The organism is Halorientalis sp. (assembly GCF_028275115.1).
GTDB lineage: Archaea > Halobacteriota > Halobacteria > Halobacteriales > Haloarculaceae > Halorientalis.
Genome location: NZ_JAQCNH010000093.1, coordinates 1 through 55,402 on the forward strand (window position 1 = coordinate 1; position 55,402 = coordinate 55,402).

General features: G+C 63.9%; 51 protein-coding genes, 2 tRNA genes and 3 pseudogenes. 27 read left to right on the forward strand and 29 right to left on the reverse strand.

Annotated features, from left to right (window positions below):
- Positions 1–147 precede the first annotated feature (147 nt).
- On the reverse strand, positions 148–690 hold the full coding sequence (locus Q0964_RS12820; RefSeq protein ID WP_299268203.1) for a CBS domain-containing protein: 543 nt from the start codon (positions 688–690) through the stop codon (positions 148–150).
- A 43-nt stretch (positions 691–733) separates the two neighbouring features.
- Positions 734–1,108 carry a DUF555 domain-containing protein gene (locus Q0964_RS12825; protein WP_299268206.1) on the reverse strand — a complete coding sequence of 125 codons (375 nt, stop codon included), beginning with the start codon at positions 1,106–1,108 and terminating at the stop codon, positions 734–736.
- Positions 1,109–1,393: 285 nt separating this feature from the next.
- Between Q0964_RS12825 and Q0964_RS12830 the strand changes: the two genes are divergently transcribed.
- Positions 1,394–1,570, forward strand: a complete 177-nt coding sequence (locus tag Q0964_RS12830) for a hypothetical protein (RefSeq protein ID WP_299268209.1) — start codon at positions 1,394–1,396, stop codon at positions 1,568–1,570.
- 50 nt (positions 1,571–1,620) lie between these two features.
- On the opposite strand, the gene Q0964_RS12835 is transcribed toward Q0964_RS12830, so the two are convergent.
- Entirely contained in the window at positions 1,621–1,845 is a 225-nt protein-coding gene (locus Q0964_RS12835) for a hypothetical protein (protein WP_299268338.1), read from the reverse strand.
- On the opposite strand from Q0964_RS12835, the pseudogene Q0964_RS12840 reads away from it, so the two are divergent.
- Positions 1,747–2,669, forward strand: a pseudogene (locus Q0964_RS12840) (ATP dependent DNA ligase). The gene Q0964_RS12835 and the pseudogene Q0964_RS12840 sit on opposite strands and share 99 nt — an antisense overlap.
- 39 nt (positions 2,670–2,708) lie before the next feature.
- On the forward strand, positions 2,709–3,461 hold the full coding sequence (locus Q0964_RS12845; protein WP_299268212.1) for an MBL fold metallo-hydrolase: 753 nt from the start codon (positions 2,709–2,711) through the stop codon (positions 3,459–3,461).
- 18 nt (positions 3,462–3,479) lie between these two features.
- Here the strand turns inward: Q0964_RS12845 and Q0964_RS12850 are convergent, their stop codons facing one another.
- The 3 genes from Q0964_RS12850 to Q0964_RS12860 all read right to left on the reverse strand — a co-directional run bounded on the left by Q0964_RS12850 (position 3,480) and on the right by Q0964_RS12860 (position 7,252).
- The gene (locus tag Q0964_RS12850; protein ID WP_299268215.1) at positions 3,480–3,680 is read right to left on the reverse strand and encodes a hypothetical protein; all 201 of its coding nucleotides are present in this window, start codon (positions 3,678–3,680) and stop codon (positions 3,480–3,482) included.
- Positions 3,681–3,759: 79 nt separating this feature from the next.
- Positions 3,760–4,863 carry a DNA topoisomerase IV subunit A gene (locus Q0964_RS12855; protein WP_299268219.1) on the reverse strand — a complete coding sequence of 368 codons (1,104 nt, stop codon included), beginning with the start codon at positions 4,861–4,863 and terminating at the stop codon, positions 3,760–3,762.
- 1 nt (position 4,864) lies between these two features.
- A complete protein-coding gene (locus Q0964_RS12860; RefSeq protein WP_299268222.1) occupies positions 4,865–7,252 on the reverse strand; it encodes a DNA topoisomerase VI subunit B in 2,388 nt (795 codons plus the stop codon).
- A gap of 271 nt (positions 7,253–7,523) precedes the next feature.
- On the opposite strand from Q0964_RS12860, the gene gyrB reads away from it, so the two are divergent.
- Both gyrB and gyrA read left to right on the forward strand, forming a co-directional pair.
- The gene (gyrB, locus tag Q0964_RS12865; RefSeq protein ID WP_299268226.1) at positions 7,524–9,449 is read left to right on the forward strand and encodes a DNA topoisomerase (ATP-hydrolyzing) subunit B; all 1,926 of its coding nucleotides are present in this window, start codon (positions 7,524–7,526) and stop codon (positions 9,447–9,449) included.
- 1 nt (position 9,450) lies between these two features.
- A complete protein-coding gene (gene gyrA / locus Q0964_RS12870; protein ID WP_299268228.1) occupies positions 9,451–11,985 on the forward strand; it encodes a DNA gyrase subunit A in 2,535 nt (844 codons plus the stop codon).
- A gap of 181 nt (positions 11,986–12,166) precedes the next feature.
- Here gyrA and Q0964_RS12875 read toward each other — a convergent pair whose 3' ends face one another.
- Positions 12,167–14,044: an acyl-CoA dehydrogenase family protein gene (locus Q0964_RS12875; protein ID WP_299268232.1), complete on the reverse strand. Its 1,878-nt coding sequence runs from the start codon at positions 14,042–14,044 to the stop codon at positions 12,167–12,169.
- 160 nt (positions 14,045–14,204) lie between these two features.
- Between Q0964_RS12875 and Q0964_RS12880 the strand changes: the two genes are divergently transcribed.
- The 3 genes and pseudogenes from Q0964_RS12880 to Q0964_RS12890 all read left to right on the forward strand — a co-directional run.
- Complete coding sequence (locus Q0964_RS12880) at positions 14,205–15,014, forward strand: enoyl-CoA hydratase/isomerase family protein (RefSeq protein ID WP_299268235.1); 810 nt, start codon at positions 14,205–14,207, stop codon at positions 15,012–15,014.
- Positions 15,011–15,895 carry a beta-keto acid cleavage family enzyme gene (locus tag Q0964_RS12885; RefSeq protein ID WP_299268238.1) on the forward strand — a complete coding sequence of 295 codons (885 nt, stop codon included), beginning with the start codon at positions 15,011–15,013 and terminating at the stop codon, positions 15,893–15,895. The genes Q0964_RS12880 and Q0964_RS12885 overlap by 4 nt, the downstream gene beginning before the upstream one ends.
- Before the next feature lie 401 nt (positions 15,896–16,296).
- A pseudogene (locus Q0964_RS12890) lies at positions 16,297–16,530 on the forward strand (CNNM domain-containing protein); the annotation flags it as partial.
- Positions 16,531–16,796: 266 nt separating this feature from the next.
- On the opposite strand, the gene Q0964_RS12895 reads toward Q0964_RS12890, so the two are convergent.
- Positions 16,797–18,497, reverse strand: coding sequence for an acyl-CoA carboxylase subunit beta (locus tag Q0964_RS12895; RefSeq protein ID WP_299268240.1), 1,701 nt, complete (start codon positions 18,495–18,497; stop codon positions 16,797–16,799).
- A 223-nt stretch (positions 18,498–18,720) separates the two neighbouring features.
- Between Q0964_RS12895 and Q0964_RS12900 the strand changes: the two genes are divergently transcribed.
- Positions 18,721–18,972, forward strand: a complete 252-nt coding sequence (locus Q0964_RS12900; RefSeq protein ID WP_299268242.1) for an MTH865 family protein — start codon at positions 18,721–18,723, stop codon at positions 18,970–18,972.
- Between the two features lie 28 nt (positions 18,973–19,000).
- On the opposite strand, the gene Q0964_RS12905 is transcribed toward Q0964_RS12900, so the two are convergent.
- Positions 19,001–19,489 (reverse strand): metal-dependent hydrolase, encoded by a 489-nt coding sequence (locus Q0964_RS12905; protein WP_299268245.1) that lies wholly within the window; start codon positions 19,487–19,489, stop codon positions 19,001–19,003.
- Between the two features lie 80 nt (positions 19,490–19,569).
- Here Q0964_RS12905 and Q0964_RS12910 point away from each other — a divergent pair, with 80 nt between their 5' ends.
- The gene (locus Q0964_RS12910) at positions 19,570–19,731 is read left to right on the forward strand and encodes a hypothetical protein (RefSeq protein ID WP_299268248.1); all 162 of its coding nucleotides are present in this window, start codon (positions 19,570–19,572) and stop codon (positions 19,729–19,731) included.
- 43 nt (positions 19,732–19,774) lie between these two features.
- Positions 19,775–20,356, forward strand: coding sequence for a peroxidase-related enzyme (locus tag Q0964_RS12915; RefSeq protein WP_299268250.1), 582 nt, complete (start codon positions 19,775–19,777; stop codon positions 20,354–20,356).
- Positions 20,357–20,508: 152 nt separating this feature from the next.
- On the opposite strand, the gene Q0964_RS12920 is transcribed toward Q0964_RS12915, so the two are convergent.
- Positions 20,509–21,180, reverse strand: coding sequence for a glycerophosphodiester phosphodiesterase (locus Q0964_RS12920; RefSeq protein ID WP_299268253.1), 672 nt, complete (start codon positions 21,178–21,180; stop codon positions 20,509–20,511).
- A 251-nt stretch (positions 21,181–21,431) separates the two neighbouring features.
- Positions 21,432–21,827 (reverse strand): DUF7522 family protein, encoded by a 396-nt coding sequence (locus tag Q0964_RS12925; protein WP_299268256.1) that lies wholly within the window; start codon positions 21,825–21,827, stop codon positions 21,432–21,434.
- 135 nt (positions 21,828–21,962) lie between these two features.
- Between Q0964_RS12925 and Q0964_RS12930 the strand changes: the two genes are divergently transcribed.
- From Q0964_RS12930 to Q0964_RS12940, 3 genes are all read left to right on the forward strand, one after another.
- Positions 21,963–22,559, forward strand: coding sequence for a winged helix-turn-helix transcriptional regulator (locus Q0964_RS12930; RefSeq protein WP_299268259.1), 597 nt, complete (start codon positions 21,963–21,965; stop codon positions 22,557–22,559).
- Between the two features lie 119 nt (positions 22,560–22,678).
- Positions 22,679–25,279, forward strand: coding sequence for a heavy metal translocating P-type ATPase (locus Q0964_RS12935; protein ID WP_299268262.1), 2,601 nt, complete (start codon positions 22,679–22,681; stop codon positions 25,277–25,279).
- 266 nt (positions 25,280–25,545) lie between these two features.
- The gene (locus Q0964_RS12940; protein ID WP_299268265.1) at positions 25,546–26,529 is read left to right on the forward strand and encodes a halocyanin domain-containing protein; all 984 of its coding nucleotides are present in this window, start codon (positions 25,546–25,548) and stop codon (positions 26,527–26,529) included.
- Here Q0964_RS12940 and Q0964_RS12945 read toward each other — a convergent pair.
- Complete coding sequence (locus Q0964_RS12945; RefSeq protein ID WP_349254469.1) at positions 26,526–27,491, reverse strand: haloalkane dehalogenase; 966 nt, start codon at positions 27,489–27,491, stop codon at positions 26,526–26,528. The two genes, Q0964_RS12940 and Q0964_RS12945, sit on opposite strands and share 4 nt — an antisense overlap.
- A gap of 95 nt (positions 27,492–27,586) precedes the next feature.
- Here Q0964_RS12945 and Q0964_RS12950 point away from each other — a divergent pair, with 95 nt between their 5' ends.
- On the forward strand, positions 27,587–27,874 hold the full coding sequence (locus Q0964_RS12950) for a ubiquitin-like small modifier protein 1 (protein ID WP_299268271.1): 288 nt from the start codon (positions 27,587–27,589) through the stop codon (positions 27,872–27,874).
- A 309-nt stretch (positions 27,875–28,183) separates the two neighbouring features.
- On the opposite strand, the gene Q0964_RS12955 is transcribed toward Q0964_RS12950, so the two are convergent.
- The 3 genes from Q0964_RS12955 to Q0964_RS12965 all read right to left on the reverse strand — a co-directional run bounded on the left by Q0964_RS12955 (position 28,184) and on the right by Q0964_RS12965 (position 31,125).
- Positions 28,184–29,035: a DUF4399 domain-containing protein gene (locus Q0964_RS12955; protein WP_299268274.1), complete on the reverse strand. Its 852-nt coding sequence runs from the start codon at positions 29,033–29,035 to the stop codon at positions 28,184–28,186.
- 170 nt (positions 29,036–29,205) lie between these two features.
- Positions 29,206–30,549 (reverse strand): RNA-guided endonuclease InsQ/TnpB family protein, encoded by a 1,344-nt coding sequence (locus tag Q0964_RS12960; RefSeq protein ID WP_299268277.1) that lies wholly within the window; start codon positions 30,547–30,549, stop codon positions 29,206–29,208.
- Between the two features lie 503 nt (positions 30,550–31,052).
- Positions 31,053–31,125: transfer RNA gene (locus Q0964_RS12965), tRNA-Arg, on the reverse strand.
- An 80-nt stretch (positions 31,126–31,205) separates the two neighbouring features.
- Here Q0964_RS12965 and Q0964_RS12970 point away from each other — a divergent pair.
- Positions 31,206–31,682: a cupin domain-containing protein gene (locus tag Q0964_RS12970; protein ID WP_299268280.1), complete on the forward strand. Its 477-nt coding sequence runs from the start codon at positions 31,206–31,208 to the stop codon at positions 31,680–31,682.
- 102 nt (positions 31,683–31,784) lie between these two features.
- Here the strand turns inward: Q0964_RS12970 and tatA are convergent, their stop codons facing one another.
- The gene (gene tatA / locus Q0964_RS12975) at positions 31,785–32,072 is read right to left on the reverse strand and encodes a twin-arginine translocase TatA/TatE family subunit (protein WP_299268282.1); all 288 of its coding nucleotides are present in this window, start codon (positions 32,070–32,072) and stop codon (positions 31,785–31,787) included.
- 629 nt (positions 32,073–32,701) lie between these two features.
- Between tatA and Q0964_RS12980 the strand changes: the two genes are divergently transcribed.
- Positions 32,702–33,175 (forward strand): redoxin domain-containing protein, encoded by a 474-nt coding sequence (locus tag Q0964_RS12980; protein WP_299268285.1) that lies wholly within the window; start codon positions 32,702–32,704, stop codon positions 33,173–33,175.
- Positions 33,176–33,221: 46 nt separating this feature from the next.
- Positions 33,222–34,047, forward strand: a pseudogene (locus Q0964_RS12985) (HD domain-containing protein).
- 7 nt (positions 34,048–34,054) lie between these two features.
- Here the strand turns inward: Q0964_RS12985 and Q0964_RS12990 are convergent.
- Complete coding sequence (locus Q0964_RS12990; RefSeq protein ID WP_299268287.1) at positions 34,055–34,333, reverse strand: hypothetical protein; 279 nt, start codon at positions 34,331–34,333, stop codon at positions 34,055–34,057.
- A 101-nt stretch (positions 34,334–34,434) separates the two neighbouring features.
- On the opposite strand from Q0964_RS12990, the gene Q0964_RS12995 reads away from it, so the two are divergent.
- Positions 34,435–35,730 (forward strand): MFS transporter, encoded by a 1,296-nt coding sequence (locus Q0964_RS12995; RefSeq protein WP_299268290.1) that lies wholly within the window; start codon positions 34,435–34,437, stop codon positions 35,728–35,730.
- Position 35,731: 1 nt separating this feature from the next.
- Here Q0964_RS12995 and pdhA read toward each other — a convergent pair whose 3' ends face one another.
- Positions 35,732–36,847: a pyruvate dehydrogenase (acetyl-transferring) E1 component subunit alpha gene (gene pdhA, locus Q0964_RS13000; RefSeq protein ID WP_299268293.1), complete on the reverse strand. Its 1,116-nt coding sequence runs from the start codon at positions 36,845–36,847 to the stop codon at positions 35,732–35,734.
- A gap of 100 nt (positions 36,848–36,947) precedes the next feature.
- On the opposite strand from pdhA, the gene Q0964_RS13005 reads away from it, so the two are divergent.
- The gene (locus Q0964_RS13005) at positions 36,948–37,379 is read left to right on the forward strand and encodes a hypothetical protein (protein ID WP_299268295.1); all 432 of its coding nucleotides are present in this window, start codon (positions 36,948–36,950) and stop codon (positions 37,377–37,379) included.
- 83 nt (positions 37,380–37,462) lie between these two features.
- Complete coding sequence (locus Q0964_RS13010; RefSeq protein ID WP_299268297.1) at positions 37,463–38,149, forward strand: phosphoribosyltransferase; 687 nt, start codon at positions 37,463–37,465, stop codon at positions 38,147–38,149.
- Between the two features lie 65 nt (positions 38,150–38,214).
- Here the strand turns inward: Q0964_RS13010 and Q0964_RS13015 are convergent, their stop codons facing one another.
- Positions 38,215–38,907, reverse strand: a complete 693-nt coding sequence (locus tag Q0964_RS13015) for a PH domain-containing protein (RefSeq protein WP_299268300.1) — start codon at positions 38,905–38,907, stop codon at positions 38,215–38,217.
- Between the two features lie 365 nt (positions 38,908–39,272).
- On the opposite strand from Q0964_RS13015, the gene Q0964_RS13020 reads away from it, so the two are divergent.
- Positions 39,273–39,728 (forward strand): FxLYD domain-containing protein, encoded by a 456-nt coding sequence (locus Q0964_RS13020; RefSeq protein WP_299268303.1) that lies wholly within the window; start codon positions 39,273–39,275, stop codon positions 39,726–39,728.
- Here Q0964_RS13020 and Q0964_RS13025 read toward each other — a convergent pair.
- The 6 genes from Q0964_RS13025 to Q0964_RS13050 form a co-directional block, all read right to left on the reverse strand.
- Positions 39,706–39,906, reverse strand: coding sequence for a hypothetical protein (locus tag Q0964_RS13025; protein WP_299268305.1), 201 nt, complete (start codon positions 39,904–39,906; stop codon positions 39,706–39,708). The two genes, Q0964_RS13020 and Q0964_RS13025, sit on opposite strands and share 23 nt — an antisense overlap.
- Before the next feature lie 147 nt (positions 39,907–40,053).
- Positions 40,054–40,124: transfer RNA gene (locus Q0964_RS13030), tRNA-Gly, on the reverse strand.
- A 152-nt stretch (positions 40,125–40,276) separates the two neighbouring features.
- Entirely contained in the window at positions 40,277–40,939 is a 663-nt protein-coding gene (locus Q0964_RS13035; protein WP_299268307.1) for a class I SAM-dependent methyltransferase, read from the reverse strand.
- Positions 40,940–40,975: 36 nt separating this feature from the next.
- Positions 40,976–43,390: a type II secretion system F family protein gene (locus tag Q0964_RS13040; RefSeq protein ID WP_299268309.1), complete on the reverse strand. Its 2,415-nt coding sequence runs from the start codon at positions 43,388–43,390 to the stop codon at positions 40,976–40,978.
- A 1-nt stretch (position 43,391) separates the two neighbouring features.
- On the reverse strand, positions 43,392–45,023 hold the full coding sequence (locus Q0964_RS13045; RefSeq protein WP_299268311.1) for a type II/IV secretion system ATPase subunit: 1,632 nt from the start codon (positions 45,021–45,023) through the stop codon (positions 43,392–43,394).
- A gap of 123 nt (positions 45,024–45,146) precedes the next feature.
- Positions 45,147–45,737, reverse strand: coding sequence for a DUF7549 family protein (locus Q0964_RS13050; RefSeq protein ID WP_299268314.1), 591 nt, complete (start codon positions 45,735–45,737; stop codon positions 45,147–45,149).
- Between the two features lie 287 nt (positions 45,738–46,024).
- Between Q0964_RS13050 and Q0964_RS13055 the strand changes: the two genes are divergently transcribed.
- The gene (locus tag Q0964_RS13055) at positions 46,025–46,465 is read left to right on the forward strand and encodes a DUF5793 family protein (RefSeq protein WP_299268315.1); all 441 of its coding nucleotides are present in this window, start codon (positions 46,025–46,027) and stop codon (positions 46,463–46,465) included.
- A gap of 50 nt (positions 46,466–46,515) precedes the next feature.
- Complete coding sequence (locus Q0964_RS13060; RefSeq protein WP_299268318.1) at positions 46,516–47,862, forward strand: phosphohexomutase domain-containing protein; 1,347 nt, start codon at positions 46,516–46,518, stop codon at positions 47,860–47,862.
- Here Q0964_RS13060 and Q0964_RS13065 read toward each other — a convergent pair.
- Positions 47,859–48,656: a hypothetical protein gene (locus tag Q0964_RS13065; protein ID WP_299268321.1), complete on the reverse strand. Its 798-nt coding sequence runs from the start codon at positions 48,654–48,656 to the stop codon at positions 47,859–47,861. The genes Q0964_RS13060 and Q0964_RS13065 overlap by 4 nt on opposite strands.
- 97 nt (positions 48,657–48,753) lie before the next feature.
- Between Q0964_RS13065 and cdd the strand changes: the two genes are divergently transcribed.
- Entirely contained in the window at positions 48,754–49,143 is a 390-nt protein-coding gene (cdd, locus tag Q0964_RS13070) for a cytidine deaminase (RefSeq protein WP_299268322.1), read from the forward strand.
- A gap of 2 nt (positions 49,144–49,145) precedes the next feature.
- Complete coding sequence (locus Q0964_RS13075; protein ID WP_349254470.1) at positions 49,146–49,961, forward strand: nucleoside phosphorylase; 816 nt, start codon at positions 49,146–49,148, stop codon at positions 49,959–49,961.
- Positions 49,962–50,022: 61 nt separating this feature from the next.
- Here the strand turns inward: Q0964_RS13075 and Q0964_RS13080 are convergent, their stop codons facing one another.
- From Q0964_RS13080 to Q0964_RS13090, 3 genes are all read right to left on the reverse strand, one after another.
- Positions 50,023–52,248, reverse strand: coding sequence for an alkaline phosphatase D family protein (locus Q0964_RS13080; protein ID WP_299268327.1), 2,226 nt, complete (start codon positions 52,246–52,248; stop codon positions 50,023–50,025).
- Between the two features lie 206 nt (positions 52,249–52,454).
- The gene (locus Q0964_RS13085; protein WP_299268329.1) at positions 52,455–53,618 is read right to left on the reverse strand and encodes an NAD(P)/FAD-dependent oxidoreductase; all 1,164 of its coding nucleotides are present in this window, start codon (positions 53,616–53,618) and stop codon (positions 52,455–52,457) included.
- Between the two features lie 180 nt (positions 53,619–53,798).
- On the reverse strand, positions 53,799–54,332 hold the full coding sequence (locus Q0964_RS13090; RefSeq protein WP_299268332.1) for an Rrf2 family transcriptional regulator: 534 nt from the start codon (positions 54,330–54,332) through the stop codon (positions 53,799–53,801).
- Between the two features lie 152 nt (positions 54,333–54,484).
- On the opposite strand from Q0964_RS13090, the gene Q0964_RS13095 reads away from it, so the two are divergent.
- On the forward strand, positions 54,485–55,402 hold the full coding sequence (locus tag Q0964_RS13095; RefSeq protein WP_299268335.1) for an NAD-dependent epimerase/dehydratase family protein: 918 nt from the start codon (positions 54,485–54,487) through the stop codon (positions 55,400–55,402).

Here is a 55,402-nt window from a genome sequence, read left to right on the forward strand (position 1 = left end):
GGAAGTGAAACGATGACGGCGTGGACGAATCGCTCCGCGATTCGTTCGCACACCAGAAATCGGAGATTTCTGGGGACGCTGTATCCCCTCCCTACTCGCTCCCTCCGGTCGCTCCTTGAGGACGGGGGCTTAGCGCCTGCAAAACAGCTAACTGATATGAGCGGCCACGTCCGCGTCGGTGATGATGCCGACCATCTCGGCGTCCGCGATGACGATGACGGCCTCGTGGTGGTCGAGGTGTGTGTCGACCTCGCCCACGGTGGCGTCTCTGATGACGGTCGTGATCGACTCGCGCATCACGTCGGCCACGGGGAGTTCGCCGGGGTCGTCCTCGTCGGAGTGGCGGATGTCGCTGTGTGCGACGATTCCGACGGGGTAGTTGTCTCGGACCACCGGGAGCTGGGAGTACCCCTCCTGGTCCATCACTTCGATAGCCGTCATGACGCTGTCGTCGGGCTCGACGCCGTAAACCGGACTGTGCATCAGGTCGCCAGCACGCAGAATACCGCCCTCGGCTTCCTCCAGGGCGTTGACGATCCGCCGAAGCGTCGAGAGCCGCGGGTCTACGTCCCCACCCTCGATCCGAGCGATCAGCGGCTGGGACACGTCCGCACGCTCGGCCAACTCGCTCTGTGTCAACTCCAGCGCGTTCCGACGCTCCCGGAGATCCTCAGGGGTCGGTAGCTCCATGCGGACAGATTACCAGAGGTAATACAAAAAGGTTCCCCAGTCGTCAGGCGCCGGCGGAGGCGTCGGCTTCTTCGTCTTCGTCGAACTCGATGGTCTCGACGACCGAGAGGGGCACGTCGCGGAGGGTACCGCCGACCTCGCTCTTTGCGATGCGCTGGGCGTGTTCGGTGCTCTCTGCGTTGAATACCTTCATTTCCAGCACCAACCCCACGAGCGCGGTGTCGGCGGCGATGAACGCCGAGTCGAAGGGTTCGCCACAGGCGGGACAACCCGTGGCACCCACGTCGACTTCGACGTAGTCCATGTCCTGGTCGTTGAGCCGCTTGCCCGCTTCGCTGACCGCGACACCGATCGCGTCGTCGATGTCCTCGACGTCCCGAACCAACCAGGCTGCTTCCATCGCCACGAGATAGTTCATATCCGCCTCTCTGTCCCCCACCTCCACTTGTCTTATGATTCGCTCGCGCGACGACGTCGACTGCGCACGTCACTCCGATAATAGGCATAACTTATGAGATCGACCGGTGTCGATTATCTCCGCGTTATCATTCGCGGCCACTGTGAGCCCTCTCTACTTGTTCTTTCCCCAACCGAAACAAAACCACCGGAGGGGAGTCTCGTCGGACGTGGCGAAAGACCGTTATGAAATCCAGATGTACGGAACAGTTATATACTCTGCTTGGCCCAAATCCAGTCGAGGACAATGGAAACCCGCCTGCACAGTGGTCTGCTGTTCGCGCTGTATCAGCTGAGCCTGATGCTCGGTATCGCGCTCATGCCCGTGGCGTTCGTCACCAGTCGGTTCGGATTCACACTGCCCGTTCACCGGGTGATCGACCGCCTCGGGGCGGCCTACGAGCGAACCAGCACTGGAGAGTAGGTCACTGCGACACGGCCTCCGTCTCCGCCAGCACGCACCGCCGAGACCGCCTAGGCTTCGACGTACTGCGTTCGGCGAGTCCGCGAGTTTTGACACTCGGTCACGGTCACCCCGTAGAGACGGAATTCGCCGCGTTCGCCGGGCGTGCTAACGAGGTCGAGTTTACTGCAGCCAACCTGGAGACCGTCCCCCTCGTTCGGGGCCTGTTTTCGGTCGCCGCGGACGGCCTCGACACTGTCGCCCAGTTCGTTCAGAGCCGGGTCTTCCCGGCGCACGAGTCGGCGACGCCTGACATCGGTCCGAATCTCTGTTATGCCGCCACCGCGCGCGCAGCAGGCCACAACGTGTCGGCCGACGACGTCGAGCCCAAATCGCCGCCGTCGGTGACGTGGGTGACGTGGCCGCGGCGTGCGACTTCGGCGGCCAGCAGGGCCGCGGCGCGTTCGGTGCCGGCGGCGGGTCGGAGCGCCTGACCGTCGACGGACTCAAGACCGAGTTACACGACCTCGCGGCGGCGACCGGCTCTGGCAGCCAGGACCGCAGGCTCGACCGCCTGTTCGGCCTGTTCAATCGCTGTGCGCCGGCCGAAGCCCGCTATCTCCCGCGGATCGTTCTCTCGGAGTGCGTATCTGCGTCGGTGACGGAACCGTCAGAGGCGCAATCACCGAGACTGTTGAGTGCGCACTGCAGGTGACCAACAATTACGGATTGGTCGCGACCGTCGCCTGCGAGGCCAGCGAGACCGGCCTCGGCGACGTACATCTGGACGTAGGGCGGCCGGTCCAGGCGATGCTGGCACAGGCCGGGACGGTCGCCGACGGTCGAGACCATCGGGAAAGTCGCGACCGGGCTCACCGACGAGGAACTGGCCGACAGCACCGAGTTGCTCGGGCCACACGTTCGCTCCACGGACAGCAAGGTCGTCGAGATCGAACCGGCGGTGGTGTTCGAGGTCGGTTGCGAGGAGATCTAGTCCTCGCCGACGTACTCCTCGGATTACGCCCTCCGGTTCCCCCGCTACCGCGGCGTCTGCGACGACAAGGACTGCGAGAGCGCGGACACGCTGGAGCGGGTCGAGCGACTGGCGGGCGGCGAGTGAACCGACACGGGTTTTCGACCGCCGACCGAACACTCCGATATGACCGTCCAGTTCGACGACCTCCGCCTCGACTGGCTGGGGTACGCGACCGTCCGTCTCGAGGCACCCGACGGACCTGTCGTCTACCTCGACCCGGGCCGGTACGGGGTGTTCGACGAATACGACCCTCGGGACGGGGGCCACACGAGCGAGGCGAGTGGAGACTCGTCGGAGCCGTGGTCTGACGGTGACATAATCTGTGTTAGTCACGTCCACCACTACGATACCGACGGAATCGAGCGAGTGGCCCGCGAGAACGCGACCGTCATCGTCCACGAGGCGGTCCACCACAGCGAGACGGACCGCGACGTGACGCCCGTCCGGGACCTGCCGTACGACACCCATCGGGTCGACGACGAGTTCGACGACCTGATAGGCGACGTTATTCTGCGGACGACAGCGGCGTACAACCACGCCGACGGCCCGCACACCCGACCGGACGGAACGCCGTTCCATCCCGAGGGTACCGGCTGTGGCTTCCTCCTGGACGTCGACGGCACCACCGTGTTCTGGACCGGCGACACCGACGTGCTGGACGGTCACGCCGCACTCGACGTGGACCTCCTCCTCGTGCCCATCGGCGGCACGTTCACGATGGACCGCGAGGCTGCGGCCGGACTGGCCGAAGCGATGGACCCTGGGCTCGTCGTCCCGGTCCACTACGACACGTTCGAGGCAATCACGGCCGACGCAGAGGCGTTCGTCGCGGACCTCGACGCCCGGAGTGTCCCGGTCACGCTGGACGGCGAGTAACCTGCGCTACGCTTCGAGTCACTCGTCGTTCCGGACCTCGTCGACCGTGGCCGGAAGTTCGACCGCGCCGAGGTCCGTCTCGAAAAACGCGAGTCCCGGCGGATCGACGGGCGGTTCGGGCTCGTCCCGCCGTTCCAGTTCCGCTGTGATAGCGCGTTCACACGACCGTCGGTCGGCGGCCGGGGATTGGTTGTCCCGCCCGTTGTTGTTATTTACCATCGTCAAAAGCACGCCGCCCACGGAAATAACGTTGTGGCGGGCGGATGGGAGTTCAGCAGGAACCAGGCGGACGGGTCGATTAGATGACGTTCATCTCGGTCAGTCGCTCGGGCAGATACGTATCCGTCACGAAGTCGAGCCCGCGCGCTGCCAGGCTCTGCTGTTCCGCCTTCTTTTCGATGTCGAGTTGCAGTTCGATCTGTTCCTCCCAGTAGTCGGTCATGAAGCGTGGGTCCTCCAGTTCCGACTCCAGAGCGTTCACGTCCGAGTCCGAGAGCGGGTCCGTCGGGAGGTCGTACTCCACGATGTCGGCCGGCTGGATGCCGATGAACTGCGCGTCGGGCGTCGCCAGATACTCCGACAGGTGTGCGGACTTGATCGACCCGTACGCGACGGAGCCGTAGATGCGGTACGACCAGGGGTCGCCGTCGGTAAAGACCGTCACCGGCAGTCCGAGTTCGTCGTGGAGTCGCTTGGTCAGTCGCCGGGTTGCCCGCGCGGGCTGGCCCTTCAGGTGGACGACGATGCAGTTGTGTTGTTCGTCGAACCCGTTCTCGACGAGCCGGTCGCGCATCCCGCCGGTCTCTACACACAGCGCGAAGTCCGCGTCGTTGTCGAGGAACTCGATGGTGTCGGGGTTGTTCGGGATCTGATACCCCCCCTCGCCGACGTCCTCCTGACAGTGGATCTCGCGTTCGCCCCGCCGGGTCTGCTCGCGAATGAGCAGGGGTCCCATCACCGTGGCCCCGGACTCCTCGGGGCGCATGTGGAACTCCTCGCGGCGAACGTCTGAGACGATTTCCAGGTCCTCGATCAGCTGGTTGGACTCGTCCTGGCTGGTGAACTGAGCCTCCTCGTGGTCGAAGGACTCGCTCAGGTAGTACAGCTCACGCAGAGTCGACGAGCGGTCTTCTTCGAGTTGCTGAGCCAGGAACTCGATGACGTAGGTGGCTTTCAGTAGCTTCTGTGCGCCGCTGACGGTCTTTGCACTACGGGTGCTCTCGCGGTCGCCGTACACCCAGACGTCCATGTCCTCGTCGTACTCGATGTTCGATTTCGTCCGGGTCGGAAGGGACATAGTCGGAACCTCGCCGCCGGCGAACTGGTCGTAGAACTCCGCAGCTAGGTCGATCAACTGCTCGCGTGCGTCTGCCTCGCTCTGTGTGTCGCTGTCGGTACTCATGTTAGGCGTTGATACTCAGTTTCTCGTCTTCGATGCCCTCGACCTGCACGTCAAAGGTAGCGTCGCCGTCGACGCTGTACTCGATGCTCGCCTCCTGACCGGCCGTGACCGTCGTGGTCCACTTGACGAAGTACTCGCCGTCCATCTCGACGACGCTGGCGTCTTCGACCTCACCGGGGTCCTCGCTCACGATGTCCGTAAGCTCCAGTGAAACGTCGGTGTCGTCGTTGTTCTCGACGATCAGCCGGACCGTCTCACCGTCGCGTTCGCGGTCGACGAGCACGTTGTTCATGATGCGGGCCAGCGAGTCGTCGATGTGCAACTCCCCTTCGCCGGTCACCTCTTCGAGCTTCTCGGCCATCGCCGGCAGAATCGTCGCCAGTTTGTCCTGCTTGCGGCGGCGTTTCTCCATCGAGCGGCGCTTCTTGAGGTACGATTTCAGGTCACGGGCCGCCTCGCGGATAACCCGCTCGACCTCGTCTTCGATCTCGGGAACGTTCGCCACCGCGTCCTTCGACTCGCTGGTGAACGGGACGTTCGTGGAGGCGACGTGGACCATGATGACTGCCGGGCCGTTCGGGATGCCGCTCCCACCGGGCTGGTCGAGCTTGTAGTTGCGCCAGTTGATCCGCTTGACTACGTCGGTGATCGAACAGGCTCCCCGCTGATAGACCAGCGGGACGCGATTGGCAAACCGCATCACCTCGGCACTAGACCCCTCCTCCATATCGCCACCGTAGGCGATGCCTGCCTCGACGATGAACGGGTCGCCGCCGTGAACCGAGGCGTCCCGTGTCGACGCGGCGTAGAAGTCCGCGTCGAACTCCTTTTGCAGTCCCGCCAGCACCAACTCGTCGGAGATTGGAGAGAGGCAGTCAGTCGGCGGTGCGATGATGTCCGCCTCGCGCATCGCCTCGTGGAGTTCGCTGGCGGTGTCGCGGTCGTCGTCGATGGCCCCGATGTTCGGCGGCTCGTCGGGCACCGTCGCCATGCGCTCCCAGACCGCGTCGAGGACCTTCTCGCGCGCAGTCTCGCCGAACGTGGCCCCGTCGTACTCCTCGGTCGCGTCGGCAGCCCGGTCGACGTAGTCGTCGACCTGATCGTGCGTGAGCCGGTCGTGGGAATGCTCGTCGTCCTCGAACTTGGCGGCGACCCGCTCGGCCAGCCCCTGCACGTGAGCGTCGTCTTTCCGGTCCGTGGTCGCTTCGTTCACGAGGGCGTAGACGTCGGCGGTTCGCTCGTCGGTAACGACCTCCCAGGCGGCTTCGACGGCCTTTTGCCGGACGGTCGAACCGAATGTCGTGTCGTACGCGTCCGCGACGTTCTCGGCGGCCGTCTCGGCGATGCCCTGTATTTGCGAATGGGTGACAGCGCTGGCGTCCGCGACCGCTGTGGCGACCGACTCGGCGAACTCGGCCGTGGCCTCCGCGCCCTTGTTCGCGACGGCCTCGGAGACGGCGGCTTCGACGTCCGCCTCCTCGTGTGCCGCGGGGGCGTTCCAGGCCATCTCGCGCCCGAAGTGCCGGTCGCGGAAGTTGTCGATCACCTTCTGTGCGGTCTTGCCACCGACGCGTGTGAACTCCCCCTGCAGGAAGCCCGACACGGAGTAGGAGTCGGTCGCGTCGAGCATCTTCTGCAGGGTTCCCAGTTCGACGCCGTGTGGATGGGGACGAATCTCTTCGGTCTCCTCGGGGAGCTGGTCGGTCGCGCGCTCGAACTTGAACTGGTCCTGCGGTTCCCGGAGCTCCAGCCGAGCGTGGGGGTTGACGACTGCAGTGTGCTTGACGTAGTCGTGGAGCTGGGTGCGAGCACGCATGTTCGCCTCCATCTCCAGTTCGATCCGCGTCCCGTGTGGGCGGTCCCACGAGGTGGTGTCCTCGCCTTCGATCTCCGGCTCGTTCGAGTCGGTGTCGATAGTCAGCTCGAAGTACTTCGCGTCGGCGCTCCCCTTGGTGCGACTGGTGATTTTGGCTGGTTTGCCGCTGGTGAGTTGTGCGTAGAGAACGGCCGCTGAGATTCCGATCCCCTGCTGACCGCGATTCTGCTCACGAGCGTGAAAACGAGACCCGTAGAGTAGCTTCCCGAATATCTTGGGAATCTGCTCTTTAGTGATACCTGGGCCGTTGTCCTCGACGATAAGACGGTAGTAGTCGTCGTTCTCCTGAATCTCGACGTAGATGTCGGGGAGGATGCCCGATTCCTCGGTCGCGTCGAGTGCGTTGTCGACGGCCTCCTTGACGGCCGTCACGAGCGCCCGCGCGCCAGAGTCGAACCCGAGCATCTGACGGTTCTTCTCGAAGAACTCGGCGATGGAGATGGATCGCTGAGCTTCTGCTAGCTCCTCTGCGATCCCCTCCTCCTCGGCGAGCGTCGACTGGTACGAGGTCATTCTCTGCACAACCCTACCCCCGGAGGGGTTAAATGTTACACGACAGTCCAGTGAAAGTGGAGGCGTGATTGTGTCTCTCTAACAACCTGCAGCGCGGTGGTCCACGAATCGGTCTGCCAGGTGGGCGGGGACGGTTTCGAGAGCGGGGCGAGCGGACAAAAGTCGCTATCGTTGGAAACGGCAGAAGGTGCCCCTACTGAACGAGTTCGCACGCGAGCGTGCGCGTGCGGGGGTTTTATCAGCCCTCGAACCGTACAGATGAATAGATTTCATGTCTAACGAGTCTGAGTACGGAGCCAGGCAGATACAGGTCCTGGAAGGGTTGGAGGCCGTACGAAAACGGCCTGCGATGTATATCGGGTCGACGGACTCCCGTGGACTACACCATCTCGTCTACGAGGTAGTCGACAACTCCATCGACGAGGCCTTAGCAGGGTACTGTGACACCATCGAGGTCACGGTCCACGAGGATAACTCCGTCAGCGTCAGTGACGACGGACGGGGAATTCCGGTCGACACACACGACGAACACGACAGTCCCGCATTGGAGGTCATCATGACCGTACTCCACGCGGGGGGAAAGTTCGACAACAAGTCCTATCAGGTGTCCGGCGGGCTCCATGGGGTCGGTGTATCGGTCGTAAACGGGCTCTCGAAGTGGCTCGAAGCAGAGGTCAGGCGCGACGACGCCGTCTGGAAACAACGGTTCGACCACGGCGAACCCGAGTACGAACTGAAAGAGGTCCGCGACCTCGAATCGGACGAGGACACTGGGACCACGATCACGTTCTGGCCCGACGAGGAGATTTTCGAGACGACGCAGTTCGAGTTTTCGACGCTGGAGGCGCGTCTGCGCGAACTCGCATTCCTCAACTCCGGCGTCGAAATCGCGCTGTACGACGAACGCGACGGTACCGAGTCTAGCTTCTGTTACGAGGGCGGTATCAAGGAGTTCGTCACCTTCCTCAACGAAACCAAAGAACCGCTCCACGAGGAGGTCATCTACTTCGACGACCGGGAGCTGATCGACGAGGGCAGCGTCCAGCTAGAGGTCGCGATGCAGGCCACGGACGAACTGCAGGGGTCGATCCACGCCTTCGCCAACAACATCAATACCCGCGAGGGCGGGACGCACCTCACCGGGTTCAAAACGTCACTCACACGGGTCATCAACGACTACGGCGACGAGCACGGCCTGATCAACGACTTGGACGAGAATCTGAAAGGTGACGACATCCGCGAGGGACTGACCGCGGTCGTCTCGGTCAAGCACCCTGACCCGCAGTTCGAGGGCCAGACCAAGACCAAGCTCGGTAACTCCGAGGTGCGGGGGATCGTCGAGAGCGCAGTTCACGAGCAGCTCAGGACGTACTTCGAGGAACACCCGGACACCGCACGGTCGATCATCCGGAAGGCCGTCGAGGCCGCGAAGGCTCGCAAAGCCGCAAAGAAGGCAGAGGAACTGACACGGCGGAAAAACGCTCTGGATTCGACGGCGCTGCCGGGTAAGCTCGCCGACTGCCAGACGAAAGACCCGACCGAGTCCGAACTGTTCATCGTCGAGGGAGACTCGGCTGGCGGTTCCGCGAAGCAGGGCCGTAATCCCGAGTTCCAGGCGATTCTGCCGCTCGGCGGGAAGATTCTCAACGTCGAGAAACACCGGCTCGACCGCATCCTGGAGAACAACGAGATCCGGAACATGATCACGGCAATCGGGACCGGTATCGGCGACGAGTTCGACCTCGACGACGCCCGGTACCAGCGGATCATCTTCATGTGTGACGCGGACGTAGACGGCGCGCACATCCGGACTTTGCTGTTGACGCTGTTCTACCGACACATGCGGCCGCTGATCGAGGCGGGCTACGTCTACGCCGCACAGCCCCCGCTGTATCGGGTCCGCTACCGCGGCGAGACGTACGACGCCATGACCGAACAGGAGCGTGACCGCATCGTCGAAGAGAAATGCGACGGTAATCCCACACAGGTCCAGCGGTTCAAGGGGCTCGGGGAGATGAATCCCGAGCAACTGTGGGAGACGACGATGAACCCGGAGAATCGATACCTCAAGCAGATTACTATCGAGGACGCAGCAAAGGCGGATAAGATGTTTTCGGTCCTGATGGGCGACGCCGTGGAGCCGCGCAAACAGTTTATTAAGGAACACGCGCCAGAAGCCGAGTGGGTCGACATCTGACATGAGTTCGGAACTGCCGGACGCCCCCGACGACGCGACAGCGGCTCCCGCAGCGAACGTCGAGCGCGTGCGGGTCGAAGACGAGATGGAGCAGAGTTACATCGACTACGCGATGAGCGTCATCGCCGGTCGTGCTCTCCCGGACGTGCGGGACGGCCTCAAGCCTGTCCACAGACGAATCCTCTACGCGATGCACTCCATGGGTGTGACGAGTGGCTCCGGCCACCGCAAGTCCTCGTCGGTCGTCGGGGAGACGATGGGTGACTACCACCCACACGGAGACCAGGCCATCTACGACACCCTCGTGAATATGGCGCAGACGTTCACGATGCGAGAGCCGCTGGTCGACGGGCAGGGAAACTTCGGTTCGATGGACGGGGACCCGGCCGCGGCCATGCGGTACACTGAAGCCCGGATGAGCCCCATCTCGGAGGAGTTGCTGGAGGACATCGACAAGGACACCGTTGACTTTCAGTCCAACTACGACGACCGCCTCGAGGAGCCGACGGTCCTTCCTGCGGCCTACCCGAACCTGCTCGTCAACGGCTCGACCGGTATCGCGGTCGGGATGTCGACCAAGATTCCACCGCACAATCTGAACGAAGTAATCGACGCGACGATACACCTAATCGACAACCCCGACTGCGACGTGGAAGACCTGATTCACCTTGAAGAGAGTCCGGGGCCAATCAAGGGACCGGACTTCCCGACGGGTGCGAATATCGTCGGCCGCAACGACGTTCACAAGGCGTACACGTCCGGCCGCGGCAGATTGACCGTCCGCGCGGAGTACGAGGTCGACCGCGAGGAGGGGCGAATCGTCATCAGCGAACTCCCGTATCAGGAGAACAAGGCTCGCGTGGTCGAGCGGATCGCGGAGAACGTCAATCAGGGGAAGATCGAAGGCATCAGCGACCTCCGCGACGAGTCCGACCGGGACGGTGTCCGGGTCGTGGTTGACCTCAAACGCGGTGCCAACGCGGACGTGGTGGAGAATCAGCTCCTGGAACACCACCTCGAATCGACGTTCGGCGTCATCAACCTCGCCTTGGTCGACGGCCAGCCCCGCGTACTGACGCTCAAGGAGACGCTGACGGAGTACGTCGACCACCGGAGAGAGGTCGTCCGGCGACGGAGCCAGTTCGAACTCGACGAGGCGGAGGACCGTGCCCACATCCTCGAAGGGCGGCTCACGGCGGTCAAAAATGCAGACGACGTGATAGATATCGTCCGGGACGCGGACACTCGGGACGACGCCAAAGCGGCGCTGAAAGACGAGTACGACTTTTCGACCGAGCAGGCCGACCACATCGTTCGTATTCAGATCGGGAGCCTGACTTCGGAGGAGGTCGGTGAGATAGAGACCGAGTACGAGGAGGTTCAGAGTCGGATCGACAGGCTGGAAGAGATTCTGGGCGACCAGCAGGAACTGCTGGACGTCATCAAAGACGAACTCGGAGAGATTCGCGAGCAGTACGGGGACGAACGCCGGACTCGTGTCGTCGAGGACGACGGGGAGGTCACACACGAGGACCTCATCCCCGAGCAGGACTGTGTGGTCGTCATCACCGAAGACGACTACATCAAGCGGATGCCCGTCGAGCAGTTCGAGCCACAGGGTCGTGGCGGCAAGGGCATCATCGGTGCGGACCCCAAGGAGGGCGACCGCGTCAACGAGGTGTTCCGCGCCAACAGCCACGACTACCTGCTCTGTTTCACCAACCAAGGGAAGGTCTATCGGCTGAAGACGTACCAGGTGCCCGAGATGAGCCGGACGGCTCGTGGCAACCACATCCGGAACGTAATCGGCGGAATCGGCAACGGTGAGGAGATTACGGCCGTCGTCGACACGGAGGCGTTCAGCGAGGACCGTTGTCTCACGATGGTCACCCGGAACGGCTACGTCAAGCGGACCTGCACGACCGACTTCCAGAACATCCGGTCGACGGGGATTATCGCGGCCTCGCTCGAAGACGGCGACGAACTCGCCGACGTGGAAGTAACCGACGGCAAGCAGGACCTCGTCATCGCCACTGCCAGCGGCATGACGATTCGATTCGCCGAGACCGAGGCGCGACAGATGGGGCGCAACGCCCGCGGCGTCGGAGCGATCAAACTCAAAGACGACGACCACGTCGTCGGACTGGTCGCGACAGGCGGCGGTCCCGCGAGTGACGCGAGCGGACCCCCGTCGGCGGACGCCTCCGACGGTGCCGACGACCGGTCGCTGCTGACCGTCACCGAGAACGGCTACGGGAAGCGGACCCTGCTCGATGAGTACCGCCAGCAGTCCCGCTACGGAAAAGGCCTCATCGACATCAAGACCGACGGCCGCAACGGACTGGCGACGGACGTGAAGAGAGTCGCGGAGACCGACCACCTCATTATCATGAGCGAGAGTGGCCAGATCATGCGAACGCGCGCGGCCGACATCTCGACAGTTGGGCGCAACACGAAAGGAGTCACCATCATGGACCTCGACGGGACCGACCATATCGCGAGCGTGACCGTCGTGCCCGACCCCGACGACGAGTAAGCGAAACCCCCGTTTCGACGGTATCGCTCGCCGGCACCTTTTTTAGACGTACGCGCGAGACGTAATAATGAACTCAGTCGGTTGGCAGACCGACGGCAACCGGCACCGGTTCGAGTGGTCAGTCGGTCGGTGACCGGGCCCCGAGACTCACGCGAGCCGAGACACTGGCCGTGAGCGTCCGTCAGTCGTCTGCGGGCGCGGCCTCGGTCAGTTGGTCGGGCGAGAGCGAGCCGTGTCGGACGATTTCCTCGAAGTGGTCGTCGGGCAACTTCTCGCCGTCGGTAATGCCGCGGGCGTCCTGCTGTGCGAACCGGGTCTCGACGAACCACTCGGCGACCAGGGACTTCCGGGCGTCGTCGCGCTCGTCGATGGCGTCCTGAGCGCGCTCGATCAGCAGGGCGGCGGTCACCACGTCGAAGATGTAGTCTGCGAGCTGTTTGGCCTCGTGCTGGGCGTACTCCTGCTCCTCGGTCGCCAGCGAGATCATCGCTTCCTGCATGGCCGTGAACTCCTCTTCGACGGTCGCCGCGAGGTCGCCGAGGTGCGGGTGATCGGCGGCGTCGAGACTGTCCTCGACCAGCGGGAACAGTTCCTCGTGGGCGGCCTCGCGGTTCAGGACGCGCAACACGTCCAGTGAGAGGACGTTGGAGGTGCCCTCCCAGATCGGAAGGACCTGCGAGTCCCGCAACATTCGCTCGGTCGCGAAGCCGTTGACGTAGCCGTTGCCACCTAGCACCTCACAGGCGTACGAGGCTGTGTCGACGGCCATCCGGGCAGTCTTGTACTTGGCGATGGGGACGAGCAGCCGCATGAGTTTGAACGCCCGCGCCTCCCGGTCGCTCCGGTCGTCGGGAGCGTCCGCATCGAGTCGTTGTTCGTTTCGCATGTAGTCGGCGTAGTGGCGGGTGGCCTCGAAGGTGAAGGCGAGCGCGGCCTCGTAGTCGGTCTGCATGTTCACGAGGTCGCGACGCATCAGCGGGTACTGCTGAACGGTCTCGCCGAAGGCATCCCGTGTCGCGGCCTGGACTTTCGACTCCAGGAGCGAGCGCCCCATCCCGCCGACTGACCCCGTGGCGTTGGTCAGCCGCTCGAAGTTCATCATCTCAGCCATCAGTTTGAATCCGTTCTCGGGTTCGCCGACGAGGTACGCCTCCGCACCTCGGAACTCGACTTCGCCCGTGGGAACCGCGATGGTGCCGAGTTTGTCCTTCAGCCGGCGGTAGAGCTGGTCGTTCAGTTCTCCGGCGGACAGTCCGCCGTCCGAAGCTCCGGCCTCGTCGTTCGGGGAACCACCGTCCCGCTTCGTGTGTGGCACCAGAAACAGCGACAGCCCCGCCGTCCCCTCGGGGGCGTCGGGCCGCCGGGCGAGCGCGAGCGTCCCCTCGGCGTCGATGTTGGAACAGAACCACTTCTCACCGGACAGTTCGTAGATTCCCTCCTCGTCGGTTGGTTCGGCGGTGGTCTCGTTGGCACCCACGTCGGAGCCGCCCTGCTTCTCCGTGAGAAACATTGCGCCTTCGATGTGGTCGTCGTAGTCACGACTGGTGAGGCCCTCGAAGTACTCCGAGAGCAGGTCGGCGTTGGGGTGGTCGTCGTCGACGTACTTCTCTAGCACGACGGCCGCACCGGTAGTCATCGAGACGGGGCAGACGAAGCCGCCGTCGGCGAACGAGAGGACCGTCTGCTGAGCCAGGACGTGCTGGAATCCGAGCGGGTCGTCCCGGCCCGGCGGTGCGTGGAACACGTCGTGAGTGACGCCGCGTTCGTAGACGAGTTCGTCGTTCTCGTGCTGGAGCGGGTGGTACTGGACGTGGTTCTGTATCTCACCGTGCTTGTCGTACGTCCGCAGCTCGTGACCCTCGCGGTCGATGATCTCGGCGTTATCGGCGATGGTGTGGCCGGTCACCTCGCCCAAGTCGGACAGTTCGTCCTCGGCCCACTCGAACTCCGCGTCAGGATACGTACGCTCGACCTCCGCTCGCAGGGCAGGGTCGATGTCCCAGTAGTTGAGGTGTCTCCCTTCCTCGTGCTGGCCGTACTCGATAGGAGTCTCCACCATATCACGGTATATGAGGACGGACCACATAAAGCCACAGCCCACACGTTGTTCGTTTATTACAGCCGGAGCGCTGCGAACGCATCGGGAACCAGAAACTCCTCGTGAGTTGCTTCGCGTCCGAAATACTATTCCGGTGGCGTGTGCCACGATACGAAACCTCATGGAAGATTCATCGGACCTCTCGAACGAAGCGCTCGACGTAGCAGTGAGCGACGACGGACTGGCAGTACGTGCGACCATCGACCGGCCAGAGGAGCGCAATTCGCTGAATGAGCCGGTGGTACTCGGTCTTCTGGACGCCATCACGTACGCCGACGAGAGCGAGGCGCGGGTGCTCGTCCTCCGGGGTGCGGGCGGGACGTTCTGTTCCGGTGGGGACCTTTCGGAGATGTCAGGCGTCATCGGTCAGGACTCGACGGCCTACCGCGAGCAGTTCTCCTCGCTGTCGGCCATCGTCCAGGAGATGGTCGACGCCAGCGTCCTCACAGTCGCGGCGGTCGAAGGGTACTGTCTCGCGGGTGGACTCGGGTTGGCAGCCGCCTGTGAGTTCGTCGTCGCCCGGGAGGACGCCGAGTTCGGCACGCCGGAGGTCGACGTGGGTCTGTTCCCGGCTCAGGCGATGGCCCCGATCATGCGCTCGGTCGACCAGAAGGCGGGGCTCAAGCTCCTGTTCACCGGTGAACACGTTACCGCTACGGAGGCCGCCGGGATGGGACTGGTGACCGAACTGGCACCCGAAGACGAGTTCGAGGACACCCTGGACGACCTCGTGGACCAGCTCGTGAACAACAGTCCGGTGCTCATCGAAGTGGGCAAAGAGGCCTACTACACCCAGCGGGACATGGGCTTCCAGGAGGCGCTCTCCTATCTGAAGGAGATCATCACGATCGTCGCGATGAGTGACGCGACCGAGGAGGGAATCAATGCTTTTTTCATGGACGACGTTCCGGAGTGGGAGGTGCGAGAATGACCGACGCCAACCGCGAGTCGGTGAAGGGTAACGACCCCGACACGGTCGTCATCTCGGCGGCGCTGACGGGCGCGCTGACCACACGCGACCAGTGTGAGGCCATTCCATACACGGCCGAAGAAATCGCCGAGGAGGCCGCCGCTGCACGCGAGGCTGGCGCGGCTGTCGCCCACATCCACGCCCGGACGGACAACGGCTCGCCGACCTACTTGACCGAGCGCTACCAGGAAATCAAAGACGAGGTACAGGCTCGCACCGACATCGTCGTCAACTTCTCGACGGGCGCGATTCACGAACCGGTCGAGAGCCGCGCGGAGTACGTGCGCGAGACCCAGCCGGAGGTGGCCGCGTTGAATATGGGTTCGATGAACTACGCGAAGTACTCCGAATCCCGGGAGGACTACGTGTTCGACATGGTGTTCGAGAACTCCTTCTCGGAGATCCGCGAGATGGTGACCGCCATGAGAGAAGCCGGCGTCAAGCCGGAACTGGAGTGTTTTGATACCGGGCACGTCGGTAACACCCGCCCGCTACTGGCCGAGGGCAGGCTCGAGCACCCCCTGCATTTCAGCCTCATCATGGGGGTACTGGGTGGCATCCCGGCAACCGCGGAGAACCTCGCCCATCAGGTTCGCCAGTTGCCCGACGACGCCACCTGGCAGGTCATCGGCATCAGCGAGGACCAGTGGCGGCTCGTTGGCGCGGCGCTGTCGATGGGTGGCAACGTCCGAGTCGGCCTCGAAGACAACTTCTACGTCAGCGAGGGTGAGATGGCCAAGAGCAACGCTGACCTCGTCGAGAAGGCTGCCCGGATGACCCGTGACGTGGGCCGGGAACCCGCCACACCCGACGAGGCCCGGGAAATCATGAGCATCGTCTGAGCGCCAGGGGAGTTCCGAAGCAGCTGGTTTCTGTGGCTGGTCGGGGTCGGGTTAATCGGCGAGAAGTGATGTCGAATCAGCCGGACCGGCCGCCGCGGCTGTCATCGAGTCTGGTGACGGCTTTTACTCTCGTCGCGAGCGTCGAACACGGTGTGCGACAGCGAGGTGGCACAGGCTGCTCCGACCGGCCGAATCTTGACATACCGCGCTCCCGCGGTCACCGGGAAGGCGCTCGTGGGCCCGATGTTCGCCCGGAGACCCTCGCCCGAGGGAACGACAGGACGAATCCGATAGTCACGACGATCAGCCCGTTCCGGACTTGTATCAAAATTTTTATCTAAAGTGAGACTGTCAGATATGGATACGCGACAACTGGGCGGTCGTGGCTTCCAGTTCGACCGATAACAAACGTCGCGTTCTCGCTGGCGCAACTCGTCGTTGCGCTGGCTCTCGTGATACTCAAGGGATTTTTCGTCGCTGTAGAGTTCGCCTTCGTCCGGATACGAGGGACGTCGGTCGAGCAACTCGTCGATGAGGAGCGCCCCGGCGCGAGGACGCTGAAAGAAGTGATGGCGGACCTCGACGCCTCTCTCGCGACGACGCAACTCGGAGTCACCATCGCCTCGCTCGGGCTATGATGGGTCGGCGAACCGGCCGTGGCGTCGCTCATGTCACGTCGGCTTCACTCCCGCAGTAAAAGGCGAGGCTTTCGCCTCGAATGTTTCGTAGCAAACGGCGCAGCGATTCGGCCGAGGGGCTCAGGTGGAACGCCTGCTGTCGCCGGCGTGGACCGACCGATCGCCGAGAGGGTCGTCGCGCCAGTGCCGGTAGTCCGGCATGACGGGGACGGCGAGGATACCGAAGCCCTCGCCGAGGGTGGCGAGGAACTGGTCGCAGACCGCTAGAACAGGACCGTGCCGTGGTGGCGGTCGGGTTCGTCACGACCCTTGTTCCGAAATGCCGAGAGGCGGGCCAGCAGTTGCTCGCGGAGGTCACCTGCGGGCAACAACTCGTCGACCTGCATCTTCGCAGCCTGTGCCCGCAGGTCGACGAAGTCGTCGAACCGCTCTTTGGCGCTGTCGATGAACGCCTCACGAGTCTCGCCGTCCATATCCTCGAGTTGGCCGCCGAACAGCGCGTGGACGGCGGCGTCGGGCCCCATCACCGAAATCTCGGCGCTCGGGAGCGCCAGCGTCGCGTCGGGACCGAACGACGGCCCACACATCGCGTAGATACCCGCGCCGTACGCTTTGCGGGTGATGACGCAGAACTTGGGCACCTGTGCGTTAGAGGTGGCGTAGATGAACTTCCGGCCGCGCTGGAGGATTCCCTCGCGTTCGACCTTCGAGCCGACCATGAACCCAGGGGTGTCACAGAGGTAAATCAGCGGAATCTCGTATGCGTCGCAGATCCAAACGAACTCGGCGGCTTTCTCCGCCGAGTCGGGGAAGATGGCGCCGCTGACGTGGCTGGGCTGGTTGGCGACGATCCCGACGGGTCGGCCGCCCAGTCGGGCGAAGCCGGTGACCATCTCGGGGGCGAACTGTGGTTTCGTCTCGAACCACGAGTCACGATCGACCACGCGGTCGATCACTTCGTGAACGTCGTAAGCGGCGTTGGGTTCGTCGGGGATCACTGCGTCCAGCCCCTTCGGGTTCTTGACCGGCGGTTTCGGTTCCCGCGTGGGGGTGGGTGCGTCGTACTTCTGGGGGAGGTACGAGAGCAAAGCCTCGACGGCCTCGGCGGCGGCCTCCTCGTCGGGGACGACGAGGTCGGCGCTGCCGGACTGGGTGGCGTGGACCTGCGGGCCACCTAGTTGCTCCATGTCGACGGATTCGCCGGTCATCGCCTCGACGATTCGGGGCGAGGCAATAGCCATGCCGGAGGTACCCTCGACCATGATCAGGAAGTCACAGAAGACGGGGGTGTAGGCCGAGCCGGCGATGTTGGGACCGTAGAGGACGCCGATCTGGGGCACCTGTCCGGAGTGGAGACACTGATTGTAGAACATCTTCCCGCCGCGGTAACGGTCCATGTGCGTGTCGCCTTTCTCGCGCTCCTCGGCGTTGAGGCGCGCCCCCGTGGAGTCTATCAGCCTGACGATGGGCGCGCCCGCCTCCGCAGCACGCTCGGAGAGACGGATCTCCTTTTCGACGCCCATCTGGCCGAGCGACCCGGCCTTCACGCTGTAATCGTTAGCGGTAAAGAACACCTCGCGACCATCGATCTGGCCGACACCGGTCAGCAGGCCGTCAGCGGGGAGTTCGTCGTCGTCGGTGAACCGGGCGAAGGTGCCGTCCTCGTAGGCGATATCGTCGAACAGCAGATCGAGCCGGTCGCGGACGAACGCCTTCCCGAGGTCGTCCAGTTTCTCGTGGCCGCGCTCGGGTCCGCCGGACATTATTTCCTCGATCTGACTGCGAAGTCGCTGTTCGCGCTCGGTGACGATGTCACCGCCACCCGTCCACTCCTCCTCGTCGGCCGCGACCCGGTCGCCGCCCGGGTCGACGATCTCGACCGGCTGTCCGAGATGCTCCGCGACCGCCGTGGCGATCACCCGGGCCGTATCCTCGTCAGTCTCGCCGTCGACTGTGATCTCCATGATTAGGCCTCACCCGCCGTCAGCCAAGCGTGAAAACTCACGTGGTGTTTACAATTGACTCGCATGGTGACAGCAAACTCTCGCCGGACGGGCAAATATGTATGGGTCTCTCAACCACGGTGTTTTTTACCCCAGCTGGAGAGTAGGGGAGGCGATTCGGGACTGGTCGGTTCGTGGCACACGAATTTTTATACAGTAGCTCCGTGAACCGTTTGGATGGATCATGGCAGACAAAGACGACCTGCGTCAGCAGATGATCGAAGCGTTTGAGGGGGCCGACTATCCGATTTCGAGTCCGATGGATCTCGTTCCTGCCCTGCCCAACGGGCCATCGACGACCTTCGAGTCCGGGAACTTCTCGATGACGGCCATGGAGCTGAACACGAAGCTCTCGGGCGGTGACTTCCCGTACGACAGTGCCGAGGACTTCGTCGACGACATTATGGAGGAACTGGAAGACCAGGACCTCGTCTAAGCGGACGGCCACGACCCACAGTCGCTACTCAGACGGGAGCGACGGCCAGCAGTGCCCCGACCGTTGCGAACACGCCGGCACCCAGCAGGCCGTAGTTCGCGACGGGATTTTTTGCCCGGACGAGGTCCATCGTAACCGTTCGCCCCGAGAGCGGCCACAGCGGTGCGATGCCCATCGGCGTGAGTACGTCCCCGACTAGGTGAGCACAGATACCGAGTGTCCCGAACGCGAACCCCACGACGCCGAGTTCGGGCGCGGCTGGTGTCGCCGGCCGACTGCCCAGAACCCACCCGACTGCCCCGAACCCGACGCCGACGAGCAACGCGAACCAGACGGTGTGTGTCACACCGCGGTGTGTGACCAGCGGCAACTCGTGATCCACGTCCGGCAACGATGCTACCGACAGCACGCACAGTTCGCCGAGGACGGCCAGGTCGGCTCGACCGGCCAGTACGAGCACGAGTCCGACCGGGAGAAAGACCAGGAGCGAGACGCCGAGATGACCTGCCCTGTACACGGCCCTAACTTGTTTCCGTTCGGATATGAACGTTCGGCCGTGATGAGGACAATTAACCCGCTTCCGCTCACACTCGTGGTATGCTCGCGTCGGTCGTCGGGGACGTACTGAGTCGGGTCGGTCCGTTCGTCATTCCAGTCGTCGTCTTCGCCGGCGGCGTGACCGCCTACGCGCTGCTCTGGTTGTTCTACCGCTTGCGGGACCGGGCCGTGACCGAAGACGACTCGGCCGCTGGGGAGTGAACTACGGGGAACACTGAAACCCCCGCTGGCCGAGTTGGATGCCATGGGAAGCGACACCGAAGCGATGAGACGGTTCGAGGTGCCCGACGTCGAGGACCTGCCCGAGGACCTACGGGAACGCATCGAGGAGGAGTCGGAGCGCGCCGGGTTCACGCCGAACGTGTTTCTGGCGCTGGGATATCGCCCGAGACAGGCACGAGCGTTCGTCGCGTACCACGACGCCCTGCTCGAGGAGACGGCGCTAGAGCGTGAGGAAATCGAGATGCTGATCGTCACCGTTTCCGGCGTCAACGACTGCCTGTACTGCATCGTCGCCCACGGCGCGCTCTGTCGGATCTACGCCGGCGCGCCGACGCTGGCCGAGCAACTGACCGCGAACCACCGGACAGCGAACATCAACGACGCCCACCGGGCGATGCTCGATTTCGCCGTCAAACTCACCGAAGAGCCCGAAAAAATCGAGGACGCCGACCTCGAGCGACTCCGCGACCACGGATTCAGCCAGGAGGCGATCTGGGATATCGGTAACGTCGTCTCCTTCTACAACCTCTCGAACCGGATGGCTCACCTCGCGGACATGCGGCCGAACGAGGAGTTCTACCGGCTGGGACGCGACCAGACATGACCGGGTGTCTGATAGCTCATCCGGTCTGTGAGCACCTCCGCACTCACTGTGGCGACAGGTCGCTCCCGGGACCGGCCTCTCCGCGAGTTCGCCGGTCGGGCGTCTGCGTAGCTCCAGAAAGCCGATTCGTGAGTGGCCCGTGTTCGAGGAACTCACTCGACCCACTCTGTGACGTGGGGGGAACTGGCGATCAGTCCGTCTACTCCCCGGTGGGCTAAGGCCCACGCCCCGACGCGTGAGTCGACGGTCCACGCGTTGACCGCCAGCCCTGCGTCGTGGGCGTCCCCGACGATGCCAGTGAACAGGCACAACCACGCGTTCGGGTGGACGTACTCGCAGTCCGCCGTCGCCGCGACTTCGAGGTCGTCACCGAGGGTCGCGCCGAGAACGTAGGCGAGTTCGACGCTGGGGTCGTCACCGGCCTGTGCCTGCCGAATCGCCTCGTCGTCGAACGAGGAGATGATAACGTGATGTGGCGTCGAACGCGCCGGTTCGAGTGCCTCCTCCACGATGCCGCGTTGCTTCAGTTCGAGGTTCACGCCCGTGTCTTCGGGAATCGCGTCGAGGACGACGCCGAGCGTTTGGATGCCCTCTCCGTCGTGGGCGTCGAGCGCGGCGAGCGTCGCCGCGTCGAGGTCTTCCACCCTCGTCAGGCCGTCAACGTCGATGTCGAGGAGCGAGTCGTGTGCGACCACCAGTTCCCCGGAGGCACACCGCTGGACATCCAGTTCGATCATGTCGGCGTGCGGGATGGCTCCGTTGACGGCCGCGACGGTGTTCGCCGAGTGCTGGCCGTCGAACCCGCGGTGAGCGATGAGTCTCACGCGTCCGCGGGTCCACGGTCGAGAGTATTAGCTTTTTGGGCGGTCACGAACCGCTTCCGGCGCTATCGAGCGACCAGAGACCGCCCGTGTGTCCCCTCTCTCCGACCTCGTCGATTGGTGAGGGCCACACGGGCAGTCTGGACCGCGTCTCGACGCGACCGCGTCCACGTTGCGCCCCCCTTACACGCTCACGACGGCCGCCATCGCCACCGTCGTCCACTGCTGGATTTCTCCCACCACGCCGCCAGTGGTCACACCAGCGAAGCGACCTCGTCGTCAAGATACTGGATACAGTACTCCACGTCCGCCATCGTGGCGGTGTCGCCGTCTCGCTGGATCGAGACTAGAAACCCCGCTTTCGCGTTCAACGGGTCGTGCCACGCGAGGACCCACGCTTCGTCGAACACGCGAACGAGCGCCTTCATCTCACCGGTCTCGAACATCGACTCCTGGTCCGAGTGGTTCAGTTGCTGGACGATGGTGGTGTCGCGAATCCGTCTTCGTTCGGCTGCTCCGTACTGTTCTTTCACGTCTGGCCGGAACTTCACCGTCGAGGACGCCGCGTCGTACTGGACGACAGTACGGAGGTCGTCGCCGACCCGCTCGTACAGTTCGTCCCAGACATCTTCGACGAGGTCGTCTCCCATACTCCAGAGCAATCCAGTTTCTCGGATTTCAGTTCTTCGCTCGGTTTGATTCGTGAGTGCGCCGAGGGTACGTCGAGACAGGCGTCGTTGGCATGGCGGCGAAACTGATTTGCCGGGGCCGGTCGCAGGGTCTCTATGCGTGGGCTCGACGACACGGACAGGGAGATTCTCGACATTCTTCTCTCCGACGGCCGCCGTCCGTACAGCGACATCGCCGAGGCAGTCGACCTCTCGCCGCCTGCGGTGTCAGACCGGATCGAGCGTCTCCAGGAACAGGGTGTCGTCCGCCGGTTCACCGTCGACCTCGACCGGTCGGTCCTCCGTGAGGGCGTGCCGGTGCTGATCGACCTGCAGGCCCGGCCCGGCCGCGCCGAGGCGGTCGCCGGCGCGCTCTCGGACGCAGACCCGGTCGAACGAGTCTTCACCACCGCCGACGAGCGGGTCGTGGTCACCGCGACGGTCGCGGATTGCGACGTGAGCGGGTTGCTCGGCGAGACGGTCGAGACGGACGACATCGACAGGTACCGGGTTGACCTGCTCGACGACACCGCCTGGTCGCCGTCGATAGGCGATGCGGAGTTTGCCCCCGAGTGCGCCGAATGTGGCAACACCGTCGACACCGAAGGCGAAACGGTCGAACTCGACGGCACTCACTACCACCTCTGCTGTTCGTCCTGCCGGTCCCGCTTCGTCGACCGGTACGAGGAGTTTCGAGAGGGGACGACATCCTGACCGACTGATAACGTGCGTTTCGACGTCGTGTGGCCTTCGAAAAGAAAGTCTCGTCGGGAATCGGGACCGGAAAAACAAGGACAAACCGCTTGAATCGGGGGCCCTTATGTGATAACGAGATGACCGAACGGCGCACGCGGTTGGAGCTGACGGGGATGAGCTGTGCCAACTGTGCTGGCACGATCGACGACGCCCTCGCGGGTCTCGACGGCGTCGCCGAGTCGGAGGTGAACTTCGCCACGGACGAGGGGACGGTGACGTACGACCCCGACGCGACCTCGCTGGCCGAGGTCTACGCGACTGTCGAAGGCGCGGGCTACGGCGTCGTGCGGGAGTCGGTCACCGTCCCGATCACGGACATGTCCTGCGCGAACTGCGCGGAGACGAACGAGACAGCCCTCGAAGGCCAACCGGGGGTGATCGAGGCCGAGGTCAACTACGCGACCGACGAGGCCAGCGTGACGTACAACCCCGCCGAGACGGACCGGTCGGCGCTGTACGACGCCATCGTGGAGGCAGGGTACACGCCGGTCCGTGACGACGCGGGCGACGCAGACGATTCGAGTGGGAGTTCCCAGGACCGACGGGACGCCGCTCGGCAGGCGGAGATCGACCGGCAGAAGCGACTCGTCCTGTTCGGGGCGGCGCTGTCACTCCCGCTCGTGGCGATGATGACGGTGGCGTTGCTGGCGCCCGCCGCGATGCCCGAGACGATCGCCGGGTTCGAGGTCGGCTGGATCGCCTTCCTGCTCGCGACGCCGGTCCAAATCGTGCTGGGGCGGGCGTTCTACGAGAACAGCTACACCGCACTGGTCAAGAACCGCACGGCCAACATGGACGTGTTGATCGCGCTCGGGTCGTCGACGGCGTACGTTTACTCGGTGGCCGTCCTGCTTGGCCTGATCGCCTCCGAGGGGCTGTACTTCGACTCGGCGGCGCTGATCCTCACGTTCATCACGCTTGGGAACTTCCTCGAAGCCCGCTCGAAAGGGCAGGCCGGCGAGGCGATCCGCCAGTTGCTGGAGATGCAGGCGGACGAAGCGACGCTGGTCGACGACGAGGGGACCGAGCACGAGGTCCCCGTCGAGGAGGTCGAGGTCGGCGACCGGATGAAGGTGCGGCCGGGCGAGAGGATTCCGACCGACGGGACGGTCAAGAACGGCTCCGGTGCTGTCGACGAGTCGATGGTGACCGGCGAGTCCGTGCCGGTCGAGAAGAGCGAAGGCGACGAGGTAGTCGGCTCGACGGTCAATCAGAACGGAGTTCTCGTGGTGGAGGCGACCAAGGTGGGCTCGGAAACGGCGATCCAGCAGATCGTTTCGATGGTCAAAGACGCACAGAGCCGCCAGCCCGAGATTCAGAATGTGGCCGACCGTATCAGTGCGTACTTCGTTCCCGTGGTCATCGCCAACGCCTTGCTCTGGGCGGGCCTCTGGTACGCCGCCCCCGGGGTGCTGGCCGGAGCCGTCGGTGCACTCCCGCTGTGGGGGCTCGTGGCCGGCGGCCCCGCAGCGGCCGGCGGCGCGGTGTCGGTCTTCGAGTTCGCGGTCGTCGTCTTCGCTAGCGCCGTGTTGATCGCCTGTCCCTGTGCGCTGGGGCTGGCCACGCCCGCGGCAACGATGGTCGGGACATCCATCGGAGCGCAAAACGGCGTCCTGTTCAAGGGTGGCGACGTGCTCGAACGGGTCCGGGACGTCGACACTGTCGTCTTCGACAAAACCGGCACGCTCACGACCGGTGAGATGCAGTTGACCGACGTGGCAGTCGTGGGTCCGGTGGCGGCCGACCGCGGTACCGCGGCGGATGGCGGGGCGCTGGAACCCGAGTTCGACGAGTCGTTCGTCCTCGACGCCGCGGCGAGCGCCGAGCGGGGCAGTGAACATCCGCTCGCGGCGGCCATCGTCGCGGGCGCTCGTGAGCGCGACCTCGACCCCACCGAACCCGACGAGTTCGAGAACGTTCCCGGCCAGGGCGTGCTGGCGACGACGGGCCACGGGACGGTCCTGGTCGGGAACCGCCGACTGCTGGCGGCGAACGACGTGGACCCGGCCCCTGCGGCAGAGACGATGGAGCGTCTAGAGAGTGAGGGCAAGACGGCGATGCTGGTCGCGGTCGACGGTGAACTCGTCGGCGTCGTCGCCACGGCCGACACGACCAAAGAGTCCGCGACTGCGGCGGTCAGCGCGCTCCGCGATCGCGGTCTGAGCGTCCACATGATTACGGGCGACAACGGGCGGACCGCCGAAGCCGTGGCACAGGCGGTCGGGATTCGCTCCGAGAACGTCCAGGCCGAGGTCCTGCCGGCGGACAAAGCCGACGCCATCGAGGCGATTCAGGCCGACGACGAACGCGTGATGATGGTCGGTGACGGCGTCAACGACGCGCCCGCGCTGGCGGCGGCGTTCGTCGGCTGCGCTATCGGGAGCGGGACGGACGTGGCCATCGAGGCCGCGGACGTGACGCTGATGCGCTCCGACCCACGGGACGTCCTGAAAACGATCCGCGTCTCGGAGGGGACCCTGGCCAAAATCAAGCAGAACCTGTTCTGGGCGCTGGGGTACAACACGGCGATGATCCCGCTGGCCTCGCTGGGACTGCTCCAGCCCGTCCTCGCGGCGGGCGCGATGGCGCTGTCGAGCGTCTCGGTGCTGGCCAATAGCCTCGTGTTCCGGTCGTACACGCCGGGTACCGACTACAAGCTGTTCGGCCGTCTGCGCTGAACGGAGGGCGCCCTCGTCCGCGTGGTCGCGCGTTACATCCAACTCCGCGTCGTCTCTGTCGTCGAGTTGCTCGGACACCGACTCAGTCCGATGGCCCGAGCGGAACTCGTCCTCGTCGCGGTCGGGAGAGTCCTACCGCCGTCGGCGGTTCATCGCTAAACGGTGTCACGGCACCGGCCCTATCCTATGCCGAGAGAGACGAAACTGCCAGTTGGATTCCGGCGGCGGTCAAGTGATTTATATCTGTGGCCGCAGAGGGTGTCCGCATGACACGGCAATCGAAGCGCCGAGCGTTTCTCCGGACTGCGGTCGTCGCAGCGGCGGTGGGTGTCGCCGGCTGTTCCGACGGCGGCTCTAGCGGGGACTCCACCGGGAACGACGACGACGATGGGACCGAAGACGGGACGCCGACGCCGACACCCGAGCAGACGGAAGCGGACGTGGAGACGCCGGACGAACCCGTCGAACCGGAAGGGCAGACGGAGCCCGACGAACCGGCCGACGTACAGAGCCCCAAGCAGGCCGTCGACGACTGGCTCTCGAACACTGATAACTACGACGGGAATGTCAACTCCCTGGTTCGACGGAACGACGTGACAATCGACGTCGGCGTCGACGACGGGTCGGGCGGTAACTTCGCGTTCGGCAGGCCCGCGATCAGGGTCACGGCGGGCACGGAGATCCAGTGGATCTGGCAGGACCCCAACAGCGCACACAACGTCCGCGAGCGTGACGAACTGTTCGACAGCGGGCGGCCCGTCACTTCGTCCGGAAAGACTTACACTGTGACGTTGACCGAACCCGGCGTCTACCTCTACAGGTGTTCGAACCACGGCAGTGCACTCGGGATGCGCGGCGCGGTCATCGTCGAAGAACAACAGACGCTCAGCGGCTACCCGGCGGTCGACGAGTGGCTCAGCGAGTACGACGAGTACAGCGGCCGCCTGACCGACAGGACCGGTGAAGCGTCGGTCGGGGTACAGGTCGGCGCGAGCGGCCCGGACGGCCAGAACCGGTCGTTCGACCCGGTCGCGGTCCTGGTCGACGTCGGAACCGAGGTCGTGTTCGACTGGACCGGTCGCGGTGGCTCACACGACGTGACCTGGGAGGACGGGGGCTTCGAGAGCAGCGACAACGTTCGTGACGCCAGCTACACGTACAGCGTGACGTTCGACGAGGCGGGGGTCTACCGCTACTTCTGCGAGGGCGACAAACCGATCAACGGCCGCGGTGCTGTCGTCGTCCGCTAAGTCCGCTCGACGAAGTCGACGACTTCCTCGGCGATCTCTTCCCCTCGGTCTTCCTGCAGGAAGTGTGCGCCGCCTTCGATCCAGACGTCGGGCTGGTCGGTCGCGGTCGGAAACAGGTCACGCAGGAAGTCACGCGACCCGTGCGTGATGGGGTCGGAATCCGAGAACAGCACGAAGACCGGTTTCTCCCAGTCCGTGAGGGCCTCCGTTGCATCCCCGATTATTTCCGCACCCTCCATGTCCGGTGCAACCGGTACTCGACTCGGGAGGATACGCGCCCCTGCCATGTGGTCCTCGGACGGGAACGGCGCGCGGTACGCCTCGACGACCGCCTCGGAGAGGTCCGTGAGACAGCCACCTTCGACGAGTTGCCCCACGTCGAAGTCGGGGTCCTCTGCGGCCATATCTTTGAACTCGTGCCAGATATCCGGCATCGACTGATTCCCGTCCATCAGTCCGGTGTTCATCGGCACGAGTCGGGCAAATCGGTCGGGGTTGTTCGCCGCCATCGGCAGTCCGAGCAACCCACCCCAGTCCTGGCAGATTAACGTTACGTTCCGGAGGTCGAGTCTCTCGACGAACCGCACGACCGTGTCGTACATGGCTCCGTACGTGTAATCGTCCTGTTCGGGCCACTTGTCGGAGCGACCGAAGCCGATCATATCCGGCGCGACCACGCGTCCCGCCTCCGAGAGCGTGGGAATCATCGTCCGGTAGAGGTACGACCACGTCGGTTCTCCGTGAAGACAGAGGAACGTCTCGTCGCCGTCACCAGTTACGTCCACGTACGCCATTTCGGGGCCGTCTTCGTCGTCGGAACGCGAGGCGGTCCGGTCGTCCGGCGGAGGGTCCTCCCCGACGTCGACGTAGTTGGCCTCGTAGTCGTACCCCGGAAGGTCCTCGAACCGCTCGGCCGGTGCTCGGTTCAGTGACACGTAACTTTCCACTCGGCGGTCGGTCATAGTTATTTTCCTTCCAGAGGTAACTTCCCCCCCCAGAGAGCTAACAGCGTTGGACGGGCCGCCGCGCTTAACAGGGAGCCGGCCGGAGAGCGGCCATGCGCGTGGTGTTCCGTACGTACGCGACGGTCCGTGACAGCGTCGGTGAGAAACGGCTCGAACGGGAGTTCGAGGCGGGGACCACAGTTGGCGAGGCACTTTCGGAACTCGCCACCGACCACGAGGGTCTCGGCCCGCTTCTGTTCGACGGGGGCGGCGACCTCAGACCGCACGTCAACGTTCTCGTCGACGAGGAGAACATTCGAGACGGGGACGGCCCGTCGACTACGCTGTTCGACGGCGCGACGGTCAGCCTCGCTCCGGGCGTCGCCGGTGGACGATGGTGACGACGGATCAAAAAATGGCTCGTTCCACGTGATTCGTCCCGTGGCAGGACGTGCTGTTCCCGGTTAGACCAGACCGCGGAGTCCGCCCGGTATCGGCATCTCGGACTCCCGGTCTGTCTCCTCTCCATCCCGGTCCTCCTCGCCGGAACCGGACCGTTCCGCTCGTGCCATACTACATCTCCGTGTTGTGCATTATCCAACAAAAAGTTTGTTACTGTCTGCCACTAGCCGGAAGGTTCGTCGCAGGAACGGTTCCTTCGTGTGAACCAACTGCCGGTCGAGCCGAACAGGACGGCTCGGGGCCGGCTCTCACTCGGTCGTAACGGTCGTCTGGGCCTGGACCATCGTCGCTCGGTGCGTACCGGTTCCGACCTGGAAGTGGATGGTGTGTTCGCCCGATTCGTAGGCGTCACCGAGCTGCTCTGCCAGGTCGATGGAGCCGCTTGTCGAGCCGTCGCCGTAGTGGATATGATTGGCGTCGCTCGGGATCACCTCACCGACGGGGACGGGGTCGGTGTAGATGACGGCGTGGAGGTGCCCGGCGTTGGCGTTGATGTCGCCTGACGATTCGATGGTGTAGTTGTTCGCCGTCACGTCCCACTCGACGACGCTCCCGTCGACGCTGGCCGAGAGGTCGAGACTGGCGGTGTCTTCGACGGTCACTTCGGCAGTGTCGGTCAGACCCATCGCCGTGTGTTCGCCGTCGCCGACCTGCAGATGGAGCGTATGGTCGCCGGGGTCAAGTTCGAGGACGCCGTTTTCCTGCCCCGTCCCATAGTGAATGTGCTGGTCGTCACTGGGAATCGTCTCGCCCGGGGTGACCGGTTCGGTGTCCAGTATAACGTGGTAGTGGCCAGCACCGTCGTTGACCGGGCCCGATTCCTCGATGGTGACACCACTGGCCGAGGCGTCCCACTGGACGGACGGACTGTTGAGCGTCGTCCCGTCCGACGGGACGTCGAAAGAAACCGACGCGTCACTCCCGACGCCGTTCATGTACCCACCGTCGTCCGGTGTATCTGCCGGTTCGGCAGTGTCTGTCGGACTGCCCGATTCGGTTTCCGTTCCGTCTCCGTCACTCGACGTACACCCCGCTACCCCCGCTGCGGCCGCGCCAGCAGCCAGACCGAGGAATTTGCGTCTGTCAAATTCTCCGAACATGTCGCATCTTGATATGTCCTCGGAGGAGATAAATACGGTTCGAATCTCCTCAATATTTACCAGCATACCGCCGGACGCCGAACCGACAGCCGGCCATTCACGCTTCGGGTACAGATGACATCCTCCCCGTGGTGAACGACGGGGTTTCCTCCGTGGGAGTCTCAGCCGGTCTAGGACTCGCCGGAGGCAACATTCCCGCCACGGTGGACGGTACTCTGGTCTGTGCGCTGTTGTTTGGGACGATGAGAGTGTGATACCTCCAGCCATTCGTGGCTGTCCCACTCCAACCGCACGGGCCGTGCCATCGGCCTGACTTCCTTGCTCGTATGCCGCTTTAGGAACGTTTCTGAGGCTGTAAGGTCGGCGTGCCCCTCGAACCCACACGGACAGGTGAGCGTGTCCCGATGCCGTGTCGTTCGGTCTGTGCCGCCACACTGCGGGCACTCCTGACTGGTCCACGCTTCCGACCGGACTTCCACCGAGATGCCATATTCCTCGGCGGTACACGCCAGTCGCTCGGTGAATTGCTTGAACGCCCAGAAGTTGTGGGTCTTCGCGTTCACCCTGACCGACCAGTTCGTGTCCAGCACGTCGGTCAAGCCACCGATATACACCGTGTCCACCCCCTCGGCGTACAGTCGTTCGAGTAGGTCACGACACAGTGCCTCTTGTGCGTGGTCGCGGCGACGAGTGCGTTTCCGGTATAGCCGCCGGATACGCTCGCTACTGTACCTACCTTCTTCGAGTTTCGACTGCAGCCGGGCGATTTCTCGCGTCGTCTCGCGGAACCGCTGAAACAACTCGCGGCCTTCGTACAGGTATTGCTCCCCGGTCGTGGTGGTACAGGCGACGAGATTGTTTGCACCAATGTCCAGAGCGGCCTTTTCGTCGGCCAGTGGAGTATCCCGTGCATCGTCAGAAACAGTCACGGGTTGCGAAGCTCGGAAGGTGCTGTCAGTCTCGTCGTACCACAATTCCAACCGGCTCTGGTCCTCGTAGTCAGGCCAGTTCGGGTCGCCAACGATTTCGAACCGAAGACGGCTTTTCGGGCTGTTGTGCCTGTCACGGAGTTCTTCTCCGACAACCATCTCAAGGCGGGAGCGGTCGCCCCACTCGACGGTGTAGGCGTCCTTTCGGACGACGCCTTTCAGAACACGTCCGTCGTCTTCGTTGCCACGGAAGCCCGGCGGTTCCGGGTGTTCCGTGACCGACGTGTTCGATTCGTCGTGATACGCCTCCTTGTTCTCGAAGAACCCGCGCCATGCTTCGCTGTTTGCTCGCCGGACAGTTTGAGCGGTGGACGCGCCGAGAACGCCTTTGTATTTGCCTTCGAGAGCGCCAGTATCAGCGTCCCACACATCTTCACCCTCGAAGCCGTCCTCGTCGTTGTAGCGCATGAGGCGCTGGTAATTGATTTCGTTCCAGAGAGCGGCGGAAGCGTCCAACAGGTCGCGTAGCACCTGCTCATCGTCGTCGGTGAGCGGTCGCACGACAAACGTGTTGGCACGCTTCACGACGACAGATTGTTAGGCTGTTGTGAATAAAAGACTGTTGGACCATGCGACCAAACGTAGAAATAACTCACACGCTACAGGGACGTATCAAAGACTTCGCAGAGGAACACGACCTGACGCTATCAGAAGCCTATAAAGAGTTGTTAGAAGCCGGACTCGACACGTTTGAGACTCAAGACCAGTAGTAACGCGGCGGCTTCTCATCAGAGCTTACGCGATTCACTCCCGCCCTGTTCGCTCCTCAGTTCCGACTAAGCGTCGGAACGCTCGTCACTCACGGGAAGGGCGGGATTCTCTCGCTGTACCAAGATAGTTCACGGGGTCTGCCTTCTGTGGTCACGGGGACGGACCTCTCGTGTACGGCCGTTTCCTTCGGTCGCGGTCGTGGGTCGTGCCGGGACTCGAACCGTAACCAGACGTGCTGACCACGCTGTGTGTGACTGGCGGGGTTCGAATCTCGGGGCCGGTTCACTCGTCGCTCCCTGCGGTCGCTCATCGTCGCACGGGCGTGCCGGGATTCGAACCCGGGATCGAGAGGTTAGGAACCTCTCGCCCTGTCCGCTAGGCCACACGCCCTACTTCGTCTTGTGCAGCGTCAGTGAAAAACGATTTTCTTCGCTCCAAATGGTTATGTTGGAGCCACTGCAGGACCTAATATGGAGAAAGTCGCACTCGATGACGTCCGAGTCGAGAACAACCCGTTGGGCGTCCACTCGATCCGCAAACCCGTCTCCGACGCGCTAGGGACGACCGACTTCGCGTTCAACTACTTCGAACTCCAACCGGGCGAGTCCTTCTCAGGGGGGATGCACCGCCACCACGACCAGGAAGAACTGTTCTACATTCTGGCGGGGACGGCGACGTTCGAGACACCGGACGACGTCGTGGACGTCCCCGCAGACGGCTGTATCCGGTTCGAGCCCGGTGAGTACCAGACCGGCGGGAACGAGACCGACGACGTTGTCCGCGGGTTCGCGATCGGTGCACCCGACTCACGCCACGACTGGGACGGACTCGACGCACTGGTGTACTGCACCGAGTGCGAGAGCGAGACCGACCACGGGATGAGCCTCACCGACGACGGACAGTTCAGCTTCAGCTGCCGCGAATGCGGCAACGACCCGCAGACCTGACCGGCCACAGGCGTCTTCAGGAGGCAGGAACGGAACCCAGAAACCTCGCGGCCGGCGTCGGGACTGTGGGTGATTGCGGGCCGGAAAATTACGCGGGGCCGTTCAGTTACTCGTCGTCTCCGTACTGTCGCCTGTGGACTCGACGTTCGAGTCGACCTCGGAGCCGACCGAACCGCCGGCGTCATCCTCCACGTCGGGGCTCTGCATCTCTTCTAGTTCCTCTTCTATCTCTTCGCGGCCTTTCTGGAACTCGCCGATTGCCTGTCCGGACGAGCGTGCGAGTTCGGGAATCTTGTTCGCGCCGAACAGCAGGATTGCGATGAGCAGGATTACGAGCAGTTCCGGCCCACCGGGCATCCCCGGAACGACCAACGGAAACAAACCGGTCATGTGTACCTCAGAGTAGCCGGAGGCTTATTATAATCTTTTTGTTCGGACTAGCCCAGTTGATATCCCGGCCAGCACTGAGAGACGGTCGCCGTTGTCGACGATGAACCGCGTACTGGCGGCGGTCGAGTGTCGAAGCCGCGGCGGTCCGACGACGGGCGGTCCGCATGCGGTGTCGTCCGGATGGCACGTGCGGGGGTCGAAGTCCAGCCCGGAAGTCTCGGTGGCCCCCTCGTGCCGTCTCGAATCGGACGGACGCTCGCGATTCGCGATGGTCGCGAGGATACCGACTGCCGACGTTGCAGCCGGTGTCACGGCGGACTGTGCGGTACAGCCATCCGAGGACGTTCGACTCGCTCGGAGCGACCTAACAACAGGCTGTGACGGCAGGTGGCAGCGGCGGGTCCACGAGTGCACCCAGACTCTGGATCGACTTCGAGGACGGACAGATGTGACGTCGAACGGGCCACGAGCGGCTACGACTACACCGAGTTCGGTTCCTTCGGGTCGGCGGGCAGGTCGAGCGGACGGGTTGGTCCGGCGAGCCTCGACCGTCGAGCAGGGCCGACCTATCGGCAAACGGCGGCGATGGCATAACAGTAATCCCACACCCGCTCGAAATGTCGGCTGTTATGCCAGACGAAGGAGATACGGCCCCGGATTTCACTGCACCGCTCGCGAACGGCGACATCGGAGAGTTCACGCTCTCGGAAAACCTCGACGACGCACCACTGGTTCTCGCTTTCTTCCCCGGTGCGTTCACCGGCGTCTGCTCCCACGAGATGAGCGAGTTGCGCGACCGGATGGAGAACTTCGAGGAGGTCGGTGCGACCGTCTACGGTATCAGCGTCGACTCTCCGTTCGCACTCAACGAGTTTCGCGACACGCTCGACCTCGACTTCGACCTCGTCAGCGACGCCGACAAGGACGTCATCGAACAGTACGATATCAGCATGGACTTCGCCGACCTGGGTGTCAACGACGTGGCCAAGCGGTCCGTATTCGTCGTGAACGGCGACGGTGACATCACCTACATGTGGGTCAGTGACGACCCCGGTGTCGAACCCGACTACGACGAAGTGGAGTCGGCGGCCGCCGACGCCTGATCGGTAGTTCCCCTCACCGTTTTTACTCGCGTGTGAGTGTGTAAACCTGAGTGACTTCACCGGTGACAGCGATAGCAGCCTCACCGGCGACGGCCGTGTCTACGACGTCGACGGCGACCACATCTTCCCCGACGAGCGACTGACAGAGGCCCTCGACTACGTTCGGACCGACGGCGAGATTGCGGCGTATCTCGAAACTCAGAACCTCAACCCCACCGCACGGAAGCGATACAACGACCACGGCGAGAAACACGTCGAGATCGTCCGCAATCGGTCGCTGTGTCTCTACGACGGGGTGAGGGCGTCGAATTCAACGGTGCGGCCCGGCAGGGCCTCCCCGAGGCCGACGAGTCCGTCATCGTCGCACTGGCCGTGCCCCGCCAGGACATCGGCCACGTTTTTCACCGCGACGATCACCCGTACTACTCGATTCCGCTCGCCGCCGACCTGCTAGACCGTATTTTCCCCGACCTGGGGTACGACGTGGCCGAGACGGGTCGACTCAACGGCGAGGCTCTGCACGCGATACTCCGCCACCACCTCGAGGAGGACCCGCTGACGCTGGAAGTCGGGGTTCTCCGCGTCACGGACACATTGGACGTGGAACAGGAGCGCTCACGTATCCCCTACGAACGCGGCGGCCGCGGCATCAACACCGTCTCCAGCCAGGCGGTCAAGGCAGTGTCGTTCTACTCCGGCGAGGACAACACCGTCCTCGTCGAGATCGAAATAACCAACGCCGCCGGTGTTCACCAGGTCGACGACCTCCCGAAGGCCACGGTCGGAGGCTCCGGGCTGGGGAATCGACTCCGCATCGTCGCCCTCGATGCCAGGAGGACGACGACCGGATCGTCGAACGGCTTGAGCTGTAAGCCCCCGTTACCGTAGCTTTCGGTAGAGCATCTTGAACTGCAACAGAACACCTTCGAGGACGTTCGACGGGTCGAACCCGCTGTCGGGGTTCGCTGCGGGTTCGAGGGAGTCGACGGTTTCGCGGTCGACCGTCTCGATTCGGCCGGTGGCGCGACGACTGCCAGTTTCCTCCGCCACCAGCAGGAGCGTCACCGCGGCGTCGGTGTGTCCGACGACCCGGTACACGCCGGGTGGAATCGGTGCGTCGGGGCCAGCGTGGTAGTGGTCGTACGGGGCGATTCCCATGACCGACGGTGGTCGCGGCTGGAACATAAAACAGGGTGTGACCGTGGCGCACACGCGCGACGAGACGTAACCGCTTATGCTCGCGGGGGCCGAACACGACTGTGAGTGAAGACGCCGGCGGTGCACTGAGATTGGTTGGAAACGCCGAATTTCGGGCGCTCGCCAGCACGGCTTTCGCTCGGAGTCAGGCGTACTCGACAATCGTCATCGCACTGGCGCTGTACGCCGACCGCTTCTCGACGTCGGGGTTCATCGAAGGCCTGTTCGGCGCCGTCTTTGCCCTGACACAGTTGCTCGTCGTCCTCCCGCTGGGCCGAGTCGTCGACACGAACAACGCCAAGCGCATTCTCCTGCTGGGGCTCGGAATCAACGTCGTCACGTTCGTCGGTTTCATCCTGGTCTCGGCGGTCGAGCACGTCCTGCTCGTCCGGGTTCTCCAGGGACTCGGCGCGAGTATCCTCTGGATCACCGGCACGGCCGTCGTCGGCGAGATCGGTCCCGAGGACGCCCGTGGGCGCTGGCTCGGCGCGTACAATCAGGTCGGTGCGTTCTCCAGTCTGGCGGGCGACGTGCTCGGCGGCCTCCTGCTCACGCTCTATGGATTCACGCTCACGTACGCCCTCCTCAGCGGTGTGACGCTTCTGTCAGGGGTGCTCGTCTACCGCCACCTCCGGAACGACCCTGGCGGGCAGGCCGACCCCGGCAACCAGGGGAGTGTCGAGACGTTCAGACTGTTGTTCGCTCAGACGACGGTTCGTGCGCTGGTGATATTTAGACTCGGCCTCAGCTTCGGGAAGATGGCCGTGCTCATCTTCCTGCCGATCTACGCCCGGACCGAGTTCGGGATGTCGGCGTTGCTCGTCGGCGGCATCCTCGCGGGTGGGAAATTGACGAAGGCGATTACGCAGGGGTACGTCGGCGACCTCACCGACCGTCTCGGGCGAAAACACTGGTTCGTCTTCGTCGGGGCCACACTGTACGCGCTGGGTGCCGCGTTGATTCCACTGGCGGAGTTCGCCGTGGGCGTCGTTCCGGCCGTCTCGGTTCCCGTCCCGGCGACCGGCGCGGTTACGCTGCCGGCGGCGTTTTTTCCGCTCTTTCTCGCCTTCGGCGTGTGTGGCGTCGCGGACAGCATCCGTCTGCCCGCCAGTATGACGCTGTTCGTCGAGGCGGGCGAACAGTTCGACGCGGTCGCGGGAAGCATGTCGCTTCGCTCCATCGCCTGGAAGGTCGGACAGGTGGTCGGGCCGGTGACTGTGGGCACACTCTGGGACTACACCGACGTGTTCGTCGCCTTCTGGACCGCGAGCGGTCTCATCGCCGTGGCGACGCTTGCCTTCGGCGTCCTCTATCGGACCGACGCAGCCGGCAGTGACGAACCGGCGACTGCCGACTGATTTACTCGTCTTCGAGCAGTGCGTCGTCTCCGTGGCGCTCCCGGAGCGATTGGAACGCCTCCCGTTGCTCGCGAATCCGTGGCGTGTCGGACTCGTAGCCGTTGGCGAACAGCTGCTCGGGGTCCGGTTCGAACTCCTCGGCGGCATCGATCAGGTCGGCGACCGTTTCCCGGGCCGACTCCCGAATCCCGTCGACTCGGTCGTCGTCGAGCAGGTCACGGTCGCGGAGGAACGTCTCCATCCGCGGGAGCGGGTCGCGCTTCTTCCACTTCTCGACCTCCTCGTCGTCGCGGTACACCGAGGGGTCGTCCGCGGTCGTGTGTGCGCCGAAGCGGTACATCACCGCCTCGATCAGCGTCGGGCGGCACTGGTCGTCGTCGGGGTCCCTGGCCTTCCGGACGGCCTGACGGGTCACTTCGTAGACAGCGAGAGGGTCCATTCCGTCGACCTGGATCCCGTCGATGCCGTACGCGTCGGCCTTGCCGGCGATGGTCGGGCTCGCGGTCTGTCGCTCCCGGGGGTGGGAGATAGCGTACTGGTTGTTGTTGCAGAAGAAAATCGCCGGCACGTCGAAGACGCCGGCGAAGTTCAGCGCCTCGTGGAAATCACCCTCACTGGTCGCGCCGTCGCCGAAGTGACAGGCGACGACCCGGTCGTCGCCCTTGAGTTTGGCGGCCCAGGCCATCCCCGTGGCGTGAGGAAGGTGGCCGGCGATGGAGATGTTCAGCGGGAACACGTTTTTTTCGGCCAGCCACTCGTTGCCCCGCTCGTGGCCCATCCAGTACAGCAGGTACTCCGGTTCCAGTCCGCGCACGACCACGGCGCCGTGCTCGCGGTACTGAAAGGAGATCCAGTCTGCGTCGGCCAGGGCGTGGGTCGAGCCGACCTGTGCCCCTTCCTGGCCGGCCAGCGATGGATACGTGCCGAGTCGGCCTTGTCGCTGGAGACTGATCATCCGCTCGTCGAAGTGACGGGCGAGCCGCAACTGACGGTACATCTCGACGAGTCGTTCGTCCGGAATCTCGGGCACCGTCGCGCCCTCCAGGACGTGGCCGTCCTCGTCGAGGACCTGTACGCGGTCGCTGGCTTCGTCGCCCAGGGTCCCCTTGTTCGTCACGATGTAAAATGTGGACGGAGAGCCGGGACATAACGCTGTCGCTCGGCGAGGTGACCCCGTCCGACACAATGGTTTAGTACCGGCGGCCGTATCTTCAAATATGGGTAACACGCCCACCCAACAGCCATCCGAAGGTGACTCCTCGGACGCGGACGAATCGGGTGCTGGCGCGTCGGTACGGAAGGCGGTGGTCGGGTTCGCTCGGTCTACTCTCGACAGTGTCCGTCGTCGAGTCTCGGTGTTCCCGTCGCTCAATCTCGCGTCGGCGTTTGCCGTGGACGAGTCGGACGTCCCGGAGTCCCGACGCCTCCGCTCTGCGGACAGCAACGAGGAGGGCCGTCCCGAGAACTGCGACACAGAGACGACGTTTCCGAACCGCTCGCTCCCGCTCGTCCAGCCCGCTCGCGATACCGGGAGCACAAACGAGCCCGACCTGGAGGCCAGAAAGAACAACGGCCAACTTTCGATCTACTATCCCGACCGGACAGACGCGCGGATCACGTCCGACACCTGGAAAGACGTGGAGCGATAATCGACAGCGTCCGGTAAGACGGTCACAGCACGGGCGGTGACATTCAAGTTCGCGGCGCTCCGGGGGGTAAACGGTGAGTACCCGTGTCCGACCTGCCGGATGAATTCGACTGCACGATCACGAACTGGGACTACATCTACGGTCTCTGTCGCGAGGTGAGCGACCAGGTGAGGACAGCCGACTTCGAGCCCGACGTGGTCGTCGCACTGGCCCGCGGCGGCTGGTTCGCCGGCCGCTGTTGCTGTGACTTTCTCGGTCTCGACGACCTGACTAGTCTCAAGATGGAACATTACGTCGGCACAGCCGAGAAAGCCGACGAACCGTCCGTCCGCTACCCGATGCCGGAGGGGTCTGTCGAGGCAAAAGACGTGTTGATCGTCGACGACATCGCCGACACCGGCGGCTCGATCAGCCGTGCACACGACTACGTGACCGACCGCGACTGCCACGAGGTCCGCACCGCAACCCTCCAGTTACTCGACACCAGTTCCTTCGACCCCGATTTCGTCGGTGAACGCCTCGCCGAGTGGACGTGGGTCGTCTACCCTTGGAACTTCCTCGAGGACATGATCGACCTCGTCGCCGACGTGATGCGCGAGAGCGACGTCATGACCGAAACCGAAATCCGCCGCGCGCTCCGGACCGTCCACGGCATCGAACGCATCGAAATGGAGATTGCTCAGCCCGACCGCTTCGAGGAGGTGCTGGCCGAGATGGTCCGCCGCGATGTAGCGGAACCGTCCGGCGAGGGCTGGCGGCTTCTGGAGTGATCGATTCGACTGTAGCCCGCCACTTCACACGTCCAGGCACCGCATGAAACCGGAAATCGTTCAGACTACAGTTTGTCTAGCAGGACTGCCTTCTTTTCCTCGAACTCTTCGTCGGTCAACACGCCATCGTCGTGGAGTTCTTTCAGATTCTGCAACTGTTCCGTCGGGTCCGGCTCGGACTCCGCCTGAACCGTCTGTGGTTGGTGGGCAGCCTCGACTTTCTCTCTGATGAAACGCATCGCGTCCCGGAGTTCGTCCTTGGACGGGCCCTGTGCCTGAATGTGATACGTCTGCCCTTTGGTCTGGAGCGAGACGCGTCGATTGATGAGGCCGGTGTCGAGGTCGACGCTGGTCACCGAGCGGTACGGAATGTGTCGCTCGTCGTCGCCGAGGAACTGCGGAATGGCGATCACGATACGTTCGTCGGTCACTGCGGTGAAGATCCCCTTGAACGAACTCTTCCGGTCGCGGTCGTTCCCAAAGATGGAATCACCGGCGCTGGATCCTTCCACGTCGATGGTCCCCCCACGCCACATGTAGTGGACCCGTTCACCGTCGTCGAGGAGTGACGCAACTTTTGCGAGACGTCCCCCGTTCACCCACTCACCCCGTGGTTCGGCACCCAGGTGGTCGCTATCTTCACCACTCTCTCCGGCGTCGGTGTGTTGCGTTTCTGCGATCTCGTTCACCCGACCGCGAAACGACTGACTATCCGTGTCCTCGCTATCGCCGTCGAAATCGATATCAGACAGTTTCACCCCACACTGCCGACAGAAATTCTGCGTCGATGTGATAGAATTATTACACTTAGGGCATACTGGCATATGAGTCTGGTTTGTTGTTCCCAGAATAAATATTTCCCTCGAATATCTGCGACGGAAGTAGCCAACGATTATTAGTATTGATATTTCGGGCCGATAGATTTTAATTGTGTTGTAGTGTTTTATGTTAGATGACGGAGGAAGAGTCTGAAACTGTTTTCTGTACAGAATGTGGTGAAGAGATCGATGCGAGTGCGTCCCACTGTCCCGGGTGCGGTGCGAAACAGAGTGTCGAAGAGGCGGGAGGAAACGGGGACGGTAATCCGTCGGGCGATGGCGAAGAGTCGGGGCTACGGTACAGAATGCCTGGAATTAGCTCGCAGAACACGACTCGGCGGAACGCATTGATCGGGGGCGGGTACGCGATTTTGGGCCTCGGTGTCCTCGGGGCAGCATCGGACCCGGAATCGGGGTCGACGAACGGCGGTGGCGGCGACACCGGTAGCGGTGACGGTGGTGGCTCGGAATATCCCGATGCCGACGCGTATCACGAGGACTCCGGCATGGTGCTGTACGACATATCGGCGTCAGTGGGCGAGTTTTCGACGGACATCACGGGCGAAGCGGTGAACGAGAGCGGTGGCGACTACGAGTACGTACAGCTCACGTTCGCACTTTACAACGAGTCCGACGACAAAGTCGGTGATGCATTGGCAAATACGAACGGACTGGCCGCGGGACAGAGCTGGCAGTTCGAGGCGATTTCGACCGACTCGAACGCGTCGACCTACGAACTCAACGACGTGAGTGCGTATTAGAACGACACTCGCCGCCGTCGATTTCCACCGATCCGGCTACGATGGTAGCGATGGGGACGACGTTGACGAACAGGTCGGAGAGCAGTCGCCTGTCGAAGCCGCCCCGGTCTGCCTCCGAGTTCCGCTCCGCAGGCCGGTCGTCTTCGGCCCGCTCGGCCGTATCTGTCTCTCGTGGCATCGTCGGTTCGGTGTCGATAGAAAGGACTCAGAGCCTATTACTCCTGTTCTCTCGGTCGACGAGGTGGAGCGACGACGGGGCGGACGGCGACCCGCAGCGTCCGGCGATTCGCGATTCGCGTAACTCACGAACTGTTCGTCATCGGAATGCGGCGACCGGGATTTGAACCCGGGCCATGAGCTTGGAAGGCTCAGGTCCTACCACTAGACCATCGCCGCAGGTTGTTCACGCCGTTCGTTCGTGTGGCGGGCGTCACTTCGCTACGTCCAGCGACACATCGGCGCTCGAACGTCGCCCCGACCGGGATTACCAGTGATCTAGGCTGGGTCGCCACGGCGCGAGGTGACGCTCGATTGTTCCGCGTGCCAATTTATGTGGCTTTCCCTTCGCCGTCGGCCACCACGGCGTAACAGTTCCCACTGGAGCGGAACACGTCCACCGGCTCCAGTCTGCTGGCGTCCAAGTCTGCCCGGAACTCTTCGGGGCTGTAGATGTGGTAGAATCGCGGCACTCGCTCGCCGTCGGGAAGCGTCCAGTCGACTGTGGTATCGAATCCGTCCTCGGCGTCGAACCGGTCGTGGGTCGTACTCCAGGCGCTGACCAGCGCCCGGCCACCGGGCGCGAGGACACGAGCGAGTTCGTCTAGACTCGCCACGCGCAACTCCCGACTGGGGAGGTGGTGTAGCGTGGCGACGTAGACAGCCAGGTCGACGACGCCTGCCCGGACCGGGAGACTGGCGGCGTCACCCTGCACCAGTCGGACGGGTGTCCGCACGTCGGTGCCAGCGACGCGCTCGCGGGCCTGTGCGAGCAGGCCACGGCTCACGTCGACGGCGAGCACGCGGTCGGTACCGTCGGCCAGCAGTTCGGCGTGGCGACCGTTGCCACAGCCGAGGTCGAGCCCGACGCTGCCGCTGCGGTCGGTGCAGAAAGATTCGGTCTCCGGCCAGGCGTACTCGCGGGTTGCGGAAAAGTGGTCTGCGATCCGGTCGTAAGTGTCCCGGACGCCCGTCCGGGCCGGCTCGTCGTCCATGGCCGGGCTTTCCGGCCGGCGCTCAAGACGGTTGCGTTACCCGAAGGTAAACTCGACTCGGTTGGCGTCGACACCGGGCGGGTAGACCGTGTCGGTGCCGTCGCCCTCGTCGTAGGTCCGGTCTCCGTCCGTATCCTGGTGCGGTATCAGGACGACGGTTTCCTCGTCGTCTATCTCACGGTCGAGTTGGACCGTGATGTCCTTGGAGGTTCCCGCAGGGAGATGCTCGCTCACGCCGATTATTTCTCCATCGGTAGTACCCCGGCGGACGACGATGAAGCCGCCCTCGGAGAACGACGCGGATTCGACGTCCACCTCGGCTTTGCCGCCGAACTGACTCTCGGTGTTCATCGACGCGACCGGCGAGGACAGCAACAGGAAGGCAACGTAGGCGACGGTCAACAGAATGGCGGCGTGTTTGACCCCGTCACGGACCGACCCCTCTCCTAGCTGGCCGCCAACGAGGCCTGAAAAGAACGCTTGGACCATCCCGACGTGGAAGAAGACGAGAGTGTAGGCAGCCTTGTTGACGCTTCCAAACCGGGTGAACTGGCTGGGGTCGACTCCCAGGCGGTTGTTCGAGGAGGGCGTCGGGACGTTGTTGGGCAGGCTCGGGACCAGTACCTCCTCGACGGCGACGATGATGACCAGAAAGACGAGGAAGGCGACGTAGATGACGACGAGGTAGGTGAGCATCTGCCGACGGCGCTGGCGTTTCATCCGCAGGTCTGCGCGGGCCTGTGTGGCGGCGATGCGTAAGACAGCCCCGATGTTGCCGCTCGCCCGCATCGCGTTAGTCAGGAGTGTCACGGCGCGGGTGACGGGGACGGTCCGGACGCGCGTCCCGAACCGAACGAGCGCTCTCTCGACGTTCGCGCCGAGGCTCACGTCGGCCCAGATGCGTTCGATCTCGTCGGTCAGTGACCCGAGATCGCTCCCACGGATGCGGTTGAAGCTCTCGACGACGGACATCCCGGCCTCGTTGAGGCTGGCCAGTCGTTCGAGCATCTCCGGCGACTCTGCCTCGACCAGTTTGATTCGGCGCTGGCTGACAAAGCGGACGACGGCGTACGTTCCGAGGACGAACAGGAGTCCCTGAATCACCAGGTCGTCGAGGACGCGTACGTTGACGCCGACGCCGGTGAGCGCGGTCGGGAGCCGCGCTAACGTGACTACCAGCGCGAGCGGCACCGTCACGTACAACATCGCCGTCGGGTTTCGCAGAATCGTCTCGACTGGCGCGTTGAGAACGCGCTTGTACCGCTGGAGTCGGTCGTAGACGGCCAGTCGGTCGAAGTTGTGCGCCATTGCGCTCGCGCGGCCGCCGTCGGCGGCGGACACGTCGCCTCCGAGTGAGAGACCACCGCCTACGAGCGCGGACTCGTCGGGGGCCGGCGTGCCGGTACTCCCGATGCCGAGCAGCTCGAGTCGCTGGTTCAAGAACACCATGAACCCGACGTTGGCGAGTGGAATCGCCAGGTATCCAAGCAACTGGAGGATGCCGAGTGTGTCGGTGGTCGTCAGGCCGAACACGAGCAGGATGGTAATCAGAAAGAGCGTCCCCGCGACGAGAACGGTGACGTACGCTTCGGCGATGGTCGCCAGTAGTTCGAGCAGTTCCTCCTGTCGTTCCTCGGCTTCCTCCTGGTAGCGCTCGTACTGGTCGTGGAGGAACTGCGGGAGGCTCTGGCCGCTCTGGAGGACCGAGGAGAGATTCTCGCTGAACGTTTTGTACTCTTCGCTCGGCGTCCGTTTGGACATCCGGCGAATGGCGTTGATCATGTCGGTGCCGAACAGGTCCATCTGGCGGACGGCGACGGACATCTCGCGGGCGCTCTCCCCGTAAATCCCCCTGTTGTCCGCCAGTGTGCGCATGATCACCGGGAACGGCATCCCGCCACGCGAGAGAGCATAGAGGAAGGCGACAGTCCGAGCGAGGCTCTCGTTGATCCGACGACGGCGCGCCTCAGCGCGACTGGCCAGCAGTTGCCACCGCATGGTGTATGCCAGCGCTCCCGACACCATCGCCGAGACGACACCGCCAGCGAGGGCGACCACGAGGAACACGTCCGGGGCGAGGTCCAGCGACCAGGTCGAGGGCCGCCCCAGGACGGCTGTCATAGTGTTTGGCAGACCCGAGATGAGGCCGCCGATAAGCGGGATAGCGAGAACCAATCCGGCGATGACGTAGCCGCCGACGATTCCACCGAACACCGAAAACACGGCCGCGTAGAGGTACGTCTTGGCGGCGTACGCTCGGTACGTCTCGGGAACGTAGGCGGACTGCAACAGCTGTTTTCGCTCTCCCTGGTCGTCGACGAAGCGGCCGAATACGCCTCTAGAGATGCGAGCCAGCCGCTTGTTGAGGGTGTCGTTCGTCTCTACCACAATCAGGAGCGCCCCGAGGCCGAGTGCGAGCAGGGCCGGGAACAGCGAGAGCGGTGAGACCATCTCAGGACTCCACAACGATGTCGGCGTCCTCGATGCGGTCGAGGACAGCCTCACTGTCGGCGTAGTATTTGTTTACCATCGCGGTAAATCGTCGGTAGTCGTTGACCCCCTCCTGGCGGAGATACTGGAGGAAGGTCTTGCGGTTCCGGATTTCGCGGAGGAGCTCGGACTGGCTCCAACCTCGGTCCTCGCGTATCTCATCAAGCAGGTCGCTCCCGCTGTCGGAGAACCGGTCCTCGGTCGCCTGCCAGGAGTAGGTGTTCGAGTAGTCCAGTTCACCCGTCCGCTGGTCGATGCCCTCGATTTCGGCGAGGGTTCGCATCCGGCGAACGCGCTCGCCCTGGCTGCGTGTCAACACCTGCACGCAGAGGACGTCCAGGGACTGAACCATCGGCCGCGGCACGTTGATAGGGTCGTTCTCCAGCCGGTTGATGACGGTCTGCACCGAATCTGCGTGCATCGTGGAGAACGTCGTGTGCCCGGTGTTCATCGCCTGGAAGAGTGTGATCGCCTCCTCGCCCCGGACCTCGCCGACGATGATGTACTCGGGCCGGTGACGGAGCGCCGAGCGCAGCAGGTCGTACATGGTGATGTCGTCGTCGCCCAGTCGTTCGCGGGTCACCGAGGACAGCCAGTTGTCGTGGTACAGGGAGAGCTCGCGGGTGTCCTCGATGGTCAGCACCTTCGCCCGCGGCGGGACGAACATCGAGACGGCGTTCATCGAGGTGGTCTTGCCCGCGGCGGTCCCGCCCGCGAACAGCAGCGAGCGGTTGTTCTCGATGCACAACCAGAGGAAGGCTAGCATATCGAGATTCGCGGTGCCGTACTCCAGCAGGTCGATGGGCGTGAACGGTTCGTCGGCGTACTTCCGGATGGTAAACGCGGAGCCACGCGGCGTGACCTCCTCACCCAGGGCCAGTTCGATCCGGGAACCGTCGGGGAGCGTCGCCGAGACGACCGGGTCGGAGACGCTGACATGTCGGCCCGAGCGCTGTGCCAGTTGGATGACGAAGTTCGACAGTTCCTGGCTCTCGAAGCTGACGTTGGTCTCCACGTCCGTGTAGCCGTCGTGGTAGACGAATATCGGGAGGTTGGGACCGTCGCAGGAGATGTCCTCGACGTGAGGGTCGTGCATGATCGGGTCGATCTGCCCGTACCCGTGGAAGCGTCGATGCAGGTAGTAGAACAGCCGGTAGTAGGATTCGAGACCGATGTCGACGCCGTACTCCTCGAGCCGTTCCCGGAGTTCCGCGCGCAACGCGGCCTCCGGGTCGTCGGCCACGTCGTCGCGGTACAACAGTGGCTCGCGGATATCCTCCGCCAGCCGGTTTAGCAGGTCGGCTTCCAGTTCGTCGAGTTTGGGCTCGACGACGTGATAGCGGTGCTTGTCCTCCTCGTGGTCGTAGTTGATCGAAACGAACGAGAAGGGGACGTTCAGCCAGTATCGGTCGGTCTCCTCGTACCCTGGCAGGCCAGAGAATGAGATGAGCCGCTCGTGTTTGTCGGGGTCGTAGTTCTGCAACGGGAGCGTCGTCCCCCTGAGCAGATCCGCGGTGTAAGAGAGCCAACGACGGACCTCTTCGACCCGTGTGCGTCCGACCTCGTCACCGGCGCTCGCGTCTTTCCCTGCCATAGAGAGACCTCGCCGTCCGTCGAAATCGTTACCATCGCTAACGGACCCACTCACTTAAATTCGCATCTCGTTTCCGCGCGTTTAATCACGGGAACTGACAGGTCTGGCGTCGGTGACGGGCGCTCACTCCGGGGAGAGGTCGTCGTTCCCGTCGTTCGCGGCGATATCGGGGTCGTCGACGCGTTCGACCCGGAGGAGAGTGTAGGCGAATGCGTACTGGAAGACGACGCCGACTGGGAGCAGGATGCCGGGGAACGCGTCCGTCGGGATGCCCTCGATAGGGAGCGCGCCGAACTGCAGGAGTCCGCTGGCGACGGTGTGGAGGACAGCGGCCGTCAGCAGGAGACCGCCCATGATACGAACGGGGTCCCGGCGTGACGCCCGGAACCGACCCTCAAAGGCGTACATCGCCAGGCTCAGTAGGACGGCCAGGCCGACGACGGCGGCACCGACGGTCCAGACGGCGAAGGGAAGCGGGCCGGGCGCGCCGCTGTAGAACTCGACCGCCTCCCACGGCAACAAGACGAGTGGGTTCGGAGTCGGAACCTCGATGCCGAGCAGGACGCGGACCAGCAGGAACGGGAAGTGAAACTCGACCAGCGACCCGCCCTGAATCTCACCGACGGAGACCGATATCGACCACGGAATAAGCGCGCTCAGCCAGGCCGACACGACGGCGAGTTCCTCGGCGTACTCCGACTTGACCCAGACCATACCAGCCACCGCGAGCGCATCCCTCAAAAATCCCTGCGCCCGTTCGGAGTCGAGACACGGGGTCCGCCCGCCAGCCTCCGACTCGTCACCGTCACCAGTTCACCCGTGGCGATTCGAGCAACACTCGAACGATACTCGATATAAAAAGTCGTCCGGTGTTCACTCTCGCGGAGCCTTCGGTTCGCTCGAGCGGTCACGTGACCGTCGACCTGAGGGCGGCCGTCGACGCGTCCGGCCGATGCATGCGTTACGTTCATTGGGTCGGAAGACGTAGATGCTCTTAGCAAATGAGGCGCGATTATTTCACGCTCGAGTTGCGCGACGCTGGAGACGATGCAGTCGAGCAGCCGACGGTACACGTCGAGTACGATGGCCCGTCGGACGAACTCGAGACGCGCCTGAAACCCGGGTCCGACATCGATCTTGCGTTCCGTTTCCAGACACCGGTCGACGACGCCGACGCCGACGGTGTTCTCGCCATCACCGAACGCCTGACCGGCGAGTTCGTCCTCGAAGTCAACGCCGACGCCGACGACATCCTCGGCCTCGTGGACGCCGCGAAGGCCTACGGACAGGAGCAAAGCGACACACCCGGCTGTTTCAGTCTCGAGGTCGACATGACCGGCGGCGACCGCTTCGCCACCGAGAAACGGACGCTCCTCGTCTACGACGACGAGGGGAGTCTCCTCCGGAAGCACTCTCTGATTCCCTCCGGCGTCGAACTGTAGACGCCCGCGAACCGCTGCCATCTAAGTGTGTGTCGCTGTTCTCGACAGCTATGAAACTGTTTGGAACGGCCGGTATCCGCGGCCCGGTCGGGCAGCAGGTGACCCCGGAGCTGGCGCTGTCCGTCGGTCGTGCGGCGGCAGGCGACGGCGACGAGTTCGTCCTCGGGCGCGACGGGCGAGAGACGGGGCAGGCGCTTGCGGCCGCGGTCGCGGCCGGACTGGAGAGTGGCGGTGCGACGGTACGACGGATCGGCGAGGTACCCACGCCGACGCTCGCGTACGCTTCCCAAGGCCGACGCGGCGTGATGGTCACCGCCAGTCACAACCCCCCGACCGACAACGGCCTCAAACTGTTCGTCGACGGGCGAGAGTACGGCGAGGACGCCGAGCGACGGCTCGAAAACCGGGTGGCCGACGACCCAGAGCCGGTGGCCTGGGACGCGTGGGGAACGGCGACCGACCTCGACGTGATAGAGCGATACCGCGAGGCCGTCGTCGGGTACGCCGAAGAGGTCGGCGCGTCACCGGAGGGGCTGACCGTCGCCGTCGACTGTGGCAACGGGGTCGGGAGTGTCGCGGCGCCGCAGGTCCTCCGGGCGCTCGGTGCGGAGGTGCGCGCGCTGAACGCGACCGTCGACGGCCACTTTCCCGGCCGGGAGAGCAAGCCGACGCCGGAGAGCCTGACCGACCTCCGGGCGTTCGTCGCGGACGGCAACGCCGACATCGGAATCGGGCTGGACGGCGACGCCGACCGTCTCGCCCTCGTCGACGCCGACGGCGAAGTGGTCCACGAGGACACGGTACTGGCGGTTCTGGCCGAGCGGTACGTCCGCGAGAGCGAGGCCACGGACCCGGTAGTCCTGAGTACGCCGAACGCCTCGGCGCGGGTCGACGAGCGGGTCACGGCCGCTGGGGGGCGCGTCGAGCGGACGGCGCTCGGCGTCCTCCACGAGGGTCTCGCCGACGTTCGCGCCGACGGTGGCGAGGAGACGACGGTGGTCTTCGCGGCCGAGCCCTGGAAGCACGTGCACACCGGTTTCGGTGACTGGATCGACAGCGTGGTCAGTGCAGCCGTCCTCGTGAGGTTGGTCGCCGCCTCGGGACTGGACCGTCTGACGGAGCCGGTGACGGAACGACCGTACCGGAAGGCGAACGTCGAGTGTCCGGACGGGGTCAAAGCCGACGCGATGGGGACGCTGGAAACGCGCCTCCCCGAGCGGTTCCCGAAGGCGGCCGTCGACACCGAGTACGGCGTTCGGCTCTCGTTTCCCGACGCGTCGTGGGTGCTCGTGCGACCGAGCGGAACGGAGCCGTACATCAGAGTGTACGCGGAGAGTGACGAGGTGGACACGCTGGTGACGGAGACGGTCACCGCCGTCGAACGCGCCGTGAACTAACGACCCGCGTGGGTCTCGAGCGTGGATTGTAACTGTTCGGGGTCGGGGCCGGGGGCGAGGTCGAGCCGGTAGACATCGGTGAACCAGCCACGCGGCCGGACGACGAGCGAGTCGTCTGTGACGGTGTAGGAGCCGACGTCTTCCCATCCGGTGAACGCACCGTCGACGGCCAGGCCCGCGTCGGTGACGACGACGGAGCGGTCGTCCGAACGGAGGATTCCCAGCGCGAGCGGCACGACGACCAGCAGTGCGAGGACGACTGCGAGCGGCACCTGCTCCAGTAGTACTAGCACGCCGAGCAGACCGGTGACCGCGCCCAGTCCGACGGCTAGCGCGCCGTAAGTGAACCGGCGCTCTCGCCGGTCGGGACGCGTCTGGAAGCTGTATAGGACCGTTGCGGCCTCGATGCGCGAGACGGTCACCGAACGGGTCCCGAGTTCGACCAGCGCGACGGCCGGCGCGATGGCCAGCACGCCCAGCGTCGCCGGTCGGATCAAGAGCGCCAGCGGACTGATGCCGGGATTGTGCGCGAGGAGCGCGATGAGCCACACGAGGTAGCCAAGCGGCAGGACGACCGGCGGAACGGCCGCGAGAAGCGAGGTGACGAGCCGCTCCACGTCGAGACGACCGCCGAGCGCGTAGCCTACCCCGCCAGCGGCGAGACCGGCAACCGCCAGACTCACCCAGAGGTCGACGACACCGGACACCCGCGCCAGCACGGCGGCGAGTGGGCCCACGAGCAGGGCTAGATAGGTCCCCACCAACGACCGATAGAGCGAGCGCGTATACCGCATGCGTTTCCATTGTCAGTACCTCCACATAAATCACCCGTCAGTTCGACACGTGGAGTCGGGGGAGGATACTTGTCCGGTCGCCCCATCGAAACCGGCTATGGAGAATCTGGTCGAGCGTGCGCGGTCGGCACGGGACGACGCACACGTCCCGTACTCGGAGTACCGTGTCGGTGCTGCGCTCCGGACGGCGGACGATACCGTCTTCACCGGGTGTAACGTCGAGAACGCCAACTACAGCAACAGCATTCACGCCGAGGAACTGGCCGTCGGGAAAGCGGTCGAGGCGGGCCACCGCGAGTTCGGTCGCCTCGCGGTCTCTTCGAGCGAGCGCGACGGCGTGACCCCCTGCGGGATGTGCCGCCAGACCCTCGTCGAGTTCTGTGACGACGACCTCGTCGTAGTCTGTGACGAGGGCGACGCGACGAGCGAGTATCGTCTGGGCGGACTGTTGCCCGACGCCATCAGCGCAGAGACCCTGGGGAAGTGAGTATGGACAGCGAGGACCCGAACGACGAGGAGCAGTACCACCTCGAGGTCGGTCCCGGAGACGTGGCCGATACCGTTCTCCTGCCGGGCAACCCGGAGCGCGTGCCGAAAGTCACCGACGCCTGGGACCGGAGCGAGGTCGTCGCGGACCACCGCGAGTACCGGACAGCGACCGGTGCCTACGAGGGAACGCCGGTCTCGGTAACCTCGACCGGTATCGGCAGTCCGTCGGCCGCTATCGCCGTCGAAGAACTCGCCCGGGTGGGCGCGGACACGCTGATCCGGGTCGGTTCCTGCGGCGCGGTCCGGGAGGAAGCGGCCGTCGGCGACCTCGTCATCACCCGTGGCGCGGTCCGGCAGGAGGGAACCAGCGACGAGTACGTTCGTGAAGGCTACCCAGCGGTCGCTGACCACGCCGTCGTGGCCGCCCTCGTGGCCGCAGCCGAGCGCCTGGGCCACGACTACCACGTGGGGCTGACCTGCTCGACGGACTCGTTCTACGCAGGCCAGGGTCGTCCCGGGTTCGAGGACTTCGAGGCCCGCGGCAGCGAGGGGTTGGTCGAGGAGTTGCGCGCGGCGAACGTCCTGAACTTCGAGATGGAGGCGAGCGCCATTCTGACGCTGGCGAACGTCTACGGCCTCCGGGCTGGCGCGGTCTGTTCCGTTTATGCCAACCGCGTGACCGGCGAGTTCCGGACCGAGGGCGAGCGGAAAGCGGCTACGACTGCGAGTCTGGCGACGCATCTGCTGGCGAAAATGGACGAACGAGTCGACGAATCGGGGGCGAACGCGTGGCACGCCGGGTTGAGCGTAGAGTGAGCGCGGCAAAGAGCGCCGGGAATCGAGCGGAGAATAAAAGCGGAGAGCGTGCCGGGAGTCGTCAGTTGCTGCCGTCGTACAGCGTGACCACGTCGTCGTAGTCCAACTGGCCGTTCTCGTTGAAGTCGTAGGCAGCCTTGTTGAGTTGGACGCTGTCGTCCTCGAAGTGTTCGAACAGCGTCTCGATGTCGCTGTAGTCGAGTCGGCCGTTGCCGTTGACGTCCTCGAACAACCCGTCGTCGTCGAGGTCTCGCGGTGCGTCGCCACCGCCGACCGGCGGCGGCCCGACGACCAGGACGCCCATCTCAGTGGTTGTCTGGAGGGCGGACCCGGCCTCGTCGTCCATGCGGCCCACGCTAACCTCGAGATCGGTCGTGCCGGTCCCGTCGCCACGAACGTCCAGCGTCGCCAGCGGGGTGTCGGTCCCCGCGACGACCGACTGGACGTTCTTATCGAGGTCGGCGAACCGGAGCGTCACCGACGAACCGTCGCTGGCGACGGTGGTCTCGGCCATGCCGAAGGCGTCGACGACCGAGGCGTCGGTGATCGTCGCCACCTCGGAATCCGAGAGGGAGACCGTCAGCCTGCCACCGGAGAGACCCTCGTCGAGCCAGCGAGCCGTCAGTTCGGCGGTGCCGGTTTTGCCGTTCCCGACGGCCACCGAGTCGGCCAGGACCTTCGGGTGTTTGGGCTGGAGGCCTGGCTGGCCGGCCTCGATCTGGAAGGTTGCGTCCGTTCGCATCGGCGCACCGGGTTCTTCGACGTACTCGACGACCTGGTGCTCCGTGGTCCACTCCTCGGGCGTGACCGTACAGCGGACGTAGCCGCGACGGTTGTTGTAATACTCGACGTTGTCGTTCTCGGTGACGACGTAGCGGCCGAACTCGTCCATGTCGGCCCCGTCCCCACCGGCTGCGATGGAGGTGCCGACGAACTCGGCTCCGACCGGTTCGGAGGACCCCTCCTTCGCACTGATGAGGTTGTTCGCCCAGTTGCGGTGAAAGTCGCCGGTGACGACGACCGGGTTGTTGGCGTCGTCCTCGAGGGCCCGCTTGACCTGTCGCTGTTCGGGGACGTAGCCGTCCCACTGCTCGGTCCGGTACCCTTCCTCCGGACCCGGCTTGAGGTCCATCTTCGCGAAGGGCAACTGGTTGGCGAGGACGTTCCAGGTATTGTTGGTTTCGGCGAGATTGCCCAGGAGCCACTCCTCCTGTGCGTCGCCGAGGATGGTCCGGTCTTCCTCGAAGCGTTCCTCGCAGTCGACCTTGTTGAACACGTCGTCACAGGCCTGGTCGGAGCGGTACTGACGCGTGTCGAGGACGTTGAAGTCGATCAGGTCACCGAACTCGTAGTACCGATAGAGCTTCTGGCTCGCGCCGTCCGGTTTCTGCGCCATCCGGAAGGGCTGGTGCTCGTAGTAGGCCTTGAACGCCGCGGCACGGCGCTCGACGAACTCCTCCATGGTCTGTTTGTCCGGGTCCTGGGGCACGTCGCCGGCCCAGTTGTTGTCGACCTCGTGGTCGTCACGCGTGATGAGCCACGGGGCGCTGGCGTGGGCCGCCTGCATGTCCGGATCGCTGTTGTAGAGCGCGTAGCGCAGGCGGTAGGTCTCCAGGTCGGTGGTTTCCTTCTTGTACTCCTGAGGCAACTGGCGGTTCCGAGGGGTCTCCGTTCCGTTGATGCCGTACTCGTAGATGTAGTCGCCGAGGTGGACGATCAGGTCGAGTTCGTCCTCGGCCATCCGCCGGAACGCCGTGAAGTACCCGTCGGCCCACCGGTTACACGAGGCGAATCCGAACTGGAACTCGTCGACTGCGCTGTCGGACTCGGGTGCGGTCTTGGTCCGGCCGACCGGACTGGTCTCACCGCGGGACTCGAACTGGTAGTAGTACTCCGTATCGGGCTGGAGACCGTCGGCGTCGACGTGGACGGTGTGCGCGTGGTCGGGTTCGGCCGTCGCCGTCCCCGAGTTGACCACGTTCGACATCCCCTCGTCGGTCGCGACTTCCCAGTTCACCTCGAAGGGGTCGTCGGGCATCGCGCCATCGGCCTCGAGCGGGTTCGGTGCGAGTCGTGTCCAGAGAATCACCGAGTCCGGCAGCGGGTCGCCGGACTTGACACCCAGCGAGTACGGGTCGCTCTCGAACTCGCCGTCCTCTGTGACCTGTGCCGACGCGCCGCTGGACATGCCCACCATCGCAGCCAGCGAGACGCCACCGGTTCGCTGCAGGAATTTTCGTCTGTTGTGCGCCGTCGGGTCGATGTCTGGCAGAGTTTCGGGCTCCACACACAGGCTTCCGCCCGAACCCCGACTTAAATTTTATATTTTTGATATATTATGATGGATGCGACGAACTTGTTATGTATATCACCCCCGACGGGCGTCGTGGGTCACGGATATATCGGGAGACTGCGGGACAGTTCTGACCGAAACGTACGGCTACGTGGGGTACGGACCAGTGGATAGAGCGGGACGTTCCGGGCGGCTTGGTCTTACATGTCGGGCCAGGCCTTCACCGCGCGGCCCGGGCCGGTGACCGAGGAGATCCAGCGTGCGGCGATTGCCTTTTTTAGGTTGCGTGCGAGGAAGCCACCGAACGTCTCCATCGGCATGAGCATCACGTCGTGAGCCACGGCCTCCTCGCCGACGGAGATTGCGGTCCCCTTGCTTTTGAACGTCCAGTCGTCCAAGGGCTGGCCACGCATCGCGCGGGCCATGTTCTTGCCCACGTGGTCGGCGGCCTCCCAGGCGGCCTCGGCCGTCGGCGGCGCGGGGTTGTCGCCGGGCTGGTCGACGAGGGCACAGTCACCGATGGCGAAGACGCGTTCGTCCTCGGTCTGGAAGTTCATGCCTGCGTTGACCCGATGGTTGCGGTCGTCTTTCTCCAGGTCTAGGTCCTGCATGGCCTGCGGGCCCGTGATGCCGCCGGTCCAGAGCAACACGTCGTAGTCGAGTTCGGTCTCGTCGCCGATGTACACCGTCTCCTCGTCGACCTCGCCGATGAACTCGCCGGTCATAATATTCACCTCACGGTCCTCGAGACGCCTGCGCAGAGCACTCTGTACTTCCGGGTCGTTGCCCGGGAAGATCTCGTCGAGCCCCTCGACGAGGTGGATGTCGATTGGCGCGCGGTGGTCGTCTCGGAACTCGGCGACTTCGCCGGCGCTCTGGATACCAGACAGGCCGGCTCCGCCGACGACGACCTGGGCGGGGTCGGACTGTGACGCCTCGCGCGCGGCCTCCTTGACGGCCTCGTGAATCCCGAGCGCATCGTCGAGACCTTTGAGCGTGTGAGCGTGCTCTTCGAGGCCGTCGATGCCGAAGAAGGCGGTCTGGGAACCGAGCGCGACGAGCACGTAGTCGTAGTCGATCTCGGAGCCGTCGGCCAGTCCGATGTTGCGGTCGTCGGTATCGATGTCGACGACTTCCCCCTGCACGAAGCGCGTACTGGGAGATTTGATGTCGTCGATGGGAATCGTAACCTTCTCTTGGATACTCGGGTCCCGGATACAACGGTGAGATTCGTGGAGAACGAGGTGGTAATCGACATCGGAGACCCAGGTGATGTCCGCGTTGTTTCCTACTTCGGATTCAAGACTTTTGATCGCGCCTGCGCCGGCGTAACCGGAGCCAAGCACGACGACGTCATCTGTCATACCCGCATCTCAGGAGCCACCCGATACAAAGGCTTTGAAATCGCCGTCTCCATGTCGTCAGTTTTTATATAGATACTGGCCTCGCTTTCGAGTCGGTCGAGTGGGGGCCGGACTGGAATTTCGGCAATCGGTGAATTTGCTACCGGCGAGGGCAAAAAAAGTCGTTTCGACGGCGGACGACTACTTCTCGACGTCACCGACAGGCGCTTTCATATCGTCGATGGTGAGGATGAGGATGTTGCTGGTGTCGTCTTTCCCTTCGACGGTGCCGATGATGCGGAGCTTCGACAGCGGCGTCGGGCCGACGGTGATGGTGTCGCCCTCGTGGAACTCGGAGATCGACCCCTGGAGCTTGATTTCGGCGCGGCACTCCTCGGGGTGGTGGACACTCGTGAGGTCAATCTCCTCGACGTTGGCGCTCGGCACCGACTCACCGTTGTGTTTCAGCGGTACGTCCGCGGCCTCGTCCATGTTCTGGACTTGAAGCGCTTCGTAGGCGTTCGAGGTCGGCTTGTAGCCACCTTTCGGCCCGGGTACACCCTCGACCAACTGGAGTGCTTTCAGACTCTGCATCTGGTTCCGTATGGTACCTGGATTGCGGTCGACCTGCTCGGCGATGTCCTCACCTTTGACCGCGCTTTCGGACTGCCGGTGGAGGTTGACCAACTCTTGGAGGATATTTTTCTGGCTCGGCGTGAGTTCGATTGATGACATTATGTAATGTTTGTCGTAGCTTTGCTTAAACCCGGCGGATAACCGAGTGCTCGCTGACGTATCCGAAGACCGGACGACCGCTGTCGGCGGCGGTCGGTCTCAGTCGTTTCGGGAAACAACACGCATTTCATCTGCCTCTGAGATACCCCGGTATGCAGGACAAACGTGTTCTCGTAACAGGTGGTGCGGGGTTCATCGGTTCGAACTTGGCGAACCGCTTGGCCGCCGACAACGAAGTCGTCGCGCTCGACGACGGATACCTCGGGACGCCCGACAATCTGGACGCTGGGGTCGAGTTCGTCGACGGCAGCGTCCTCGACGACGACCTCCCTGTCGAGGTCGATGTCGTGTTCCATCTGGCCGCGCTCTCGTCGCTCCAGATGCACGAAGACGATCCACAGCGCGGCGCTCGCGTCAACGTCGAAGGATTCGTCAACACCGTCGAGCAGGCCCGACAGGTAGGATGCGAGACGGTCGTCTACGCGACGACGTCTTCGATCTACGGCAGTCGGACCGAACCATCGCCCGAGGACATGCCCGTGGCCGTGGACACGGGCTACGAGGCCTCGAAGCTCGCCCGGGAACGCTACGGCGAGTATTTCGCCAACTACCACGGAATGAACGTGGCGGGACTGCGCTTTTTTTCCGTGTATCAGGGCTACGGGGGCGCGGAGGAGCACAAGGGCGAGTACGCCAACGTCATCGCGCAGTTCGCCGACGACATGGCAAACGGCGAGCCGCCAGTGCTGTACGGCGACGGCGAGCAGACCCGCGACTTCACCCACGTCGCGGACATCGTCCGGGGAATCGAGACGACCGCCGACCACGAGCTGACCGGGCTCTACAATCTCGGGACCGGCGACGCCTACAGTTTCAACACCGTCGTCGAGATGCTCAACGCGGAGCTAGGAACCGACATCGACCCCGAGTACGTCGAGAACCCGATTCCGGAGGAGGTGTACGTCCACGACACCTGCGCGGACATCTCGAAGATCAACGACGCGACGGGCTGGGAACCCGAAATCGACTTCGAGGCGGGTATCGAGCGCGTCTGCGCGCAGTACCAGTAA

Bases quoted from the DNA above. Each gene is read 5' to 3' on its own strand.
- Q0964_RS12820 (WP_299268203.1), bottom strand. From the start codon at position 690: ATGGAGCTACCGACCCCTGAGGATCTCCGGGAGCGTCGGAACGCGCTG.
- Q0964_RS12825 (WP_299268206.1), bottom strand. From the start codon at position 1,108: ATGAACTATCTCGTGGCGATGGAAGCAGCCTGGTTGGTTCGGGACGTC.
- Q0964_RS12830 (WP_299268209.1), top strand. From the start codon at position 1,394: ATGGAAACCCGCCTGCACAGTGGTCTGCTGTTCGCGCTGTATCAGCTG.
- Q0964_RS12845 (WP_299268212.1), top strand. From the start codon at position 2,709: ATGACCGTCCAGTTCGACGACCTCCGCCTCGACTGGCTGGGGTACGCG.
- Q0964_RS12850 (WP_299268215.1), bottom strand. From the start codon at position 3,680: ATGGTAAATAACAACAACGGGCGGGACAACCAATCCCCGGCCGCCGAC.
- Q0964_RS12855 (WP_299268219.1), bottom strand. From the start codon at position 4,863: ATGAGTACCGACAGCGACACACAGAGCGAGGCAGACGCACGCGAGCAG.
- Q0964_RS12860 (WP_299268222.1), bottom strand. From the start codon at position 7,252: ATGACCTCGTACCAGTCGACGCTCGCCGAGGAGGAGGGGATCGCAGAG.
- gyrB (WP_299268226.1), top strand. From the start codon at position 7,524: ATGTCTAACGAGTCTGAGTACGGAGCCAGGCAGATACAGGTCCTGGAA.
- gyrA (WP_299268228.1), top strand. From the start codon at position 9,451: ATGAGTTCGGAACTGCCGGACGCCCCCGACGACGCGACAGCGGCTCCC.
- Q0964_RS12875 (WP_299268232.1), bottom strand. From the start codon at position 14,044: ATGGTGGAGACTCCTATCGAGTACGGCCAGCACGAGGAAGGGAGACAC.
- Q0964_RS12880 (WP_299268235.1), top strand. From the start codon at position 14,205: ATGGAAGATTCATCGGACCTCTCGAACGAAGCGCTCGACGTAGCAGTG.
- Q0964_RS12885 (WP_299268238.1), top strand. From the start codon at position 15,011: ATGACCGACGCCAACCGCGAGTCGGTGAAGGGTAACGACCCCGACACG.
- Q0964_RS12895 (WP_299268240.1), bottom strand. From the start codon at position 18,497: ATGGAGATCACAGTCGACGGCGAGACTGACGAGGATACGGCCCGGGTG.
- Q0964_RS12900 (WP_299268242.1), top strand. From the start codon at position 18,721: ATGGCAGACAAAGACGACCTGCGTCAGCAGATGATCGAAGCGTTTGAG.
- Q0964_RS12910 (WP_299268248.1), top strand. From the start codon at position 19,570: ATGCTCGCGTCGGTCGTCGGGGACGTACTGAGTCGGGTCGGTCCGTTC.
- Q0964_RS12915 (WP_299268250.1), top strand. From the start codon at position 19,775: ATGGGAAGCGACACCGAAGCGATGAGACGGTTCGAGGTGCCCGACGTC.
- Q0964_RS12925 (WP_299268256.1), bottom strand. From the start codon at position 21,827: ATGGGAGACGACCTCGTCGAAGATGTCTGGGACGAACTGTACGAGCGG.
- Q0964_RS12930 (WP_299268259.1), top strand. From the start codon at position 21,963: ATGCGTGGGCTCGACGACACGGACAGGGAGATTCTCGACATTCTTCTC.
- Q0964_RS12935 (WP_299268262.1), top strand. From the start codon at position 22,679: ATGACCGAACGGCGCACGCGGTTGGAGCTGACGGGGATGAGCTGTGCC.
- Q0964_RS12940 (WP_299268265.1), top strand. From the start codon at position 25,546: ATGACACGGCAATCGAAGCGCCGAGCGTTTCTCCGGACTGCGGTCGTC.
- Q0964_RS12945 (WP_349254469.1), bottom strand. From the start codon at position 27,491: ATGACCGACCGCCGAGTGGAAAGTTACGTGTCACTGAACCGAGCACCG.
- Q0964_RS12950 (WP_299268271.1), top strand. From the start codon at position 27,587: ATGCGCGTGGTGTTCCGTACGTACGCGACGGTCCGTGACAGCGTCGGT.
- Q0964_RS12955 (WP_299268274.1), bottom strand. From the start codon at position 29,035: ATGTTCGGAGAATTTGACAGACGCAAATTCCTCGGTCTGGCTGCTGGC.
- Q0964_RS12970 (WP_299268280.1), top strand. From the start codon at position 31,206: ATGGAGAAAGTCGCACTCGATGACGTCCGAGTCGAGAACAACCCGTTG.
- tatA (WP_299268282.1), bottom strand. From the start codon at position 32,072: ATGACCGGTTTGTTTCCGTTGGTCGTTCCGGGGATGCCCGGTGGGCCG.
- Q0964_RS12980 (WP_299268285.1), top strand. From the start codon at position 32,702: ATGCCAGACGAAGGAGATACGGCCCCGGATTTCACTGCACCGCTCGCG.
- Q0964_RS12990 (WP_299268287.1), bottom strand. From the start codon at position 34,333: ATGGGAATCGCCCCGTACGACCACTACCACGCTGGCCCCGACGCACCG.
- Q0964_RS13005 (WP_299268295.1), top strand. From the start codon at position 36,948: ATGGGTAACACGCCCACCCAACAGCCATCCGAAGGTGACTCCTCGGAC.
- Q0964_RS13020 (WP_299268303.1), top strand. From the start codon at position 39,273: ATGCCTGGAATTAGCTCGCAGAACACGACTCGGCGGAACGCATTGATC.
- Q0964_RS13025 (WP_299268305.1), bottom strand. From the start codon at position 39,906: ATGCCACGAGAGACAGATACGGCCGAGCGGGCCGAAGACGACCGGCCT.
- Q0964_RS13035 (WP_299268307.1), bottom strand. From the start codon at position 40,939: ATGGACGACGAGCCGGCCCGGACGGGCGTCCGGGACACTTACGACCGG.
- Q0964_RS13040 (WP_299268309.1), bottom strand. From the start codon at position 43,390: ATGGTCTCACCGCTCTCGCTGTTCCCGGCCCTGCTCGCACTCGGCCTC.
- Q0964_RS13045 (WP_299268311.1), bottom strand. From the start codon at position 45,023: ATGGCAGGGAAAGACGCGAGCGCCGGTGACGAGGTCGGACGCACACGG.
- Q0964_RS13050 (WP_299268314.1), bottom strand. From the start codon at position 45,737: ATGGTCTGGGTCAAGTCGGAGTACGCCGAGGAACTCGCCGTCGTGTCG.
- Q0964_RS13055 (WP_299268315.1), top strand. From the start codon at position 46,025: ATGAGGCGCGATTATTTCACGCTCGAGTTGCGCGACGCTGGAGACGAT.
- Q0964_RS13060 (WP_299268318.1), top strand. From the start codon at position 46,516: ATGAAACTGTTTGGAACGGCCGGTATCCGCGGCCCGGTCGGGCAGCAG.
- Q0964_RS13065 (WP_299268321.1), bottom strand. From the start codon at position 48,656: ATGCGGTATACGCGCTCGCTCTATCGGTCGTTGGTGGGGACCTATCTA.
- cdd (WP_299268322.1), top strand. From the start codon at position 48,754: ATGGAGAATCTGGTCGAGCGTGCGCGGTCGGCACGGGACGACGCACAC.
- Q0964_RS13075 (WP_349254470.1), top strand. From the start codon at position 49,146: ATGGACAGCGAGGACCCGAACGACGAGGAGCAGTACCACCTCGAGGTC.
- Q0964_RS13085 (WP_299268329.1), bottom strand. From the start codon at position 53,618: ATGACAGATGACGTCGTCGTGCTTGGCTCCGGTTACGCCGGCGCAGGC.
- Q0964_RS13090 (WP_299268332.1), bottom strand. From the start codon at position 54,332: ATGTCATCAATCGAACTCACGCCGAGCCAGAAAAATATCCTCCAAGAG.
- Q0964_RS13095 (WP_299268335.1), top strand. From the start codon at position 54,485: ATGCAGGACAAACGTGTTCTCGTAACAGGTGGTGCGGGGTTCATCGGT.